Raw genomic sequence first — 56,913 nt, forward strand, 5'->3', positions numbered from 1 at the left:
GGCCGGGTCAGGCGGCCAGGGACATGACGGTGGCCTGGTGGCCCCGGGGAGCAAGGGGAGCGCTGACACGGGCCAGGTGCGCCTGGCGCCGGCCGACCACCTCGAAGCGGGCGAGATGGGTGCGCTGGTAGAGCTGACCGAAGACGTCGGCGATGCTCAGCCCCAGAGAGCGGTAGATCGCGGCGAGGACCTCCGAGGAGGCCTCCTTGCGGCCGCGCTCGATCTCCGAAAGGTAGGGAAGGGACACCTGGGCGTCCTCGGCCACCTCGCGCAGGGTCCGGCCCTGCTCGTTACGGGTGCGGCGCAGCAGGTCACCGATGAGGTCGCGCATGAGGGGCTCGTCCGCGCGCTCTCGGGAGCGGTCACCCCTGCGAGCCTCGTCCAGAGCGTGCAGAACGCTTTCGGACATCGCTGCCTCCCCGTGTGGTCGTGTCCCGGAATGCCGAGCCTACGTCGCGCGAGTGCCGCAGCGGGAGGGGGAGCGGTGACCTTATGCGGATGGCAGAACCCGGGGGGAGCGGTTTCGGGAGGTGCCGTGCCGAGCGGGGTCCGGCCCGGCACCTCCTCGTCTCCGGCTCCGTGTCCGGGGGTGCTCAGCCGACGCGCGCGGCCAGGAAGTCCGACCAGGTCCGCTTGCCCACGTCCGCGCCGTCCAGAGTGAGGTTCAGCCCGGAACGGTAGGCCCTTCCGGCCGCTCCGGGGAGGGGGAACGGCAGGAACGGGCGGCGCTTCCCCTGGAGGCGCAGGTAGTCGCGCACCAGGTCCGGCATGGTGAGGACCTCAGGACCGACGAGGTCGTCGGCGCGGCCGGACGGGCCGGCGAGCGCCAGCTCCACCAACCGGGCGGCGACCTCCTCGGAGGCGACCGGCTGGAACCGCAGCCCCGTGGGCGCGGGCACCACCGGAAGCTTCGCCATCGCCCGCGCCACACCGAACACCAGGTCGTGGAACTGGGCCGCCCTCAGAACCGTCCACGGCACCCCGGACCCGATCACCGCCCGCTCCGCGGCCAGTTGGGTCCTCAGGTACCCCAGCGGCATCCGGTCCGCGCCGACCACCGAGATGTGCACCAGGTGCCGCACCTCCGCCTCGGACGCGGCCCGGGAGATGTTGCGGGCCACCTCGTCGTCGCCCTTGGGCCCGCCGGCGAGGTTCAGCACCGTCCCGATTCCGTCCAGGGCGGCGTCGATCCCGGTGTTCTCGCGCAGGTCACCGGTCACGTACTCGACCCCGTCAGCGGAGGGGCGCTCGCTCCGGCTCAGCACCCGTACCGGGAGTCCCTGCTCCGTGAGCATCCGAACGACGTGGCCGCCCAGCGTCCCGGTACCCCCGGTCACCAAGATGGTCGGTCCCATGGTGTTCTCCGTCCCGCTCATAATGCACTTGTCCCGATCGGGCGTTCAGCGCTCTACTCACTGGACCCGGCGGACCGGAGGAACGTGACCGGATGTGTGAAAAAAACTTTCCGACCGAGGGCTTCGAGGCGCACCGTCCCAGGCTGTGCGCGATGGCCTACCGGATGCTGGGCTCCCTGAGCGAGGCCGACGACGCCGTCCAGGAGGCCTGGATACGCTACGGCCGCACCGACACGGAGGAGATCCGGAACCTCTCCGGGTGGCTGACCACGGTGCTGTCCCGGATCTGCCTGAACGTGCTGCGCTCCCGGGAGAACAGACGCGAGGAACCCTTCGGCGTGCACGTCCCCGATCCGGTCGTCAGCCCCGAGAGCGGCACCGATCCGGAACGGGAGGCGCTGATCTCCGACGAGGTGGGGTTGGCCCTGATGGTGGTGCTCGACTCCCTCTCCCCGGCCGAACGCCTGGCCTTCGTCCTGCACGACCTGTTCGCCGTACCCTTCGACGGCATCGCCCCGTTGGTCGAACGCTCCACCGAGGCCACCCGAAAACTCGCCAGCCGCGCCCGCGGCCGCGTCCGTGGCTCCGCGCCGGTGCCCGACCGCGCACTACCGGTCCAGCGCGCCGTCGTCGACGCGTTCTTCGCCGCGGCCCGGGAGGGGGAGTTCGACGCACTGCTCGCCCTCCTCGACCCGGACGTCGTCCTGCGCGGTGACGGCGGTGCCGCCCGCGCGGCCCTGACCGTCAGCCTGCGCGGAGCCAGAGCCGTCTCCGGCCAGGCGGCGTCCTTCCGCGGAACCGGCCTGGTCGTCCTCCCCGTCCTGGTCAACGGCGCCGCCGGGGTCGTGGTCCTCGCCGGAGGCCGCCCCCGGTCCGTCATGGCCTTCACCGTCACGGGCGGCAGGATCGCCGCCATCGACGTCCTCGCCGACCCCGACCGCCTCGCCGCCCTGGGCCTCGACCGGATCCCGGGCCCGGAGGGCACCGGGCCGCCCGCCTGAGGGGACGGGGCCGGCCCGGACAGCGGCGGGGCCCGGCCCCGGGGTGCTCCCCCGGCGGGGCCGGTGCACGTGCGGAGGAATGTGCAGGGGAATGGGCGGTGGTACGTGCGCAATTGCCGTGCACTTATTGGCGAATGCTAGCGCCGTCGCGTCGGAATGTATACAGCGGGTCCGATGTGGGCTTTTGCTGGTGCTGTTTCCCTGGGGATTTCGCGGAATAGTGCCTGTTCAGGGCAGGTTTGTTTTGGCCATGTTGCAGATGTCCGAATCATTGATCTTGGCAATCCGTAATCCGGGATGTCATTATGGTTCGGTGTTGGGTGGTGACAGGTTGGATATACAGATCCTGGCTCCGATTCCGCGGATACTGGTCGCGAACCGATCGGTCGATGCGGGTTCCCCCAAGGGCCGCCTCATCCTCGCGGTCCTCGCCGAGTCCGTTGGCCGAGTCGTCCCTACGCCGATCCTCATAGAACACGTGTGGGGCCAGCATCCACCGGACGCTGTCCAGTCCAGCGTCCAGTCCTACTTCAGTCGTATACGTACCGCTCTCAGGGAAGCGGGCGCGCAGGCGGACATCGTTCGCCGAGGCCAGGGCTACCTCTTGGAGACCGATCCGGAGTGTGTTGACTGGCATCGGGCCCGGCGGTGGTCCGACCAGGCCAGGAAGCTGATCCGCAGGGGCGAGAACGAACGCGCCGCGGCACTCCTGGAAGACGCCCTGGACCTGTGGCAAGGGGACCCCTTCACGGAATTCGGCGGACTGTGGGCTGATTCCCTGCGGCGGAGCATGGCCCGGACCCGCACCCGGATCCTCGGTGACTGGGCCGGCGTCAAGATCGAGCTCGGCCAACACGAGGAGGTCCTCGATCACCTGGAGGACCACCTTCCGGACGAGACGCTCACTCTCCACCACATGAAGGCGCTCGCGGCGAGTGGACGGCACACCGAGGCCCTCGGGTGCTACTCGGAACTGCGCGAGCACACCCTCGGGGAATTGGGATCCGAACCGAACCCCCGGGTGCGGAGTCTCTTCCAGCGCCTCCTCAACGAGGAGGTCCGAGAGGACGAGGTACTGCGGACCGGTCCCGATCCGGTTCAGGAGAGAGGTCGCGGCCCCGAGGTGATCGACACCCTCCAGGCGGACGTCGCCGACTTCTTGGGCAGGGAGGAGGAGCTCGGGCAATTGCTCACCTCTGCACGAGAGGCCCGGGGGCGGACGCTGGTGCAAGTCGTCACGGGGATCGGTGGTGCGGGCAAGACGACCCTCGCCGTGCACGCGGCGCACATCCTGCGGAACGAGTTCGACGTTCGACTCCAGACGGATCTGAGCGAGGCCGGAACCGAGCAGATCCTCTTCCGTCTCCTGCAGATGCTGGGCGTCCCCGGTGGCAGCATCCCGGCCGAACGGGAGGCGCGCGTAGCGATGTGGCGAAAACAGATCGCTGGGCGGCGGGTGCTCCTTCTTCTCGACAACGCCAGCCACCAGAGTCAGGTGGTCTCGGCAGTCCCCGGAACCCCCGGGAGCCTGGTTCTGGTGACGAGCCGACGGAGTTTGTCCGAGCTGGCCGGGGCACGCCAGGTGGGATTGCGCGAGCTGGACGAGGAAGACGCCGCGCAGATGTTCGCCGCCTTCTCCGGGAGGGGTGCGGAGGACCCGGGGATGCACAGGGTGGTGGGACTGACGGGCGGGCTGCCGATCGTTCTCCGTGTGGCCTCGTCCCAGTTGCGGGTTCGGCCGAAACAGAGCTTGGACTATCTGGCACGACGCCTGGAACGTCAGGGGCAGGCCGCGGTGAAGGGCGCGGACTGGGAAGCGATCGCGGTGTTCGCCAGCTCTTACGAGGCACTCAGCCCACAAACCCAGAGGACCTTCCTCCATGTGGGCCTGCAACCGACACCGGTGGTTCCGGACCATGCCGTGGCGGCTTCGGTCGGGTACTGGGACGAAACGGATGCCTCCCTTGACGACCTGCTGGACGTGCACCTTCTCCAGGAGGTCAGCCCGGGGCGGTACCGGATGCATGACCTCGTCCGGAAGTTCGCCCACCAGCAGGCCGCCCGGGTGATGTCGGACCGTGAACGGAGCGAGGTGGAGCGGCGGACCTTCGAGTACTACCTGGCCACCGCTGACAACGCTGACCGAGCCGCGAGGCCCGGCCGGCGTCGTACCGATCGTCCGATCACCCGGGGCGCGGCCGTTCAGACCTTCGACAGCCCGCGTGAGGCCCGTGAGTGGTTCGCCGATTACTTCCCGGCTGTGGAGTCGGTCATCGAGCACGCCAGGTCCCTGGGGTACACGGAGTACGTGGCCGAGCTCCCCCTCGCCATGGCTGGGCTGCTGGAGAGCAACGGTCCTTGGGACCGAGCGGAACAGCTGTTCACACGTGCGGCTGACGCGTGGCGTGAACTGGGAGATTCGGTGGGTCTGGCGGACAGTCTCTACGAACTGGCCCTCATGCGCCTGAACCTCAAGGCTCTGGACGAAGCGGAGGGCCTTCTCAACTCGGCTTCGGAGTTGTGGGAGGCAGCGGGGAGACGGGAGAACATCCCTTACGCACAGGACCAGATCGCCATGCTCCATGCCGAGCGGGGAGACCATGTCCGGGCGGTCTCCGGGTACAAGGTAGCTCTCGAGGCCTTCCAGCTCCTGGGAGACCAAAGGGGTGTGGCCAAGGTCTTGAACCACCTGGCGCTCAGCCACAGCGACACGGCCAAGCACGAGCTCGCCTCCAGCTTCTTCCTCGTGTCGAAGCAGATCTACCAGGCCCTCGGCGACAGGCAGATGGAGACGGCGGTGGCGATGAACCTCTTCCGGCTCCGCTTCGGTGAGGGGCGCCACCGTGAGGCACGCGCGATGAACGAGCGCTGCAGGCAGGTCTACGAGGAGAACGGTGACGTGCTGGGAGTGGCGGGCACGTATCGGAACAGGGGGCTTCTGGAGCTCTACCTGAACAGGTACGGGGAAGCCCTGGAGTGCTTCGGAGCCGCACGGAGGGGTTTCTGGGGGGCTGCGGACGTTTCCGGCGTCACGAGGAGCATGGCGGGCATGGGCGAGGCCCTGCTGGGGCTGGGACGGCTGGCCGAGGCGGAGGAGGTGCTCAGGGACGGCCTCGTGCAGGCCAGGGCGCGGAAGCTCTCCATGCCGGAGTCTCCCCTTCTGAGAGCGCTCGGCGATGTGTTTCTGGCCCGGCACCTCGGTTCCGAGGCTCGCAAGATGTACGAGGGGTCCCTGAACGCCGCTGCGCGGTCGGCCTCGATCGTGAACGAAGGGCTCGCCTACTCCCGGCTCGGCGACTTCAGCAGCCTGGAGGGGGACCCGGACCAGGCGCTCGCGTACTGGGGGCAGGCAGCTCAGGTGTTGGAACGGGCACCGACGCCCTACCTCGCCCACGTGCACTCGAAGATCGAGTGGTGCCTGTACGTTCAGGGGCAAATCGCCAGCTAGCTGGGCAGTCACCGGCCAACGTGCAGCAAAGTCGTAAAACGCCTGCGCAGGTGTGGCTCGAGTGGTTAGCGTGGCTTCGTGTGCTGGAGCGAAGGTGCTCCTGTGTTCGATGCCCCTCCTACTAGAAGGCTGCCGTTGACTACCCCGCTGATCCCCTCCGACCCGCTCAGGCCCGAGCCCTCCCCGCTCCCCGACGACACCGAAGTCAAGGGGACCAGAGCTAGGTGACACCGCCGACCCGGGGGTACGGAGACCCGGGGGAGGCGTCGAACCGGAGCGTCGGCGCCTCCGCATCCTGCCCTCAAGGCGGCAACCGGCCTGAAGCAAGGCTTTGCAAGCGTTGTGCAATCCGGCATCCAGGGGATCTTCGGGCCCTTCTCACAGGCTTGGTTCCGACCGGACAACTAGGTCGGAAGGAACAGGCTGATGATCAGAAGATCCTGGACACGGGGGGACGCCGGACCCGTCTTCCCGAGGACGGTGAACACGGCAAGGACGGTCCTGGCGATCGCCCACCACCAGCAGTCCGGTGACCGGCTCAGCGAGTTCGTGGGTCCCCTGCTGGAGGCCGACCGGAGGGTGCAGGTGATCTGGACGCTCGCGCCCGGATCCTCGTTCGAGCGGAGCGGACACGCGTTCATGCGGAGCCTGGACGCGATCGTCCTGCCCTGGGAGGAAGCGGTCAGCTTCGAGTACGACCTGGCGGTGGCGGCCAACCACGGGTTGCTGGAGCAGGTCAGAGCTCCCGTGCTGGTCCTGCCGCACGGCACCGGGTTCTCCCGGCGCACGGTGCGGGGGAACGGCTACGGGCCGCCGGTCGCACGGCCGGTGGGAGGCGCCGTCCCCGGTGCCCTCACCAGCTACGGCAGGGTCGTCCCGGCTGCGATCGGCATCGCACACGAGGACGCGAGAGAACTTCTGACATCCGTCGTCGCAGAGACGGCGGGGATCATCCACGTGGTCGGCGACCCCTGTTACGACCGGGCCCTCTCCGCCCTGCCCGAGCGGGAGCGGTTCCGGCGGGCGGCGGGTGTGGGGGAGGGCCAGCGTCTGGTGGTCGTCTCCAGCTCCTGGGGTCCGTCCGGGGTGTGGGGCAGCCGCCAGGACCTGATCGACCGGCTGATGGAGGAACTGCCGCCGGGGCACGCCGCCGTGTTGGTCCTGCACCCCGGGACGTGGTGGACGCACGGCCCGCGACAGATCCTCGCCTGGCTCGACGGGGCACGGAGCCGGGGACTGCGGATCCTCGCACCCGGGTCGCCCTGGCTCGGTCTGCTGGTGGCTGCCGATGCGGTGGTCGGAGACTCCGGGTCGGTGACCGCGTACGCGGCGGCTCTGGGTGCCGCGCCGCTGCTGGCTGGAGGCGTCACCGACATCGCCCCGGGCTCGACGCCGGAGCTCCTGCACCGTGTGGGCCCGCACTACCGGGAGGGGACTCCGCTCGGACGGCAGATCGGGGAGGCGGTCGAGCACTGGTGCCCGGAGCTCGCTGCTGCGGTCCATGCCCGGCTGACCTCGGCCCCCGGCCGCTCGGCCCGGCTCCTGCGCGAGGTCGTGTACCGGCTCATGGATATGCCCGAACCCGGGGAGCCCGCCGGTTTCGAACCGCTGCGGTCCCCGGAATTCGTGGCCGGGCACTCTCTGCGGGGCGAGAGGCGCGCCGCATGAGCGCCGGGGTGAAGCGCCTGCTCCGGTACGAGGTGGGGCTGATGCGGGAGGACGGTCGCCCGGGGCAGGTGGACGAGCACGTGGGGGTGCTCATGGCACCGGGTACCCCTCGGCGCTGGCTGCACGCGGCCGACCTCGTCTGGATCCCTGAGGGGAGCGGCGGCAGTGCGTCCGAGGTCCTCGCTCTGCTGCCCGGGTGCCGGGTGGCCGTCGACCTCGGGGCGGACCCGACGGTGCGGGTACGCGGTCTCCCCGAGGCGATACGACCGTTCGGCAGGGGAACCGCCGGGCTGGTCGCGGCGCTCGCCTGCTCCTGGCCGGTGGAGTGGGGCGGGTCCGGAGCGGTCGCCGAAGCCGTACGGGACGCTGGGCTCAGCCGGATTTCGTGTACGGGGGCCGGTTCAGCCGCGACCGTGTTCGTGCGGCTTCGGGGGAGGACAGCTGTGTGTAGATGGGAAGTGCTGCGCTGAGCCGCTCGCGGGCCTCGTCGATCCGTCCCTCGGACTCGGCGAGGTCGGCGAGCATGACCAGGGCACCGGCTCTTTCCGACCTGGCCCCGATCCGGTCGCTGAGGTCCAGGATCCCGTCCAGGAGCGGTCGGGCGTGATCGGGTTCGGCCGCCGCCAGACGGGTGGCGGCCAGCCCCGCCATGGTTCGGACCCGCATGTACGGTTCGTCGTCCTCGGTGAAGAACTCCAGGGCCCGGCCGAAGTAGTCGACGGCCGCGGCGTGGTCGTCCAGGTCCCGGCTGGCCTCACCGAGTCTTCGCAGCATCAGCGCGATACCGCGGTTCCGCCCGAGCCGGGTGTGCACGGCGAGCGCTTGCTCGAAGAGGAGGCGAGCCCGTTCGGGCTGATCGCGGGCCAGTTCGCACACCCCCGCGCCCTCCAGCGACGAGGCCTGTCCCAGTACATGACCGGCTCGTCTCCACGCGGCCAGGGCCCGGTGGTGGAGTTCGGCGGCCACGGTGGGTTCCCCGAGGCTCAGCCGTAGCCCCGCCAGAGCGTTGAGCATGTTCGCCTCGGCGGCGGGATCGCCGAGGGCCTCGGCCGAGGCCAGACCGGTCGTGTAGGTCTCCTCCCAGGCGTCGAAGTGCTTGCGGATCATGAACACGTTCCGCAGCGCCTCGCACAGCTGCCAGCACAGGGAGTGCCTCCCCGTCGACTCGCAGAACCGGACGGTGACACGCAGGACCTCCAGTTCTGACTCCAGCCACTCCAACGCCTCCGACCTCGAACCGAACTCTCTCCGGGGCGGGCGGTCGAAGACCGGGGCGAGGTGCCAGCGGCCGGGGTTCAGGGTGCGGTCGGCCGCCGCGGCGGTGGTGAGGTAGTACTCCAGGGCCCGGTCCAGGGCGGCGGTGGACTCGGAGCGCCCCTCCTCGGTTCCGGCCAGGGAGCGGGCGTGCAGACGCACCAGGTCGTGTTGGCGGAACCGGCCTTCGGAGGTCTCCTCCAGGAGGTTGGCCGCGACCAGGTCCGACAGGAGGTCGTCGGTCTCGGCGGGCGCGCTGTCGAGCAGCGCCGCCGCGGCCCCCGGTGTCAGGTCCCGGCCGGGGAGCAGCCCGAGCAGCCGGTACAGGCGGCGCGCGGGTCCGGGTAACAGGCGGTAGGAGGCGGTGAACACCGTGTCCACGGACAGCTCCCGGGAGTGGCTGAGCTCGGCGAGGCGGTCGCCCTCATCGGTCAGCCTGGACACCAGGCGGCTCAGGGGTTGGTGGGGCCGCAGTGCCAGACCGCTGACGGCGGCGCGCAGCGCGAGCGGGAGCCGGCCGCACAGGGTGACCAGCCGACGGGCGGAGGAGGGATCGGCGCGTGTGCGGTCGTCGCCGAGCATGCGTGCCACGAGCTCCATGGCCTCGGTCTCGTCCAGCGGCCGGACGTCCAGGAACTCGGCCCCGTCCAGGCGCAGACCGGTCAGGTGCAGCCGACTGGTCACCAGGACCAGGTGTTCCCCCTGGCCGGGAGTGAGGGCACGGACCTGCGCGGCCGTGAGGGCGTTGTCGAGCAGGACCGCGATCCTTCTCCCGTGGGTGCGGCTCCGGAAGGCCGCCGCCCGGGCGGAGAACTCGGGTGGAATCGAGGCGGGGTCCGCGCCCAGGCTCCGCAGGAACGCGTCCAGGACGTCGGAGATGTCGGCCGGGCCCTCCTCGGTGAAACCCTGCAGGTCCGCGTACAGGGCGCCGTCGGGGAAGGCGGCACTGGCCGACTCCAGGAAACGGGTGGCCAGGGCGGTCTTGCCGACACCTCCGGTACCGGTGAGCACGACGGATCGGCCGCTGCCCTCGCGGGCCACCTCCTGGCGGAGGGCGGACAGGCGGCGGAACTCGGGCTCGCGGTTGGTGAAGAGGCGCGGCGCTGCCGGCAGCTGTCGGGGCACGGGCGTGCGCGGTTCCGTGCGCGGTTCACCGTGGAGGCGCACGGAGCCGTGGACGGTCCCGACCTGGATCACCGTGCCGCTGACGTCGCGGGTGGACGCATGGTGTTCCGGGCCTGGTGGTTCGCCTGCCGGAGGGGGCATGAGGGGCTTCTCTCGATGTCGACAGAAGGAGTTCTGCCCCTCACTGTCCGAAGTAATCCAGACACCCGGTACTGCACGTGCAGGAACGGGTGCATGTGCATGCGAAGTGTGCGAAGTGGCCAACCAGGAGCAAAGGCTCTGCCTCGGGCCGTGTTTGGGACTCGTTGAGAGGGAACGGGGGGAGGGCATCTACTTGAAGGAGGGTCCGTGGAGATCACTGGAATCATCACCGCGATCATCGTTGGCCTGATCATCGGTGCGCTCGGACGTCTTGTTGTGCCCGGCAAGCAGCATCTGCCGATCTGGCTGACGCTGCTCCTGGGCATCGTGGCCGCCTTCGTGGGCGGCTGGATCGCGAGCTTCTTCACGGGGTTCTGGCTGTTCGTGCTGATCGTTCAGGTCCTGGTGGCGGCGGGGATCGTCTACCTCGCGGACGGCATGTACTCCAAGAACGCCCGTACGGCCTGATCCACCGAGTCACCGGCTCGCCGCGCGAGCCACGGCGTCAACCCGAGGCCACCGGATCCGATCCGGTGGCCTCGGCCACGCGTACCGTCCGGCCGGAGCGCACCGAGGCCTCCGCCGCCGCCAGGACGGCCACGACCTCACGGCCGAACCGCACGTCGCAGGGGTCTCCGGGGCCCTTGCGGACCTGCTCAAGCAAGCGGTCGACGGCCGACCCGAAGGCCTCCACCGCACTCCGGTCCCCGCCCGGTACCGACCGCCACCCGTGTTCGCCGTAGAGGTCGACGGAGAAGGCCCCCGCCTCCGGTGCCGCGTCCAGGGAGACCGAGAACGAACCCACCGCCCCGTCCCGGTGCCGGGTGAGCGCGTGCACGCTGTCCCGTGGCCCGGCGACCGCCGTGACCTCCTCGACCGGGCCCAGCACCGGGAGTACCACGGAGAGCACGTGCGGGCCCACGTCCCACAGCCCGCCCTTCTCCCGCCGCCAGGGCGAGGCCCCGTACGGGTTGCCCGGCTGGAAGATCGACGCGAACAGGGTCGCCCGCACCCCGTGCCAGCCGCCGTCGGCGGCCGCCTCGCGCAGGAAGTCGTTCACCCCGTCGGAGAACCGGCTGGTGAAGAAGACCACCGAGGCCAGGCCGCGCGCCTCGGTCTCGGCGACGATCGCGTCGGCGGCCTCGGTGGACAGGGCGATCGGCTTGTCCAGCAGCAGGTGCTTCCCGGCTCGGGCCGCGCGCAGCGCCAGGTCGGCCTGGACGTGCGGCGGGAGGGCGATCGCGACGGCGTCGACGTCGGCGAGGAGCGCGTCCACGTCCTCGTAGGGCCGGGTGCCGAGTTTCCCGGCCAGCTCGGCCGCCTTCGCGGGGTCACGCCCCCACACCCCGACCAGCGTCGCGTCCGGGTGCGCGGCCAGTGCGGCCCCCTGTGTCTCCGTCGCCCAGAAACCCGTGCCCAACAGTCCGAACCGCAGCCCCATGGGACCCTCCCGTGTCAGTGATGCCTCCTGGCAACCCTGGCCTATGGAAGCGCTCCCATCAAGAGGGCGCCCGCTTGCACCGCTGACACGGGCCTGCCCCCGGTCGCCCGTCCTGCGGCACCCGAGCGTGTTCGTCGCGCACGCCGGGGCGGGCGCGACCGCGGAGACCGCGTTTCCGGTGTGGCCAGGTCCGGACGGGCGCCCCGAACCGGCTCCGGTGAATCCGCAGGTGGTCCGGCCTTTCCCGGAGGGACCGGAAACGGGGGCGTTCGCGTGATCCGTCAATCGCCTGGTGATTCGTGACGGAGTCCACCACCATGGTCACCTGTGAGCACTGGGCAGGATTCGGTCAGTGGGGGCGCCGGCAGCGGCACCCCCGCCGCGGAGAGGGCGGAGCCGTGGGACGGGCGTCTGCCCGCAGAGGAGCGGCCGGGGACCGGCCGCCGGTTCGCCGAGCACCTCGCCGAGGTGACCGGGAAGAGCCTGAGCGGGAGCGACGGCCCCGATGAACGCGTGGAACTCCTGCGGGCCGGGCTGCACGCGGCCCGGGACCTCGGGGACACCCGGCTCGAGGCGCGTGTGCGCAACCTCTTGGGGCTGGTCCTCCTCGACTCCGGCGACCTCGAAGGCGCCGACACGGAGTTCGGCGCGTCCCTCGCCCTGGCCGAGTCCGGGGGCGACGACCGCGCCCGAGCGGCCGCACTGCAGTTCCGGGGCGTCGTGGCCCAGCGCGGCAGGCGCGACGAGGAGGCACTGGTCCTCTTCGGCCGGGCGGAGGCGGTCGGAGCGGCGACGGGCCGCGCCCGGGGGACGGCCGGGCTCGACCTGCTGCGCGGCCGCTCCCTGGTGACCCTGGGCCGGTTCGATCACGCCCTGGAGCTGCTGGACGCGGCCCTGGAGGCCTTCTCGGCTCCGCGGGAGGACCGGCCCGTGGACGAGGTCAACGTGGCCAGGGTCCGGCTGGAGCGGGGGCGCGCCCTCAACGCCAAACGCCGGACCGGTGAGGCCAGGCGGGAACTGGAGCTGTCCCTGGCCGGGTTCGAGGACCGGGGGCTCACCGCCCAGGCAGCCCGGGTCCGCGAGGTGCTGGCGGGGGTGGCCCAGCTGTCCGGTGAGAAGGACTGGAAGGACCACCTGGTGGAGGCGGAGCGGCTCTACCGCGAGATCGGCAACGAGACCGATGCCGCTCGGGTGCGGACCTACCTCGGATAGGTCCGGTGCGGGCGGTCACGGCACCGAACCGCACCGGTGTCGGCGGTGTCCCTGAGAGAACGGACGTCCTGTGGCGGAGCGGGAACGGCTGAGCGGTGGCGCGCCCGCCCGGGCGCGCCACCGCACGGCACGGTTCAGCTCAGGCGGCGGGCCCCGGCGGACGGCAGGGCGGTGAACACCACCGGTTCGTCGAAGCCCCGCTCGGCGAAGGCCGCGCGCACCGCCTTTTCGCAGTCCGACACGGCCTCGGCGTCCACCAGGGCGATCACACAGCCGCCGAACCCGCCCCCGGTGATCCGGGCGCCCAGCGCTCCGGCGGACAGCGCGGCCGCCACCGCCGTGTCCACCTCGGGCACGCTCACCTCGTAGTCGTCACGCAGGGAGGTGTGGGAGGCGGTGAACAGCGGACCCGCCTCACGGGGCCTCCCGGACCGGAGCAGGGCCACGGCCTCCAGCACCCGCGCGTTCTCGGTGACCACGTGCCGCACGCGGCGGCGGACGAGGTCGTCGGGGAGCGCGGCCAGCGCCTCGGGCAGTCCCGCCACGGAGACGTCGCGCAGCGCCGGCACCCCCAGGATCCGGGCGGCCTCCTCGCAGGAGCGCCGCCGCTCGGCGTAGGCGCCCTCCACCAGGCGCCGCGGTGCCCGGGTGTCCACCACCAGCAGGGACATCCCGTGTGCGGCCGGGTCGAACGGCACCTGCTCGGTCTCCAGCGAACGGCAGTCCAGGAACAGCGCCCGGCCCTCGTCGGCCAGCATGACCGCTGACTGGTCCATGATCCCGCAGGGCATCCCCGCGAAGTCGTTCTCCGCGCGCTGGGCCAGGCGTGCCACCTCGGCCGGGGCGGGCTCGGAGCCGTACAGGCCGGTGGCGGCGAGGACGGTCCCGCAGCACACCGCGGCCGACGTGGACAGTCCGGTCCCGGTGGGGATGGAGCTCTCCACCAGCAGGTCCAGCCCGCCGATCCCGTACCCCTCGTCGGTGAGCGCCCACAGCGCTCCCGCCTGGTAGGCGGCCCAGCCGGGCACCGAACCGGGGGAGAGGTCGGCCAGGCGCGCCTCGAAGACGTCGGGGAACTGCCCTGAGCGCAGCCGCACGAGCCCGTCCTGACGGCGGGCGGCGGCCACGGTCAGGGAGTGGGGCAGGGCGATCGGGAGCGCGAAACCGTCGTTGTAGTCGGTGTGCTCGCCGATGAGGTTGATCCGCCCGGGGGCGGTCCACGCCCCCTCGGGGTCCGAGCCGAACACCTTCCGGAACCCGGCCGAGACGTCGTCCACACGGGTGTCGTTCATGCGCTGACCTCCCGGCCACGGGCGAAGGCCCAGGCGTCCGCCACGATCTCGTCCAGCTTGCGCACGGGCTCCCAGCCCAGCCCTCGGCGGGCCCGTTCGGTGTCGGCCACCAGCACCGCGGGGTCGCCCGCGCGCCGCGGCCCCTCGACCACCGGGACGGGGTGCCCGGTGACGCGGCGGACGGCGGCCAGGACCTCGCGCACCGTGTACCCGCCGCCGCTGCCCAGGTTGTACACCCGGTGGGTGCCGGGCTCCACGTGCTCCAGCGCCCGCAGGTGGGCGTCGGCGAGATCGGCCACGTGGAGGTAGTCGCGGACCGCGGTGCCGTCACCGGTGGGGTAGTCGGTGCCGAAGACCGAGGCGTGCGGGGCCTCGCCGGCGGCCACCCGGAGGAGGTTCGGGACGAGGTGGGTCTCGGGGTCGTGCCGCTCGCCGCACCCCCCGTACGCGCCGGCGACGTTGAAGTAGCGCAGGCTCACCGCGCCCAGCCCGTGCGCCCGCGCCCAGCCGGACAGCATGTGGTCCACGGCGAGCTTGCTCGCGCCGTAGGGGTTGGTGGGCACGGCGGGGTCGGTCTCGCGCAGCGGTGCGTCCGAGGGCGGGTCCCCGTAGGTGGCGGCGGTGGAGGAGAACACGAAGCGGTTCACCCCGTGGGTCCGCGCCGCCTCCAGCAGGGCGAGTGTGCCGCCCACGTTGTTGTCCCAGTAGGGTCCCGGGTCCTGGACGGACTCGCCGACCAGGGTTTTCGCGGCGAAGTGCAGGACCGCGTCGAAGGACGGGTCGAGCACGTCGGCGGCGGCGCGGATGTCCCCCTCCACCAGGGTCGCGCCCGGGGGGACGGCGTCGCGGTGCCCGGTGGAGAGCACGTCGAGCACGGTGACCTCGTGCCCGGCCTCCAACAGGTGCGCGGTGACGACGCTGCCGACGTAACCGGCGCCGCCGGTGACGAGGAGTTTCACGGTTCAGACCTCTCGGAGTCGCTGGGCCGTGGTCTCGGGGGCCACGTCGTTGCTGAACACACCCGCGCCGGACTCGGTACCGGCCAGGTACTTGAGTTTGCCCGGGGCGCGGCGGACGGAGAACAGTTCGAAGCGCAGCCGGGACAGCTCGCGGAGTCCGGGATCGTTCACGGGAGCCTGGTGGCAGGCGGACATGTAGGGCAGCGGGGTGTCGTACAGGCGGTCCATCCGGCGGAGGAGGTCGCCGTAGAGCTCCGCGAGGGCGGTGCGTTCGCCGTCGTCCAGGGCGGGCAGGTCGGGCACGGCCCGGTGGGGGTACACGTGGACCTCCACCGGCCAGCGGGCCGCCTCGGGGACGAACGCGGTCCAGTGCTCGTTGCGCAGCACCACGCGGGGGCCCGCGCTCTCCGCCGCCAGGATGTCGGCGAACAGGTCGCCTCCGGTCTCCGCCCGGTGCAGACGGGCCGAGTCCAGGTCGCGTTCGGTCCGGGGGGTGACGAACGGGAGCGCGTAGATCTGCCCGTGCGGGTGGTGCAGGGTCACCCCGATCTCCGGGCCCCGGTTCTCGAAGACGTACACCTGCGCCACCTCGGGCCGGGCGGACAGCTCCTCGGTGCGGTCGGCCCAGGCGTCCACGACGGTGCGCAGGCGCCCGGCGCCGAGTTCGGCGAGTGAGGTGTCGTGGTCGGAGGAGAAGCAGACCACCTCGCAGCGGCCCTCGGCGCCGCTGAGCGCGGGGAAGCGGTTCTCGAACACCGCCACGTCGTACGTGGAGGAGGGCACCTCGGTCAGCCGGTCGCCGCGGGAGGGGCACAGCGGGCACTCGTCGCTGGGCGGCAGGTGGGTGCGGCCCTGGCGGTGGGCGGCGAGGATCACGTGTTCGCGCCGGAGCGGGTCCCAGCGCAGCTCCGAACCGGGAGCCGCGGGGGGCAGGTCCCGCAGGTCGGGGACCTCCTCGCGGACGCTGTCGCCCTCGTCGTAGTAGATGATCTCGCGGCCGTCGGCCAGGCGTGTGGCGGTCTTTCTCATCCGTCCTCCCGGGGGATGTCGGTGACCACGAGGCGGCCCACGCGGTCCTGGAGGGTCTCGCGCGCCGCGGGGGGCAGGCCGGCATCGGTGACGAGCACGTCGCAGCGCTCCAGCGGGGCGATGGTGCTGATGCCGACCGTGCCCCACTTGGTGTGGTCGGCGGCGACCACCAGGGTGCCGGCCGACTCCACCAGGGCGCGGTTCGTCTCGGACTCCATGAGGTTGGGGGTGGTGAACCCGGCCCGTTCGTGCATGCCGTGCACGCCCAGGACCAGGGTGTCCAGGTTGATCCCGCGCACGGAGGCCAGGGCGATCGGGCCCACGAGGGCGTCCGAGGGGGTGCGGAAGCCACCGGTGAGCGCCACGGTCTGGTCGGTGCGCTCGGACCGGTAGAACACCTCCGCCACGTGGACGGAGTTGGTGATGACGGTCAGCCCGGGGGTCTCGCGCAGGTACTCGGCGACCAGGGCGGTGGTGGTTCCGGCGGACAGTCCGACGGCGCTGTGCGGCTCGACCAGCTCGGTCACGGCGCGGGCGATCGCGTGCTTCTCCTCGGACTGCCGTGTCGACTTCGCCTCGAACCCGGGCTCCTCGGTGCGGGCCCCCACCGGGGCGACGGCACCGCCGTGCACCTTGTGCACCTCGCCGCGGTGTTCCAGGGCGTCGAGGTCGCGGCGGATGGTCATGTCCGACACGGCGAAGGCCTCGACGAGCTCGGTGACGCGCACGCCCCCGTCCCGCCGGACCTGTTCGAGGATCAGCTCCTGCCGTTGCGCGGCCAGCATCCGCGTCCCCCAAGGGTGGTTAATGTTTGATTCTGTTTGATTAAGGTGCCTCGTTGGCGTTCCTGCTGTCAATAGGCCGGGGAGGAGGCGATGGAATTTGTTGATATCTGTCCTGGGGTGTTGACAGAGGAGGGGTCGCCTTCCGAAGCTGGGGACGCCTGAGGGGACCACTCCGTCGCCGGGCCGACCCTGGGAGCGAGCAAGGGATGACCCACCACCGCACCGTCGAACTCCGGGCCGCCGGGACCGCGCTGGTCCTGGGGGTGCCCGACTCCGGTCTGCCGCACGTCCTGCACTGGGGCGCCGACCTGTCCGACCTCGAAGGGTTGGCCGAGGCCGCCGCGCCCCCGGCGGCCAACAACGGGGTGGACGTGCCCGTACGGCTGTCACTGCTGCCCACCCAGGGGGAGGGCTGGCGCGGCCACCCGGGGCTGGCCGGACACCACGACGGGCGGGTGACCTACCCGAAGTGGGGGCGGACCGAAGTGGTCGCCGACCCCTTGGAGGGGGCCGGGCCCGGGACCGGCGGGCAGGTCACCGCGACCGCCGAGGCAGGCGGGCTGCGGGTGCGCTGCGAGGTGCGGATGGAGGCCTCCGGACTGGTCCGGGCGCGCAACACCGTCACCAACCTCGACCCCGCCCCCTGGACACTGGACGCGCTGCACGTGACCCTTCCGCTGCCCCGGGAAGCGGCGGAGGTCCTGGACCTGACCGGGCGGTGGGTCCGGGAACGCTCACCGCAACGGCAGCCGCTCACCATGGGCACCCGGATGCGGGCCTCCCGGCGCGGCCGCTCCGGGCACGACGCACCGCTGCTGCTCACCGCGGGCAGCCCGGGGTTCGGGTTCCGGCACGGCGAGGTCTGGGGTGTGCACACCGCCTGGAGCGGAGACCACGTCCACCTGGCCGAGCGGCTCCCCGAGGGGGCCGGACAGGCCGACGCGGTCATCGCGGGCGGCGAACTCCTCCACCCCGGCGAGGTCCGGTTGGCCCGGGGCGAGTCCTACAGCACCCCCTGGGTGTTCCTCTCCTGGTCGGACCGGGGCCTGGACGGCATGTCCGAGCGGGTCCACCGGTGGCTGCGGGCCCGGCCCGAACACCCCTCCTCGCCGCGTCCCGTGGTCCTCAACACCTGGGAGGCGGTCTACTTCGACCACGACCTGGAACGGCTGACCGGGCTCGCCGACACCGCCGCCCGGATCGGGGTGGAGCGCTTCGTCCTCGACGACGGCTGGTTCCGGGGCCGCCGCGACGAGACCGCCGGGCTCGGGGACTGGACCGTGGACCCCGAGGTGTGGCCGGACGGCCTGCACCCGCTCTTCGACCACGTCCGCGCCCTCGGTATGGAGGTGGGGCTGTGGGTGGAACCGGAGATGGTCAACCCCGACTCCGACCTCGCCCGCGCCCACCCGGAGTGGCTGCTGGCTCCCGAGGACCACCTGCCCCCGCCCAGCCGGAACCAGCAGGTGCTGGACCTGGGACGGCCCGAGGCGCTGGAGTACGTGTTCGGACAGCTGGACGCGCTGGTCACCGAGTACCGGCCGGACTACCTCAAGTGGGACCACAACCGGGACCTCCTGGAAGCGGTGCACGGGCCCACCGGCGGCGCGGGCGTGCACGGCCAGACCCTCGCCGTCTACGAACTGCTCGACCGGCTGCGCGCACGCCACCCCGGGCTGGAGATCGAGTCGTGCTCCTCCGGCGGCGGCCGCGTCGACCTCGGCGTCCTCGCCCGCACCGACCGGGTGTGGGCCTCGGACAACAACGACCCCCTGGAACGGTTGGCCGTGCAGCGCTGGACCGGTCTGCTGCTGCCGCCCGAACTGGTCGGCAGCCACGTGGGCGGGCCCGAGTCGCACACCACGGGACGGGTCACCTCGCTGTCCACCCGGCTGCTCACCAGCCTGATGTCGCACGCCGGGATCGAATGGGATGTCACCCGCTGCTCCGAGGCGGAGGTCGCCGCCCTCACCTCGTGGATCGGGCTGTACAAGGAGCTGCGGCCGCTGCTGCACTCCGGTGACCCGGTGCACGCGGACCCCACGGACCCGGCCGACCAGCTCGACGGGGTGGTCGCGGGGGACGGCGGCGAGGCGGTGTTCCGGTACGCCCGGCTGGAGTCCTCCGTACGGGCCCTGCCCGGGCGGATCCGCCTGCCGGGGCTGCGGACGGACCGCCGCTACCGGGTGGTCCGGCGGGAGGAGGCCGGACGGCCGTCCACCATGCAGCAGGTGACCCCGGAATGGTTCCGCAGGGGGGAGACGGTGGTGTCAGGCGCCGTGCTCGCCGGATCCGGGCTCCAGATGCCCAACCTCAACCCGGCCCAGGTCCTGCTGCTCCACCTCACGGAGGTCTGACCGTTGTCCTACCTTGACGGATTCGCCCCCTCGGAAGGGGCCCGCGCTCCGCGTGCCCGGCTGGTCTCGGACGCCCCCGGACTCGACCTGAACGGCCCGTGGCGCTTCCGACTGCTGCCCGGGGCCCCTGAGGACACCGGTGGCATCGAGGCCCCGGACTTCGACGACTCCGGCTGGGACACCCTCCAGGTCCCCTCCCACTGGCAGCTGCACGGGTACGGCTCCCCGGCGTACACCAACCTCCACTACCCCTTCCCGATCGACCCCCCGTACGTCCCGGACGAGAACCCCACCGGCGATCACCGAAGGGAGTTCCACCTGCCCGAGGACTGGCCGCACGGCGGGGCACGGACCGGTTCGGGGGACGGGGAGCGGCGAGCAGGCGGGCAGCGCGGGGGTGAGCGGCGGGAAGGCGCGTGGTACGGCTCCCCGGGGTCGGCGGTACTGCGTTTCGACGGCGTGGACTCCTGTTTCCGGGTGTGGCTGAACGGCACCGAGGTGGGGTTCGCGACCGGCAGCCGCCTGGTGAGCGAGTTCGACGTGGGACACCTGCTGCGGCCGGGGCGCAACGTCCTGGCGGTGCGGGTGCACCAGTGGTCGGCCGCGAGCTACCTGGAGGACCAGGACATGTGGTGGCTGTCGGGGATCTTCCGCGACGTCACCCTCCTGTCCCGGCCCGAGGACGGGATCGAGGACGTCACCGTGCGCGCCGACTACGACCACCGGACCGGCACGGGCACCCTGCGGGTGGACGTCGAGGGCTCCCCCGACAGCGTGATCGACCTGCCCGAACTCGGGCTCGCCGGGGCCCGCCCCGGGGCCGTGCACGAGCTCGGCCCGGTGGAACCCTGGTCCGCGGAGGTCCCCCGCCGGTACGAACTCCGGGTGAGCTCGCCGGGGGAGCGGGTCCGGCTGCGGGTGGGCTTCCGGACGGTGGACACCGAGGGCGGGCAGCTGCGGGTGAACGGGATCCCCCTGCTGCTGCGCGGGGTGAACCGGCACGAGTGGCACCCCGACCACGGCCGCGCGGTCCCCTGGGAGACCATGCGCGAGGACGTGCTGCTGATGAAGCGGCACCACGTCAACGCCGTACGGACCAGCCACTACCCGCCGCACCCGGACTTCCTCGACCTCTGCGACGAGCTGGGACTGTGGGTGGTGGACGAGTGCGATCTGGAGACGCACGGGTTCGAGGCGGTGGGCTGGCGGAACAACCCCTCCGCCGACCCGCGCTGGCGGGAGGCCTTCATCGACCGGATGCGCCGCACCGTGGCCCGGGACCGCAACCACCCGAGCGTCATCCTGTGGTCGCTCGGCAACGAGTCGGGCACGGGGGACAACCTGCGGGCGATGGCGGACCGGACGCACGCCGACGACCCCACCCGGCCGGTGCACTACGAGGGTGACCAGGACAGCTCCTTCGTTGACGTGTACTCGCGGATGTACGCCTCGCACGACGAGGTCGCGGCGATCGGCCGGGGCGAGGAGCCCCCGACCGAGCGGGCCGAGGACGACGCCCACCGGCGCGGACTGCCGTTCGTGCTGTGCGAGTACGCCCACGCGATGGGCGCGGGACCGGGCGGCCTGGAGGAGTACCAGCGGCTGTTCGAGCAGTACCCGCGCTGCCAGGGCGGGTTCGTGTGGGATTGGATCGACCACGGGATCCGGCGGCGCGAGGCGGACGGAACCGAGTGGTTCGCCTACGGCGGTGACTTCGGCGAGGTGCTGCACGACGGCAGCTTCGTGGCGGACGGACTGCTGTTCCCCGACCGGACCCCGAGCCCGGGGCTCACCGCCCTGGCCCGGACCTTCGCCCCCGTCCGCATCACCGTGGATACGTCCGCCGGTCCGGAACCGGGTGGCGCCCTGGTCCGGGTGGTCAACGGTTGGGAGGTCCTGGACACCTCCGGTCTGGAGTTCCGCTGGCGGGTGGAGGAGGACGGTGTTCCGGTCGGGGAGGGGACCCTGGCGGTCCCCGTCCTGGAACCGGGCGGGAGCGCCGAGACCGAGCTGCCCGCGCTCCCCGGGGGATCCGCCCCGACCGGGACGGGCACCGGTTTCGGCCGGGAGCGGTGGTTGACGGTCTCCGCGCACCTGACCGAGGCGTGCCCCTGGGCCGAGGCGGGCCACGAGGTCGCCTGGGCCCAGGCCAGAACCGACACCCCCGGCCTGGCCGAGCACCCACCCAGCCCTGAGCCCTCGTCCGGCCCCGAGTCCTCATCCGGATCCGGGCCCTCGTTCGGCCCTGAGCCCTCACCCGGATCCGGGTATCCGGTCCGCCCCGAGCCTTCACCCGGCCCTGAGTCCTCGTCCGGCCCCGAGCCGGTCGTGCCGGGTGACGCCTTCCGGGTCGGGCCGGGGCTCTTCGACCGGCACACCGGGGAACTGCGGTCGGTGGGCGGCCTGGCGGTGGGTGCGCCCAGGCTGGACCTGTGGCGTGCCCCCTCCGACAACGACGAGGGCCTGCACGGCATGGGGGTGGCTCCCTTCTGGCGGGCGGCCGGACTGGACCGGCTCACCGAGCGCCGGCTGACGGTGGACGTGGGCCCCGAAACCCTGGCCGTGCGCACCCGGGTCGCCCCGGCCGCCCGTGACCTGGGGCTGAACGTGGACTACCGGTGGACCGGCGCCGGAGACCGGTTGTGGCTGGAGCTGGTCGCGGAGGCGACGGGGGAGTGGATCTGCCCGCTTCCGCGTTTCGGGATCAACCTGACGGTCCCCGCTGCCTGGAACGGGGTGGAGTGGTTCGGGTACGGGCCGGGTGAGGCCTACCGGGACATGGCACAGGGGGTTCGGATCGGCCGTTTCACCAGCACGGTGGACGGTCTGCAGACCCCGTACCTGCGCCCGCAGGAGAACGGGAACCGGATGGGGGTGCGCTGGGCGGAGCTGCGTGGCCCGGACGGGTCGGGGCTGCGGATCGAGGGCGGCCCGGAGTTCGACCTGACCGCCCGCCGCTGGGACGACCACGCCCTGGACGCGGCACGGCACCCGCACGAGCTCACCGGGGACGACCGGATCCATCTGCGGTTGGACCTGGCCCACAACGGCCTGGGTTCGGCCTCGTGCGGGCCGGGTGTTCTCGCCCGGTACCAGCTGCCCGCCGGGAGCCACCGCCTGCGCCTGGCCTTTGTCCCCCTGGGGCGGCTCGACCGGCCCGGGATTCCCGGCTAGACCGTCTCCGAGGTCCGCGCCGCGTCCGGTGGCGCGGCCTGCGGAGGCGCTCCGGTGCCGGCCCCGGCGGGTCTTCGGCTGCCGGGGCCTCTGCCGACGGGTCGGTGCGAGGTGAGTTGGACCAGCAGGACCGCGCCGACCGCGGCGAGGGCGCCGAGCCCCTGCACCGGGGTGAGGGTCTCGTCGAGCAGCAGGAAACCGAGCAGGGTGGCGGTGAGCGGGCTGGCGAAGGACAGGAAGGACACCGCCAGGGCGGGCAGTCGCTCCAGGCCGCGGAACCACAGCACGTAGGAGAGCAGGGCCCCGACCAGCCCCAGGTAGGCGAACCCGGCCAGGTTGACGGGGGTCAGGCTCGTGGGCAGCCCCTCGAAGAGCAGGGTCGGGGGCAGCAGGACCAGCCCGCCCGCGGTGAGCTGCCAGCCGGTGACGCCGAGCAGGCTCACCCCCTCGGGGCGGCCCCAGCGCTTGGCGAGCACGATGCCGCTGCCCATGGAGACCGCGGCGACCAGCCCGGCCAGGACACCGACCGGGTCCAGGGCGGCCTCCGGCCCCACGACGAGCAGCCCCACGCCGAACGCGCCGAGCAGGCAGGCCAGGAGGTGCGCCGGTCGGAGCCGGTCGCCCAGCAGCAGAGCGGCCAGCAGCATGACGATGACCGGTTGGACCGACATCACCAGGGCGGCGACCCCGCCGGGCAGCAGGTAGGCGGCGACGTAGAGCAGGTAGAGGAAGGCGCCGATGTTGAGGGTGCCCAGGACCAGTGAGCGCCACCACCACACCCCGGTGGGCAGCGCGCGGGCGAACAGCACCAGGAGGAGCCCGGCGGGCAGTGCCCGCAGGAGCGCGGCGAGGAGGGGGCGGTCGGGTGGCAGGAACTCGGTGGTGACCAGGTAGGTGCTGCCCCAGACCATCGGGGCCAGGGCGGTGGTCAGGGAGTCCGCGGCGATCCGCCCGCGGCCGCTCACAGCGCCACCGCGGGCCGGGGGTCCCGGCCGGAGGGCGCCTGGACGGTGGACTCGGGGAGCTGGTGCTGAAGGGGTCCGGGGATCGGGTCCGGCCGGAAGCGCCGGACGCCGCGGCGGGTGCGGGTGGTCTCGGCGGCGGTGGAGGGGGCCACGGGAGAACCTTTCGATGCCGAAATGTTCGATGACGAAAGGTTATGCGAGCCACTCCGGACCCGTCAAGGGCACGGCGCTATGCTCTCCGGATGAACGACGCCGTCGACCTCTTCCTCGACCAGTGGGCCCGTGAACGGCCCGACCTCGACACCTCCCCGATGGGGATCATCGGTCGGACCAACCGTTTGCAGCAGATGCTGGGGCGCAGGGTGGGTGACCTCCTGGCCGAGTACGACCTCGAGCGCTGGGAGTTCGACGTACTGGCCACCCTGAGGCGCTCCGGCCCGCCCTACCGGCTGACCGCGAAGGATCTGGTGCGGATGATGATGGTGGGGTCGGCCGCCATGACCAACCGGGTCGACCGCCTCGTACGCAAGGAACTGGTCTACCGCGAGGCCGACCCCGCCAGCCGGCGCCGTGTCCTGGTCAGCCTCACCGACAAGGGGCTGGACCTGGTGAACAGCGCGGTGGAGGGGCACGTGGCCAACGAGGCGCGCCTGCTCGAAGGCCTGAGCGCGGACGAGCAGGCCCAGCTGGCAGGCCTGCTGCGCACGCTGCTGCTCTCCCTGGGTGACACGGCCCCCGAGGAGCCCTGACCCCGGGGAACCCCGTCTCCGGGCATCCCGTTCCCGAGGGGACCCGCCCTCGGACGAACCCCGCTCTCGGAGGGACCCCGAGGGCTGGGGGCGGCGGATCCGGGCACGACGAAGGGGAGGCCCCGTGCTCGGGACCTCCCCTCGGAGTTCTGTTCGGGCTGTCGACCTACCGGGCGGCGCCCTCGCGGACTAGCGCCCCTTGGGCTTGTCGTCCGGGGTCAGGGCGTCCTTGACCTTCTCGCCCGCCTGCTTGACCTTGGACTTGGTCTGGTCGGCCTTGCCCTCGGCCTGCCACTGCTCGTTGCCCGTGGCCTTGCCGGCGCCCTCCTTGGCCTTGCCCTTGAACTCGTCGAACTTGTTCTCGGCCTTGTCGTTCTCCGACATGGGAGCCTCCTTCGATCGGTTCCACTTACAGCCCTGTCCGATCTCAGCGGAACTAATCGTGTTTCGGGCGACGGATGCGCCGACGGTGACCGAGAGCACCCGGTGAGGTCTCAGGCCTCGGCGGGTGCGATCGGCACGACGGAGGCGAAGGGGGCGTGCGTGGTCAGGCGCTCGGAGATGCCCTCGCGGACCATGGCCTTGGCGGTGCGCACGGCCTCACCGACCCCGGAACCCTTGGCCAGCTCGGCGGTGATCGCGGCGGCGAAGGTGCAGCCGGCGCCGCTCACCCGCTCCTCGCCGATCTTCGGAGCGCTCAGGACCGTGACCTCCTCGCCGTCGAAGTAGACGTCGACGGCGTCGGGCCCGGGCAGTTCGGTCCCGCCCTTGACGATCACGTGCTGGGGGCCGAGCTCGCGGATGCGGCGGGCGGCCTCGACGAGGTCGTCGACGGAGTCGAGGGACTCCATCCCGGCGAGGGTGCGGGCCTCGAAGTGGTTCGGGGTGATGACGGTGGCCAGCGGTAGGATCTGCGCGGTCAGGGCCTTGTCGGTGTCCAGAGCGGCACCGGGCTCCTGGCCCTTGCAGATCAGGACCGGGTCGAGGACCACGTGCCGCCACGCCTGGTGCCGGAGGGCTTCGGCGACCACGTCGATGGTGTCCGGGGTGCCGAGCATGCCGATCTTGACGACGTCGAGGTCGTGGCAGCTGGTGGCCGCCTCGATCTGGTCGGCGATCACGCCCGGGTCGACCGGGACGAAGCGGTGCCCCCAGTTGTTCTTGGGGTCGAAGGAGACGATGCAGGTGATGGTCCCGACCCCGTAGACGCCCAGTTCCTGGAAGGCCTTGAGATCGGCCTGGATCCCGGCGCCGCCGGTGGCCTCGGACCCTGCGATCACGTACGCGCGGTTGGCCATCGCCAACCTCCCTCTGCTTGTTGTGCTGTTGCGCGGTGTCGGAGCCCTCACGGGTCACGAACCCACTGGATATTGCATCACAACTGGCTATTTCCGGCATATCGGGCGCAACGGGGCCCCTGGGAGAGCGCCTCCCGGTTCCCAGCGTCGCGCAGCGCCGAGCGCTTACCGGTTTCCAGCATTTTCCGGTTCTGAGCGTGGTCCGGCTCCGAGTACCTCCCGGTCCCGGGTGTCACCCGGCTCCGAGGGTGTGCCGCGCCGTTGCCCCCGCAAGTCTAGGCGGGCGCGTCCGGGGGCCGTCTCGCCCGACGCGCGGCTCGGGCGAGGTCCACGGCGGGCTCCGTCGCAAGGGAGGCCTCACAGGTGCGAGAGCAGGGCGTCCGTGGCGTCGTAACCGTTGGCGTAGGCGCCGTCCACGGTGTTCTCACCGGTGGTCGGCTCGCCCGCGAAGTACAGGACCCCCTCCAGCGGCACCGCCAGCGTGTCCGGGGCGTCGTGCGCGCCGGGCGGGACGAACAGGTACGCACCCCGGCTGAACTCGTCGGCGGCCCAGTCGTGCGTGGTCCGGGCGACCGGCTCCGGGACGTCCTCGCCGAGCACCTCGGACAGCGCCGCCAGCCCGGCGGCGAACCGCTGGTCCGCGGGCATGCCCAGGAGCTCACGGGCGTTCTCGCCCGTCGCCCAGGCCACCACCACCTCCGGGTCCTCACGGGACAGGCACCAGAACACGAACGCCGAGTCCTCGTCCCAGCCCAGGACGTCCTCGCCGGAGGGGAAGACCGCGCGGTCGAACTCGTACACGAGCTTGAGGGCGTCGGTGCGGTCCAGGGAGGCGACGGCGTCGCGGTGGCTCGAGGGGAGTCCGGGTTCGAAGGTCACGTCACCGGCCTTGAGCACCCCGATCGGCAGGGTGACCACGCACCGGTCGGCGCGCACCTCGACCCCGCCGCCGGGCCCGGACGCGTCCAGCACCACGCCCCGGCCGGACCAGCGCACCCGGCGCACCGCGTGTCCGAGGCGGATGTCCAGGCCGTGGGAGAGCGGGGGGAGGAGGCTGTCGTAGCCGCCGACCACCCGGAAGTTCTCGCGCGGCACCGACCACCAGTCGAAGAGTCCGTACTCGCGCATCCACACGGCGCTCCACCGCTCCAGCGACTCGTTGTCGACGGACACCGGCGGCCACAGCTCCTCGGGAACGCCCATCCGGCGCAGGTAGGCGGCGGCGTCCTCGTCGTCACGGGGCGGTTCCGGTGTCGGGACGGGTTCGGGGACCCCGTTGCCGGCGCGGACCAGGACGGTCTCCGCCCCGGCCTCCTCCACCAGTTCCCAGGTGTAGGCGTCCCGGCCGTGGATCAGGCCGGCACCGAGCTCGACCGGGACCGAGCTGAAGGTGTGGTCGGTGTACAGCTGGCCGCCGATCCGGTCGCGCGCCTCCAGGACGATCACGGACAGCCCGTGGTCGGCGAGGTTGCGCGCGGCCGACAACCCGGACACCCCGGCGCCGATCACGGCCACGTCCCAGCGCTCGCGGAACGCGTGGACCGACGCGCCCAGGGCCACCGCGCCGCCCAGGAGGAGACCCCCGCCGAGCAGGAGGGACCTCCGGTTCACCAGCGAGGGCGCAGCGCCGCCCGAACCCCGTCCGCCCGAGCCCACGCCGCCTCCCGAAGACCTTCCGCGGCCCCCGCTCCGAGGGACGCCACCCCCGCATTATCCGGGAATCGCGTACCGCCCGTGGCCACCGGGGTCTCCGCGCTCGGCCGGACGGCGATGACGGGCTGCGGATCTTCCGGCGGGGCCGCTGGAGGCCCTGCGGAAGAAGGTGCTGTCCCGGACCGGTTAGCCTTCGGGGCGGCCCGCCCCCGTCGGGGAAGAGGACAGCGCCCCTTTCCGGACCCCGGTACGCCGGTGCTCCCCGTCGCCGGGCACAGCCGGTTTCACGGGGAGCGCCCCGGGAAGCAGGTCACCGCGGCCCGTCCCAGCACACGGGGCCGGGACCGCCGGCCGCCACGGACGCACCAACGAACCACATCCGCTCACCATCCGAAGCGCAACAGGCACTCGAATCATTCGGGCAGCCGGAGGATCACATCGGTATGTCGCACACGAACACCTTCCTCGCCCTCCTCGTCGATGCCTACACCAGGGCGCGGGTCGAGGTCGAGATCGTTCCCCCGGCCGGTCTCGGCATCGAACTCCCGGGCTACGGGACCACGGTCATCGACTACACCGAACCCATCGCCCGACTCGCCGACCACCCGGAGGAGCGGTATCCCGAGCTGGCCGAACAGGTGGTCCTCGCGATGATGCGCAACATGCGGGAACGCGGCATCCCGCTGGGCACGCACTACCCGCCCCGGTCCGACGACCACGCCAGGCGGGCCCTGCTCACCGCACTGTCCGAACGAGGGCACGACGCCCACTTCACCGATCCCGACACCGTGGTCCTCCTCGGGGACGCCGACAAGAGCACACTCCACGCCCACCGGTACCTCGCGGCCGCCGAGGACCTCGACGAGGACGCCGTCTCCCGGTACGCGGTCGAGTACGTGGAGGGTTTCGAGCGCGACTTCGCCCGGGGGATCCGGACCTCGGTCTCCGAGGACCGGTTGCGGGTCCGCGTCCGCCCCGAGTCGTCGTTTCCCGAGGAGGCGCTCCCGACGCTGGTCTCACGTCCGCTCACCTCGGACCTGCGGCTGGTGGTCGTCGTCGACTACCCGGAGAGCATGCTGGTGCTCCGGCGCGAACAGCTGGGCGGCATGACCGAGGAGCGGGCCCTGGAGGCGGCCGTCGCCAACTCCCTGGAGGAACCGTTCGAGGTCTCCGAGACGGACCTCCTCGACACCCCGATCGTGCACATCGGCGGTGGGAACCAGGAGTACACCCTCGCCCACCTGAACGTCCTCGACCGCTACCTGGGCGAGGCCCCGCACGGCGCCCTCGTGGTGCTCCCCTCCCCGTCGGTGGTCGTGGCACACGTCCTGGGCCGGAGCAACCCCGTCACGGCCATGGAGCACCTCCAGGAGTTGGCCGAGCGGTACACGGCCGACACGAACAAGCCGGTCAGCGACAAGCTGTACTGGTGGCACCCCGGCTCGCGGGACAGCGACCTCCCCGATCTGCGAGAGGTGGCGATCACCGTCGACGACGAGAAGAGGGAGATCTCGCTCTTCTCCTCCGACGAGGAGTTCCGTCCCCTCCTGGAATCCCTGATGCGGTCGATGCGGTCCGAATCCTGAGCCCACCGGGGCCGACGGCGCCGCCACGGTCGGGTCGTCCGCAGGAGTCGAGCAGGTACCGGTCCGGGCCGAGCTGCCAGGGCCCGGCGCTTCGACGGATGTCGGTGAGGACCGCTAGCCTCCGGGGTCCCACCGTCATCCGAAGCGCCGAAGGGCCGCACCCACATGTCGCACACCGACACCTTCCTGAACCTCCTGACCGCGACCTACGCCAGGCACGGCGCCGACGTGCGGGTGGTTCCTCCCACCCGGCTGCGGATCCCGCTTCCGCCCAACGACCAGAACCACGAGTCCTTCGAGATGGACTGCGCCGGCATCGTCGAGGACATGCGGTCCGTCGCGTCCGAGGAGCACGCCGGGTACGCCGAGCAGATCGTGTTCGGCATGATGCGTCAGCTGCGCTCACGCGGGTTCGCCTTCGGGACGCACTACCCGCTGCTGTCCACGGACACGGCCAGGCAGGTTCTGTTGTCCGAACTGGCCGCGCACGGGATCGACGCCCGTTTCGAGTTCCCTGACAGCCTGAGCATCGCTCTTCCCGATGACCGCAGGGGGCGGCGGGACGTGAGCGATTACCTGTCCTCCGTCGAGGAGCTGGACGAGGAGGGGATCCGGGAGAGGGCGGCCGAGCTCGCCGAAGCGATCGGGTCCACCCTCGGGATGGTGCGGCCCGCCGCGTCCCCGGAGGGGCGGCTGCGCACCCGCCTGTACCCGGAGACGGCCTTTCCCCGGGGGGCGCTCGACATCCTGGTGTCCCGGCCCTTCGCCTCCGGTGTGTTCGAGGTCGTGGTCGTGGACTTCCCCGACTCGATCCAGCCCTTGAACCGTGCCGACCTCGAGAAGGTCGGCCTCACCGAGGAACAGGCCTTCGACCGGGCGGTCGAGGGATCCCTGAGCGAGCCGTTCGAGGTCTCCCGCATGGACGCCCGGGGCGCCGAGATCGTGCACATCGGAATCGGCGGCGGGTTCTACGCGGGCTCGCAGCTGCACGTCCTGGACCGTCATCTGGGGGACGCGCCGCACGGCGCGCTCGTGGTGTTCCCGTCCCCGCCGGTGGTGATGGCGCACGTCCTGGGACAGAGCGAGCAGCCGGTCATCGCGATGGACACCCTCCAGGAGGTGGCGAGGCGCTACACCGCGGACACGGACAAGCCCATCACCGACAAGCTGTTCTGGTGGCGGCCGGAGTCCGTGCGGGACGGTCGGCCCCGCCTGGTCAAGGTCCGGGTGGAGATCGACGAGCAGACCGGGCAGGTGGGGGTGTACACCGAGGACGAGGACTTCATCCCCGTCATGAAGTCACTGGCCTGACCAGGGGCGACCCGCCCGGTGAAGGGCGGCCGGGCCGCCCGGCCCGGGAACCCGGCCCGCGGTGAGCTGCTCCGGGCCGGGCCGCCCCCTTCAGGGTCGGTGCCCTCAGGGGCCGCCACCTCTGCCGCCACACCTTCAGGGCCCCGGCCTCTCGACTGATGTCAGCGGCGCACGCTAGTGTCCGGCGCGTGCAGAACACACCTACCTTCCACGATCTCCTCAACGACGCCGCGATCCTCTCCATGGAGCACCAGCTCCACATGGAGAAGGTCGTCGGGAACTCCAACTGGAACGCGGACCTGGCCGAGCCCAGGTTCGAGTTCTCCGGCGAGTCGCAGCTGGTCTGCGACCGGTTCCACCTGCTGGGCAGCGCCGCACCGGGCCCCGGGTCCTGGATGTGGGCCTGGGCCAACCCGTCCGGTTTCTCCCCCGAGGTCACCGAGCTCTCCGTGACGGTGCGCGACCTCGGCCGCAAGTACGGCATCGCCGAGCTGGCCGAGCCGGAGGTGCCCTTCAGCGCCCTGCCCGGTTCCCCGGAGATGCCGCACCAGGTCCTGTCACTGCTCACTGACGCCGCCAAGGTCCTCACCGGGCGCTGGGCCGCCTACAACGGCCCGGTCGGCGGCGGTACGCGCGCCGGCTTCCTGCTCGAGCACCCCGGATTCCTGCTCCCCGCGCCCACCGCGCTCCACGTCATCAGCGTCATCCAACAGGCCGTCTCCCAGGTCCCCTCCATCACGGACCACCGCAGGGCCTCCTACAGCTACGCCCGACTGCGCGGACTCGACCCCCAGTTCTCCGCCGACGGCCGGACCCTCACCCTCAAGGCCTTCGGGATCGAGCTGGAGTTCGACGAGCTGAACCGGCTCATCCGGGCTCAGGGCACTCTCACCCCGGATTCGGTCTGACAGAACAGTCAACTCTGTTCCCTCGTGCCGGTCCGGTTGCCCGCCTCCCGGACGCCCGTCGCTCAGGCGCCCGCGTCCCGGCCGCCCGGGTTCTGGCCACCCGCCTCCGGGGTGGCAGCGGACCGGGCGGGGAACTGGCCCGGCCGACGGCCCTCGCCGGGGCCGCCGGCGTAGGTCTGGCCGACCCGGAGCCACTCCTGGGCGGCCGGGCCCTCAGCGGTCAGGGCCGTGTCGGCCACGTGGCGGCGGCGGGTGAGGACCAGGCAGAACTCCTCGGCGTCACCGCGGACCACGTCCGCGGCCTCGTCCGGGCCCATCCGCCAGAGCCCGCCGTCGGGCCTGGTCAGCTCCACGCGGACCGCCTCCTCGGGTGTCGGCAGCCCTCGGGCGAAGTAGCTGTAGGGGCGGGCGCGCAGGGCGATGTGGACGATGTGCCGCAGGCGTCCGGTGGGCTGTCGGGTCGTACCCAGGGTGTCCGCCACGTCCTGGCCGTGGGCCCAGGTCTCCATCAGCCGCGCGGTCGCCTTCGAGGGCACGCTCATCGGCGGCCCGAACCAGGGCACGCGGGTCCCGGCGGGGGCCGCGGCCAGGGCCGACCGCAGCGCGGCCGAGGACTCGCGCCACTCGTCGAGCAGGGCCTGCGGGGGCAGCCCGGCCAGGGGTGCGGCTGCCGTGTCCACGTACCCCTCCGGATCGGCCAGCGCGGCCTCGAGCATCTTCGCGAAACCGTCCGGGTCGGTCAGGGCGGTCAGCGCCGACCGGTCGAAGAAGGCCAGGTGGGCGACCTGGTCGGCAATGCTCCAGCCGGGCGCCGGGGTCGGTCGGGACCAGTCGGCGGTGGCGAGTCCGGCGAGCAGCGCGGCGAGGTCCTCCTGTTCCGCGCGCAGGTCCTCGACAAGGGTGGCTGTGTCGACCACGAGGGCTCCTCACAGGGCGCTCCGCCGACTCTGCGGCGGAACTCCGGGAACGAATGTTGACTGACTTGTCATGTTCGGCGCACCATAGCAAAGTGTGACCTGGCTCTCCCGGGATGTCCAGTTCTCCCTGGGGCGCCCGGCTCTCCCGGACCTCCTGGGCGGCCCCCGACACGGATGCGAGTGTGCGTACATGACCGCGACCGACACCCCCCGGACCGACCGTTGGAACACACCCGAGCGCGCCGCGCTCCGGGAGACGGTGCGGACCTTCGCGGCCAAGGAGGTCCTTCCCCACGTGGAACGGTGGGAGGACGAGGGCGAACTGCCCCGGGACCTGCACCGGGCCGCTGCACGCCTCGGCCTGCTCGGGCTCGGCCAGCCGGAGTCGGTGGGCGGCGAGGGCGAGATGCTCGACCAGCTCGTCGTCTCCGAGGAGGCCGTCCTGGCCGGCGTGCCGACCGGAGTCCTGGCCTCGCTGTTCACCCACACCATCGCGCTGCCCGCCCTGGTCGCGGACGGCCGCGAACACCTGGTGCGCGACTACGTCCGCCCCGCCCTGGCAGGGGAGCTGGTCTGCTCACTGGGCATCACCGAACCCGAAGCGGGATCGGACGTCGCCCACCTGCGCACCCGTGCCGTCCGCGACGGCGACGAGTGGGTGCTGAACGGGGCGAAGACCTTCATCACCTCCGGCTACCGGGCCGACTTCGTGACGGTGGCCGCCCGCACCTCCGACACCGGGCACGAGGGCATCTCGCTGTTCGTGGTCGAGCGCGGTACCCCCGGGTTCACCGCCGACCGCAAGCTGGACAAGATGGGCTGGCGTTCCTCGGACACCGCGGAGCTGTCCCTGGTGGACGTCCGGGTTCCCGCCGACCACCTCGTCGGCGAGGTGGACCAGGGCTTCTTCCAGATCATGCGCCAGTTCGCCGGTGAGCGGATCGGCCTGTCGGTGCAGGCCTGCGCGATGGCGCGCCGCTGCGTGGACCTGTCCGTGGAGTGGGTCCGCGAACGCGAGGCCTTCGGCGGGCCGCTGTCGCGCCGCCAGGTCCTGCGACACCGGCTGGTGGAGATGCACCGCCGCACCGAGGTCGCCACGGCCTACGTGCGGGGGATCGCGGAGCGGTTGCAGGACGGCGAACCCCTGATCGCGGAGGTGGCGATGGCGAAGAACACCGCGACCGAGGCGATGGACTACGTGGTCGACAACGCCGTCCAGCTGCACGGCGGCACGGGGTTCATGCGCGGCACCGAGGTGGAGCGCCACTACCGGGACGCCAGGGTCTTCAGCATCGGCGGAGGCACCTACGAGATCATGAACGAGGTCATCGCGAAGTTCCTCCCTCTGCGGTGACCGCGAGGAGATCCGTCGGGGGCGAGGGGTACCAGTGGGAAAACAGACGCTGACCGGGCGGCCGCCCACGGAGCGCGGACGGCGTAAGCGGAGCACCCTCGTCCAGGCTGCCCGCGAGGAGTTCGAGGAGCGCGGGTTCGAGGAGACGAGGGTCGCCCAGATCACCGGCCGGGCCGGGATCGCCTACGGGAGCTTCTACACCTACTTCGACTCCAAGGACGAGGTCTTCCACGAGGTCGCCAAGGGTGTGGCCGGGGAGATGTTCGACGCCGCCCGCTCCGCGGCGCCCCCGGGCACCGGAGCGGTGGACCGGATCCGCCACGCCACGGAGCGCTTCCTGGTCGCCTACCGGGACAACGCGCGGATCATGCAGGTCATCGAGCAGGTCTCCCCGCGCCACCCCCGCTTCCGGACCCTCTTCCTGGAGATCCGCGGGCTCTTCGTCGACCGGATCATCTCGGGGACCCGCCGCCTCCAGGAGGAGGGGCTGGCCTCGACCGACATCGACGTCGAGGCCACCGCGAGCATGCTCGGCGGGATGGTCGAGCACACCGCGAGGATGCTGTTCCTGTACGGCGAGGAGCACGACCCCGACGTGGTCGTGGAGACCGCCACCCGCCTGTGGGCGCGCGGCATCGGCCTGGAGTACGAGCCGCCCGGAGCGGGCCCCGGGCCCCGGGACCGCAGCGGGTTCCGGACCCGGAGCGGGTGAGGAACGTACAAGACCCCGGGACCGGCCCCGGGCGAGGATTCCGGGCATGGAGACCACAGACGCCGCCAAGGCTTCCGAACCGATTCGCTTCGACACCAAGATCGCCGTCCTGCTCCGTGACGACCTGGCCGTGTGGCAGCGGCTCAACGTCACGGCCTTCCTGGTCAGCGGGCTCGGCCGCCGGGTGCCGGAGCTGATCGGCGAACCCTACGAGGACGCCGACGGCACCGCCTACCTGCCGATGTTCCGCCAGCCCGTCATGGTGTTCGAGGGGAGCAAGGAGACGCTGACCATGGCGCACACCCGGGCCCTGTCCCGGGACGCCGACCTCGCCGTGTTCACCTCAGACCTCTTCGGCACCGGCAACGACCGGGACAACCGGGCCGCGGTCCGTGCGGTCGGCCGGGACTCGCTGGACCTCGTGGGCCTGGCGGTGCACGGACCGAAGAACGGCGTGGACAAGATCGTCAAGGGCGCCCGGATGCACGGCTGAGATCGGCCGCGCTCCGCAGGGCGCGCGCGTACCGTCCGGGCGGGAGCCCGAGGACCCGCTTGAAGTGCCGGTTCAGGTGGGCCTGGTCATGGAACCCGGCAGCCGCGGCCGCCCGCGCGGGCGCCCGGCCTTCGAGGATCTGCTTGCGCGCGAGGTCCACCCGCCGCCCCACCAGGTACTGGTGCGGGGGCATGCCGAACCGCCGGGTGAACGCCCGGGTCAGGTGATTCGGGTGGGAGAAGAGGAGGTCGGAGGCCTCGGTCAGGGTGATCCCCTCGACGGTGCGGGCGTCCAGCAGGTCCCTCAACCGGTCGGCGATCCCGGGATCGTCCACCGGGGCCGCCCCCAGAAGGCCCAGGTGCCGCCGGAGGCGTTCGGAGACGAGGCCGAGCCTGCTCTCCGCCTCCAGGTCCTCCCCCCGCCGGAGCAGGGTGTCGTGCAACTGGTGGATGCGGTGGCGGAGCAGGGGGTCGTCGAACATCGGGTGGTCCACCGCCCGGCCGGCCAGGTCCGGGTCGATCTGCTCCGGCTCCAGGTACAGCACCCGTTTGCGCAACCCCTGCGCCGTGGTGGGGGTGCCGTTGTGCGGGACGTGCGGCGGAAGCAGGGTGACCGTCCGGTCGAGCGCCCCGTGTTCGTGCCGCCCGAGGTCGTAGCGGACGGTTCCGGAGTCGATGATGAGCAGCGTCCAGGACCGGTGCGTGTGCATCGGGTAGGCGTGCTGCCGCATGTGGGTGTGGAACACCTCGGCGATGCCGTCGATCCCCGGTTCGAGGACCACGGTGTCCGCGTGGCCGTCCATGCCAGAACTCTACGCCGCTCCTCCGCCGGGTCTCTCCGCCGCCCGGTCGGTCCGCCCGGTTCTCCCTCGTCGGGTCGAATCGAGTCGACGGCCCTCTTCGTGTTCGGGGAAGATTCGCTAGGGCGATCGAGGCGCGGGGATCATGTCACTGAGGTGGAACGCACAGGAATCCATCTCGTAGGGGACTTTGGAGATGCGCTCCACCAAAGGCTTCGAATGACCGTAGTCAGGGTTGATCTGACGTGCCAGTACGAGCATGACCACCTTGCGGGCCCCAGCCTGTTTGAGGCAATAGGCCGCCGACTGCGCGCGGGCGCCGGTCACCCATGTGTCGTCCAGCAGAAGGACGTCGGTCTCTGAACCCTGTGCCGGGAGGACGCCGGCCTCGAACCAGTCCTTGTGAAAGGAACGCGATTCCGACGGGACCTGCTGATTGACCGAGAGTCGGATGCCGCGCAGACTCCGCACCTTGTCACCGAGGGTCTCCTCCAGGGGGTGCACGTCCTGCGATGGATTCTTCGTGCTCGGAACGAAACAGACATGCGTGAATCGGTCGACATCCGCCGCTGCCTTCACACAACTGATGTGGTGAAGACAGAAATAAGCAAAAAGCGCGGTCAGGTTTCTTCTCGCCGTCCTGTTGTGCGGCTCCTGCTTGTACATACGAAGATTCTGGCTGTGCTGCCCGCCGGAGCCCTTGCGGTAGGTGATGGGAACAACGAGGTCAGCCGCCATACGCCCGGCCTGGTAGTCGATTTCCGCACAGGGGACACAGCGGGCGGAGGAGGGGCGGCAGGCGCCGAAGCACACCTGGCAGATCCCTGTCCCCGGGGTCGGGGATCCATGCAGGTAGGCGAGCTGAACCTCGACGTGGGTGCGGACGGAATACCGGCGCGCCTCACCAGACAAGTTCGGCTTCCCCTACCAGTTCCTCCGGCTTCACCTCGGCATCAGCCATGATCGATCGCACAGCGCACATCAGCTCCTCGATATCGCTGACCAGATGAACTCCAGGGCGCCTCTCATAATCACGCACCCACTGGTTCCGTAGCAACTCACGAGGCAGGATGACAGGTCGACCGTGTTTGAGTGCCATCCGCGCCTGAATGCGGGCTCCGCTGTGTTCCCCTGCCTCCACGACAATGGTCGCGGCGGCATAGCCGCTCATGACCGCGTTGCGCATGGGGAAACTCTTCTTCGTGGGAGCGGCATCAGGAAGGAACTGGCTGATCAACAGGCCCTTGTCAGCGATCTCGTCCTGGAGACGGCGATTCTCCGAGGGGTAGAACCGGTTGATCCCCGTGCCCAGCACGGCGACGGTTCGGCCGCCGTGGTCCAGGGCCGTCCTGTGCGCCACGGTGTCGATTCCGGCCGCCAGGCCGCTCACCACGGTGATGTTCTCCTGTGTGAGTCGGCGGGCGATGCTGCCGGCGACCGCCAGACCGTGCTCGGAAGCCTTTCGTGATCCGACTACGGCGATCGACCGCTGCTCCTCGGCCAGGACTGTTCCGCGGGTGAAGATCAGCGGTGGCATCTCGTGTACGTCGCGCAGTTGGGTCGGGTATGAGCCGTCCCAGAAAGCGTGTACCCCGACCTTCTCGGAGGCGCAGCGCGAGAGTAGCTGCCGTGCCTCTGCCAGGGCCACCTCCATCGGTCCTTGGTCCACGTCGAAGAGCGTGTCCTGGTCCCCGAAGGCATCACGCAGAACATGGGCGGCACCGGCCGAGTCCAGGACCCTCTCGGCCACGTCGCGCCATCGGACCCGCTTGCCCAGGAGAAGGGCGAGAAGGGCCGCCTGTTCCTCGCTCTGCTTCATACCCCCCAGGTTAAGACTTCCGTCACTACCCCACGTCCACGACACAGAACTCACCCCTTCCTCCACCACTCCAACGGCTGACTAGTACACATGTTCCAATACGGGTCTGACATTGTCCACGGTGCCCTGCGTGGGTGTGTGGCTCCGACGGCCGCGTTCCCGCGGTGACTGGACTCGCGGTCACAGGGCATCGAGCTTCTCGGCGGTGGTGGACACCGAGCCCGCGGAGCCTGGTGAGGGCCGGGGCTCGGATCGGGAATCCGGCCGACTGGAAGAGTGACCCGCCGATCTCCTCCGCGGCGGTCAGGGCGAGCAGGAGTGTGGTGCTCGCAGCAGCCGCGGCTAATCCTTCCGGCGGCGCGGGGCTGAGTGCCGGCAGTGCGGGAGCCCCGGAGGTCTGGTTCAGCGCCGGATTCCGTAGCGGGCGGCGACCTCGCCCGCTCGATCGCGCAGGAAATCACGCAGCCACTGGGGCTCCAGGACTTCGGCATCCGCGGCGAGCTGCCACAGCGCCCATTCGGCGTGCCTCGAATCCTGGAAGGTGACCTCCAGCCGCAGCCGGCCCTCCGCGTCAGGCCCGTCGGTGTCCGTGAGGCCGTCGGCTTCCTCGGAGAGGACGGCCAGCGCGGTGCCCGCCAATTCCTCCCGCCGCTCAGGCCTCACCCGCGCCACCACGGTCACCAGGTCGCCTCCGGCCCGGAACCGGGTGCTGCGCTCCTTCCACGCCTGGCCCAGATCGACCCGTTCCGCGCGCTCCGCCGGTTCGGGGAGTTCCTCGGCAGCCAGAACCCGGGACAGCCGGTAGGTGCGGTCCTCGCCGTCCCTGGTGGCCAGCAGATAACTCTGCTCGCGCACGGTGACCAGGCCGATCGGGTCCACCGTGCGCCACTTCGGCCCATGGCCCACAGCCTCGTAGCGGATGCGCAGCTTGTGTCCGGCGAACACCGCGCTCCGGATCCCGTCGACGACGGCACCGGGCACCTCTTCGGGAACCGTCGAACGCGCCAGCAGGTCGGTCTCCGGATCGATGAGGAGCCGCTGGGCCGCACCGGTCGCGATGTCCCGATGCCCTTCGGGCAGCGCGTCGACCACCTTGAGCATGGCCGAGGCCAGCGCCGAACTCAGACCGAACGCCTGCGTGCCGCGCCGCGATCCGGCGATCAGCAGGGCGAGGGCCTCGTCGTGGTTCAGCCCGGTGAGCTCGGTCCGGAAACCGGGCAGCAGCGCGAAACCACCGTGTCGACCCCGCTCGGAGTAGACCGGGACACCAGCGGCTGACAGCGCCTCGATGTCGCGCAGCACCGTTCGGGTGGAGACCTCCAGCTCGTCGGCGAGCGCGGCCGCCGACAGCTGCCCGTGCCGGCGCAGCAGCAACACCAGGGACACCAGCCGGTCAGCGCGCATGGAAAAACCCTACCGAAATACATGACAGAGGGTGTCGTGATTGGTTGCGAGGCTGATCAGGCAAGGCAGGGCAAGGACAGTGACCGCTGAGCCGACGGGCGCCCGTTCCGTCGGCGGACCGAATGGAGCTGACGTGGCGATGGAGCGAACGGTGGTCAACCCGTGGACCTGGTCGACGGAGCTGGGATACAACCAGGGCGAGGTGGTCTCCGGCCGGACCCGCACCCTGTACTGCTCCGGCCAGACCGCGATGAGCGGGGACGGCAAACCGCAGCACGCCGACGACATGGCGGCGCAGCTGGCGCTGAGCCTCGACAACCTGGAGGCGGTGCTCGCCGGAGCCGGGATGTCCCTGGCGAACCTCGTCCGGCTCAACGTCTACACCACTGACGTGGACCGGCTCTTCGAGCACTACGGGGAGCTGGCGTCGAGGCTGGGCGCCGCCCGGGTCGCGCCGACCACCACGATGCTCGGCGTGACACGGCTGGCCGTCCCCGACCTGATGGTCGAGCTGGAGGGAACCGCCGTCGCGTGACGCCGACCGTGCGTCCGGGTGTCCGGGACCGCCCGGACCCACGGGTGGTCCCGGCCGCCCGGGTGGGCACAATGACGCCATGACGACCAACCCCAGCGGTACCCAGGACCCCGGCGGTACACCGGACGTGACGACAGCCCAGGCGTGGCAGGTGATCGGAGGGGCGGCGGAGCTGGTGGAGCGGGTCTCCTACCGGGGCGCGAGGGAGGTGCTCCCCGCGAAGCTGCCGGTGCGGGAACTGGCCAGGGCCACCGTCGGGGCGTGCTCCCTGGCCGCGGCCGAACTGCTGGCGGCACGGGGCGGCGGAGCGGTTCCTGAGGTGGTGATCGACGAGGGCGCGGTGGCCACCGCCTTCATCAGCGAACGCCACCTGCTCGTGGACGGCCGGAAGCCGACCCCCTTCGCGCCGCTGTCGGGGTTCTGGGAGGCCGCTGACGGCTGGGTGCGCACCCACGCGAACTACCCCCACCACCGGGCCCGGCTGCTGGCCGCGCTCGGACTCGACGCCGAGGCGGGCCCGGAGGAGCTCGGCGAGGCACTGGCCGCTCGGCCCGCGCGCGAGGTCCAGGAGATGGTCTACGCCGGGGGTGGTCTGGCGGTCGCCGTGGCACCCGTGCCGCGTGAGGACGGGGAACCCGGTGCGCCGGACGGCTTCAAGGCGGCAGGGCTGCCGCTGGCAGAGTCCGATGCGCTGGGTGAGGACGGCGGCCGCCGGCTCCCCGAGGGCGGTCTGCCCGCCGACGGGGTTCGGGTCCTGGACCTGACCCGGGTCATTGCCGGGCCGGTCGCCACCCGGACCCTTGCCCTGCTCGGCGCCGACGTGCTGCGGGTGGACTCCCCGGGGCTGGAGGAGGATCCCGACAGCCACACCGACACCGGAATGGGCAAGCGCTCCACCCTGCTGGACCTGGACACGGCCGAGGGGCGGGGCGTTTTCGAGGCACTGCTGGAGACCGCTGACGTCGTGGTGACCGGCTACCGCCCGGGCGGGCTCGACCGGCACGGGCTGGCCGCCGAGGAGCTGATCGCCCGCTGCCCGGGTCTGGTGGTCGCCCAGCTGTGCGCCTGGGGATGGTCGGGGCCGTGGGCCGGGCGCCGGGGGTTCGACAGCCTGGTGCAGGCCGCGAGCGGGATCGCGTCGATCGAGGCGAGCGGCGGGGACCGCCCGGGAGTGCTGCCCGCCCAGGCCCTGGACCACGGCACCGGATATCTGCTGGCCGCCGGGGTTCTGCGCGCGCTCACCGAGCGCCAGACCGACGGCCGGGGACGGCGGCTGCGGTTCTCCTTGGCGGGCACGGCCGGATGGCTGATGAACGACATCCCCTCGGAAGCGGCGGAAGGCGGCGGATACGAGCCCGCCGACTGGCTCACCGAGGGCCCGTCGGCCTACGGCAGGCTCCGCTACGCCCTCCCCCCGGTCGCTTACGAGGGCGGCCCGAGAGATTGGGCCCGCGCCTCCACCCGCTGGGGCAGTGACCAGGCCGTCTGGCTCTGATAACCGGCCGCGCCCCGATGGTTCTGGCGGTAGCTGTCAGAAGTGCGCGCGCCCGAATCCGGAATATCCCGAACGAACCGGGATGGCAGGGGTGGAGAAGGGAAACCGGGTAGGCGGGTGAGGGGTCGCATCGGCTGTGAGTATCGGTGTTCGGGGAGGGCAGGTTATGTCCGAGGACGATCGGAAGCCGTATTGGGGAAAGCTCCCGCCTGGGGGTATTCCGTTCCCGCCCTACGAGGTGTTGAGGCTCCAGGAGAGAGCGAAGGGGTACGTGAAGGTCGCTGAGCATCTGTATTCGAACCTGATCAATGAGGAGAGTGATCCGTCCCTGGTGGCGGAGTGCGAGCGGGGCTGGGAGCGTCAGGCGGAGATTTTGAAGACGGGTCGGTGGATGGATGACGGAGTGAGTGAGCGGATCGTGGAGGAGTATCCGCCGCTGATGCGTGAGCTCCGGGCGCGGCTCGAAGACCTGCGTTCATGAGCGGCACAGAAGATCTGGATGCTGATATTCGGAAAGAACAAGGATCGGCGCATCCGAGAGCTCACATCCTGTCCGGTGGTCTTCACGGTCAGAGTTTGTGCAGGATCCCCCTGATCCCGGCGAGGTCGTAGTAGGCCTGGTAGGTGTCGATGCCGATCGTCTCGGTGTGAATTCCCGGGGTCAGGCGCGCGGCGACCTCGTCGAGTACCTCGATGAGCACCTCGGCGGCGGGGAAGGGGATACCGGTGTAGGCGATGCCCTCGTCCCCGGTGTCGATGAGGACCGGTGCGGCTGGGACCCAGGGAGCGGGCTGGTCTGCCATAACGCCGGTGCGAACGCGGTTCAGGTAGTCAGTGAAGGACAGGTCCTCGCTGCTGCCGACCAGGCTGTCGGCTGGATTCACCCGGGGGTTGAACCCCTGCCAGGGGTTCGGCTCCTCTCCCGCGAGGGTGCGGCGCAGGACGTCCACAGCCTTGCTGACCTGTACGTCGGGTGTTTCGGCTTCGCCGGCCTTGACCGCGGCGAGCCCGGGGGTGCGCTCCACGACGTCGAAGGCGGCCCAGCACAGACGGTCGAGCCGCTCGGAATCGATGTCGCGGGGGAAGGGGGCGGGTGCGGCGAGCGGTAACGGGCTGTCGGGGACGGGAGAAGGTGTGACGTGGCCGGCGAGTGCGTTACGGAGCTGGTCGGCGGCGTGGCGCAAGGTGTCTGGGAGACCTTGCGCGTTGGCACTGATGGTGCAGGCGGGGCGGCCGGGGGCCAGCCGGTGCTGGAGTTCGCCCACCATCTTCATGGCCATGGCGCACCAGTCGTTCGTGACGAGGACGAAGTCCGTGGTGAGGGTTTTCTGCCCGTGCATTTCGGGGTGTTCGGCGATGACGTCACGGGGATAGGGCGCGCCAGGTTGTTCCTGTACACGGGTGAGCCAGTCGTGTGCGGCGTCCGAGAGGGTGACGGGTCGGTTGTCGCTGCCCCGTCTGGTGATGAGGTGTCGGGTGGGGTCTGAGGGGGCGCCGGGATTGGTGGGAACGGGAAAGGCCTCAGCGAGTACCTGCTCGAGGTGCGCCCAGGCGTCGCGGCATTCCTGGGGTTGACCCTCCAGGGTGTCCGGCCAGGGGCGGGAGGAACGCCAGAAGAGCCTCGCCGACGCCTGGTACACGCGCAGGTAGTCGTCGAGGTCGGGGGTGCCGCTGGTCATGTGCTGCCTTTCGTGTCGGCCGGACTCACGGGGCTGGGCACGGCATCGAGTTCGTAAGCGGTGGTCAGGGTGCTGGAACCTGTCCCGGGCACCCCGTGGGGTACCCAGTCGGGACAGGGCGGGTAGATACCGGGAAAGGCCGCCCTGCGCCCCTCGCTGTCGGTCTCGACGTCCTTCTTCAGGCCGTCGAGCATCTCCGCGGCGACGGACATCATGAACGGTGCCGTGTACTGCCGGAATATCGGGTACGCCTCCTCCACCGCACGGAGTTCTTCGGGAAGGAGGTCGTGCGCTTCCTGGATTCTTCGAGCGTCCATGCGCCTCCGGGAGCGGACGGGGCTACTGCTCGCCGCCGGCGACGGGGGCGAACAGGGACTCCTCGAGCCAACGGTTGAAGGGAGGGTACTTCGCGGAGGAGCTCAGCCACACTTCGGCGCCACCGGGGGAGAGGGACATCCGGCCCTGGCCGTCCAACGCGACCTCCTCCAGGTCGAGGTTGACGAAGGGCAGGTGGAGCGCGGCCGTGAGCGCCAGGGCGTCGTGCTGGATGCTGCCGGGGTGGAAGGAGTCGAACCACAGGTCGAGGTGGCGCCGTACCAGGCCCTGCCAGGTGTGGTCACCCTGCCCGACCAGGTTCCGGTAGAGCTCGCCGGCGCGGTCCACTTCGATCTCGGGCCTGAAGGTGACATCGGAGGTGACGAGCTGGACGTCGCTGAGCTGCCCGCGTCCGATCGCTGCGAAGACCGCGTGGGCGGCGCCGACATCCATACGGATGTTGTGTTCGGCGCGGGAGGGATCCCGGTAGTTCAGGGCACCGCCCATCTGCGTCACGCGCAGGCGCTCCGCGGCTTCGGGGACCTCCGCGAGAACCGCGGCGAGGTTGCTCAGGGCACCCATGCCCACCCAGCGGACGACCCCCTCCGTGCGGCTCAGGAGTTCGCGGACCGCGCCCACCACGTTCCGGGGCTGCTCGGGTACCTCCACGGGGATCAGCGGTTCGGCGCAGAAGTACCGGGTGCCGCCGACACCGTGTCCCGACACGACGGGGACGTCGGACCTTCCCAACCGGTCCAGGAGCAACCGGGCCAGACGCGCACGCTGACCGTGTCCGGTGGCCCCACCGGTCTCGTCGTTCGTGAGGACCAGCGCGAGTTCGGGCAGAGAGCGGGCCGCGGCCGCCACCGCGATGGCGTCGTCCGGGTCCCCGCCGAGGTCGGTGTCGAGCACGACCGCGGTCCCCCGCTCGCTGCGGGGCCACAGGCCGCCCTGTTCGGTCTCGGCGGCGAGAATCCCCAGCGCGCTGTCCGGGGGCATCATCCTTCCCCTGGCGATGGTCTCCTGCTGGGCGGCGCGCAGCTCGTCCATCGTGCGGTCGTCGTCTTCGGAGTACGGCATCCTGTTCCGCTCCTGAGTCTCAGAGGCCGGGCCGTACCGGTGGCAGTTCTGGTCGGCCCGCCAGGTGGATACTGCCGCGGGTCAGCGGGCGGGGACCCGGAACTCCTCCGAGGGACCCAGGTCCCGGTCCAGGAACGTGAGGACCTCCGCCCCCGACTGGTCGAGCGGGTAGAAGGCGGTGAGGAGGCGGTCGTCGTCGGGGGACGCGGTGACGGAGACGTACTCCTGTTCGGGGTCACCCTCCGCCAGGACCTCTCCTTCCGTGTCCCAGACGACGAGGAAGCTCCCCTCCCGGTCGGTGTCGTGGCCGGAGGCGACGACCCTGCTCCCGCCGTCCCCGAGGGCGACCTCCGCGGGACGTGCACGCGTGTCGCGCACCTCCGACGGCAGGGGGAGTTCCAGGGGTTCCGCGTCGGAACGGATGTCCCAGTACAGGACGGAGTCGGCCGAGGCGGTGACGACGGCTCCGTCACTGATCACCGCCGGGCCGGTGATCTCGCCGGTCCACTGCCGCAGTTCCGGGTACGAGGGATGCGGCTGCCCCGAAGCCGCGTCCCACACCGCGAGTCCGGTGTCCAGCACCGCGACCAGCAGCTCCCCGTCCGGGGTGGTGCCCACACCGGTGACGGCTCCCTGCCAGGGGCGGTCGCTCACACTGCCGGGCCGTGGTTCCGCCGGGACGTCGACGCTGTAGAGCTCCTCGCCGGTGGCGGTGCGGTAGGCGCTCACCGCGGCCTCACCCGACGTGTTGTCTCCGAAGTACACGGTCTCACCGTCGGGGGAGAGGGCGAAGTGCCCGCCGTCACCGGCGTCGGGCAGTTCGACCACGTGTCGTTCCGAGGCGTCCAGGTCCCACACGTGGATCGCGGCGACCCCGTCGTTGGCGGACTTGACCGCTTTGGAGGCCAGCACGGAACCGTCGGGAGTCGTGGCCAACTGGGAGTAACTGAAGACGAAGGACTCGTGCGATTCGGTGATCCGTTCGACCGCTTCGCCCTCGTCGGCCTCGAAGAGGTGCACCCCGGAGGTGGACAGTGTCGCGAAGCGGCCACTCCCGCCCAGGAAGGTGATGTCCCGGATCTTCGATGTACGAACGCTGGGTGAGGAGTCCTCGGAGGTGGACGCGGGCGGGGACGCGGCCGGGGAGGGCGTGGACGCGTCGGGCGTGTCCGCCGGGGCTCCGGTCCCGAGGGTCGTCCCGTCTGTGGAGTCCACCACCAGGGACAGAACGACCACAGCCGCCGCCGCTGCGGCCAGCAGACCCCACAGCGTTCTCGTGCCTGCGGCACGGGACGAACCGGACCGGTGGGCCTGGCGGGGAGCCGGGGCGGTCCCGGGAGCAGCGGAGCCCGGTTCAGCAGGGGCCGGAGCGGTCTCGGCAGGGGGCGCCTCGGCCGGGACCGGTTCGGGAGCGGGCTCGGCGGCGGACGACTCCTCCGGTGCGGTCTCCTCCGGTGCGGGCCCTTCCCGATGCGGCTCCTCCGGGACCACCTCGCTGGTGACGGCCAGGGTCGGGACGACCTGGGTGGCCGCGGCGGTGGTCCGCAGAACACGGGTGGCCACGGCCTCGGGCAGCCACTCGGTGGGGTCCTCGTCGCCCCGGGGCAGCGCGGTCCCGGCCAGTTCGGCCAGCACCGAACCCAGCTCCGGGCGGTCGTCCGGCTCCTTGGCCAGGCAGGCCGCGACCAGGGGACGGAGGGCCTCGGGCACCCCGTTCAGATCGGGTTCCTCGTTGACCACCCGGTAGAGCAGTGCGTGCGCGTTGCCGGTACCGAAGGGCTGGTGGCCCGTGGCGGAGAACAGCAGCACCCCGCCGAAGGAGAACAGGTCGCTGCGCGGGTCGACGACCCTTCCCACGGCCTGCTCGGGCGACATGTACGCGGGCGTGCCCAGGGCCTGCCCGGTGCGGGTGAGCTGGGTGGTGTCGGCGGCACGGGCGATGCCGAAGTCGATCACCTGGGGGCCGCGCGGGGACAGCAGGACGTTGGAGGGCTTGAGGTCGCGGTGGACCAGCCCCACCGTGTGGATCGCCGCCAGAGCCTCGGCCAGCCCGGCCGCGAGGACCCGGAGCGAGGACTCCGGGAAGGGGCCGCTGTCGCGCACCGCCTGGTGCAGGGAGGGCCCGGGGACGTACTCGGTGGCCAACCACGGGCGCGTGCCGTCGGTGTCGGCGTCCAGCACCCGCGCGGTGTAGGGGCCCCGCACCCGGCGGGCGAGCTCCACCTCGCTCGCGAACCGCGCGCGGAACTCCCGGTCACCGGAGTACTCGGACCGGACGGCCTTCACCGCGGCCAGATCGTCTCCCGTACCGTTCCCGCTGCCGTCGCCCGAGACCGCCAGGAACACCACGCCCATGCCGCCCTCGCCGACACGCCGGAGCAGGCGGAAGGGCCCGAGCTCTCGGGGGTCGTCGGGGTGCAGTGGCTCCACGGGGCTTCTTTTCCAGGCTCGGGGGATTCACGCCGAAGCGTAACGGATGTCCCTCTGAGGGTGGTCGGCGGCCGGAACCCACCCGGGTCGGCGGCCCGGCCCGGACCCGGTCGGCGTCCGTGCCCGGGCCTGCTCAGCTCTCGGGGTCCTCCGGGGGCGGCCAGGCGTCGCCCCACTCGGCCTTGCGGGCCGCGCGGTAGGACGGGCCCTGGCGCTTGGACACCACCCGCTCCTCGATCCCCGGGCCGGTGGTGCACAGGCTCAGCGAGACCAGGCCCTTGCGCTTCTGGGGGTGGCGCAGGATCCGGTTGGCCGGGCGCTCGACGGGTTCGCTGGTGGCGGCCACGAAGGAGTACTTCTCGTCCTCGAACCCCAGGCGGGCGAACTTGAGCCGGCGCTGGATACCGGAGCGGTTGAGCCGCTCGGAGAAGTGGCACCAGTCCTCGCCCGGGGCGATGGGGCAGGCCTCCCCGTGCGGGCAGGGGGCCGCCACGGACAGCCCTTCCGCGAGCAGGTGCTTGCGGGCGGCGATGATGCGCTCGTAGCCCTCCGGGGTGCCGGGCTCGACCAGGACGACCGTCCTCGCCCGCCGCGCCAGGGAGCGCACGACCTCCTCCTGCACCTGCGGGGTGAGCTCGTTGAGCACGTAGGACATGGTGGCAAGGTCCACGCGGGGGCCGTCCGGGACGGCGCCGGTGAGCCGGAAGCGTTCCCACTCCGAACCCTTCACCGCGGTGCCGGTGGACCTGCGCGCGATCCGCTTGCCGAGCTTGATGGCGGGGGCCGACTGCTCCAGGACGGTGGTGGAACGCAGGGACGGCCAGGCGTCGGAGGCGGCCCACACGGCCGCTCCCATGCCCCCGCCGACGTCGAGGTGGGTGGCCGGGGCGAACCCGGGGACCGCGGCGGCCGCCGCCTCGAAGGCCGACCGGGCGGCGGCGAAGGTGGCGGGGAGCCGGTAGGCGGCGTAGGCGATGACGTCGGTGTCCGAGGCCAGGACGATGTCCCGGGGATCGACCCGGCTCCGGTACTTCTTCATGAGTTCCTGGACCGACACGGCCAGCTGGTGTTCGTTGGCCCCGTCGGCGACGCTGTCGATCGCCGCGAAAAGCTCGCTGTTCAGATTCCCCATGCGCGTTTCTTCCCGTCCGGCGGTACGGGCGAATTCTATCCGCCCGTCGCCCCTGGTCCCGGGGTGTGCGGACCCCGGGACCAGGGCGCGGGGACAGGAGGTGATCACGCTCCGCCGGCCGCACGGCGGTACCCGCGTTCAGCTGCCCGCACGGCGGTACCCGCCTTCCGCCGCCGGCACCGCGTCACCCGCGTTCGGCGACCATGGCGGCGGGGGAGCGCCGCATCGCGCGGACGGCGGGCACCAGCGCGGCCAGGACCCCGATCACCAGGCAGGCGGCGGACACTGCGCCGAGGTCCGCCCAGGGCAGCTGGACCGCCACCTCCGCGGGCCCCCGCCGGGGGTCGAACTCGTCCCGCAGGCTCCAGGTGAGCGCGAACAGCCCGGGCAGGGAGATCAGAGCGCCCAGAGCCAGGCCGATCGCGCCGACCAGCGCCGACTCGGCGGTCAACAGGACCAGCACCTGCCGCCGGTGCACGCCGGTGACCCGCAGCAGGGCGAGGTCGCGGCGGCGCGCCGAGGTGGACAGGGACAGCGAGTTGGCCAGGGAGATCGCCGTGTACCCCAGCGACAGCACCAGGATGATCACGGCGAACAGGCGCACCAGGCGCATCTCCGCGGCCACACCCTCGTCGATCAGCCGGGAGGTGGACACCACCTCGGACCCCTGATCGGCGAGGACGGCGGAGAGGGCGTCGGCGTCCAGCGGGTCGAAGGACGCGGCGGTCGTGAACGTGCCCGGGTCGTGCTCGCGGGCGAGGTCGTGCGGGAGCGCCAGTTCCGCCCACATCTCGAGCTCGGGCGGGAACGGGCCGACGGTGACCGTGACCCGACCGGTCGTACCGTCACGCCAGGTCAGGTCGACGGTGTCGTCCTCCTCCCAGCCGAACTCCGCCGCCGTGGCGGGCGAGGCCCAGGCGGTCCCCGCCGGCGGGGCGTTCCGGTGGAGCCCCACCGCCTCCACCCAGTTCCCGTCCACGTACACACCGGTGGAGAGGGTGCTGTGGACCTCCCCCTGAGCGTGTTCGCGGGTCCGCTCCAGCGCCAGATCGGTCAGGCCGTTCCCGCCGTCGGGACGCGTCACCATCGCCTCGCCGGGGATGTCGCCGCGGGAGTGCTCGTCGATCGCCCCGCCCAGGGTGTCGGCCTGGCCGAGCATGGTGACCGCGAGGGCGGAGATCAGCAGGGCGGGCAGCATGGTCGAGGCCAGCCGCCGAGCCCCGGCGCGCGCCTCGGAGCGCAGCAGGTCCGACAGGGGGGAGCGTCCCGGCAGCAGACCGACGAGCCGCGGCAGGTAGACGGGGGCGGCGACGGCCAGCGCCACCACGAGGGCCAGGGCGGTGCCCAACGCGTAGGAGACGGCCTGCTCCATGTCCCCCCGCACGGTCGCGACCGCGAACACGGCGCCCAGGACCGCCGCGGTCCCGGCGACCCACAGGCGCCATCGCGGCACCGCCTCCGCACGCGTGTTCTCCGGGCGCAGGGCCTCCAGGGGAGCGACCGCCGCACCCCTGCGTGAGGCGGACAGGACACCGGTGACCGCGGTGACGACCCCGATCGGCACCGACACGGCGACGGGCAGGGCGACGGAGCGCACCTCCCAGTGCCGGGACAGGAGGTCGAGGTCGACCATCCATCCGCCCAGAAGGAAGGCACCGCCGACCCCGAGCACCGCGCCCACCAGGGAAGCGGCCGCGCCCACGACCGCCGCCTCGCCCAGCAGCATCCTCCGCACCTGTCCCGGGGTCGCGCCCACCGCGCGCAGGAGCGCGAGTTCCCGGCGGCGTACCGCCACCTGGAAGGTGAAGGTGGTGCCGACCACGAACACGGAGACGAACACGGACAGCGCACCGACCAGGATCAGCAGCTGCGTGCCCACCCAGTTGCCGGAGTCGTCGAACTCCGCGTCCATGGCGCCCTGATCGGTGCCGGTGAACACCTCCGCGGTCGGCCCCGCCGAGTCCCGGACCGCGCTCCGCACCAGGTCGTCGACGGCGGCGGTACCCACTCCGGGCGCCGCCACCACGCCGATGACGGACACGCCCGTGGCGGTCTCCCCGGCGAGCGGGTCGGGAACCAGGACGTCCTGGCCGTCGGTGACCCCGGAGACGGTCATGGTCCACTCGGCACCGGCCGTCAGCACGGTGACGGTGTCCCCGACCGCGCGCCCGTAGGACCGCGGCAGTACGACCTCGGCCGCCCCGGACGGAGCCCCGCCCTCGAGCAGCGCCGTGCTTCCGAGGGCGAAGGAGGACCAGCCGGCGCCGCCGGGGGCGCCGTCCGCGGCGTCACCGAGGACGCGGTCGCCGTCCATGACCCGGACGTCGAAGCGCCGCTCGGCGACCGCGACGGCCACCTCCTCGGAGCGGGTGAGCTCCCCGGCGAGGGAGTCGGCCTCCGCGCCGGTCCAGACCGCGCGGACCACGGTGACGTCGTCGGAGCGGGTACCGGCCTCCTCGGGCACGACGAGGGCGTCGGCGCGCTCGTAACGCGGCGGCACCGCGGGCAGGGACGAGGCGATGACGATCGCCGAGGCCGTCAACAGGGCCACGGCCAGGGTCAGCGCGACGAAACCGCCCAGGATCGCGCGCATGCGGTGCCTGACCATGGAGAGCGTGATCATGCCTCCTCCAGCTCGGCCATGCGCACCGCGATGGACGCGGCGTCGAGCCGGTCACCGGCGGTGCGGTCGAGTTCGTCCACGATCCGGCCGTCGGCCATGAACACGGCCCGGTCGGCGCGCGCGGCCACGGTGGGGTCGTGGGTGACCACGAGAACCGTCCGGGCGTGGGTGTCCACGACCGCTCGCAGGTGGTCCAGCACCTGGCGGCCGCGCGCGAGGTCGAGCGCGCCGGTGGGTTCGTCGGCGCAGATCACGGCCGGCCGGGTCAGGACGGCGCGGGCGATCGCGACCCTCTGCTGCTCACCGCCGGAGAGCTGGTGGGGGCGGTGGTCGGCGCGGTCGCGCAGCCCCACCCCGTCCAGTGCGGCGAGGGCGTCCTCGCGTCCCAGGGCGCCGCGGGCCAACCGTGCGGGCAGCAGCACGTTCTGGGCGGCGGTGAGCGAGTCGACGAGGTTGTAGCTCTGGAAGACGAAGCCGACCCGTTCGCGGCGGAACTCGGTGATCTCCCGTTCACCGAGACCGCCCAGATCGATCCCGTCCACGACGATGCTCCCGCCGTCGGGGCGGTCCAGCCCCACGGCGCAGTGCAGCAGGGTCGACTTCCCCGAACCCGACGGCCCCATGATGGCCGTGAAGGTCCCCGCCCGGACGTCGAGCGACGCGCCGTCGAGTGCGGCGACCTCGTGGCCGCCGGTGGTGTAGCGCTTGGTCAGGGCGTCGATGCGGAGGGCCTCGTGTGTGGCGCCGCGCCTGGCTTCGAGTGTGCGGTTCATACCTCCGATCACAGCGGTACGGGAGGGTCCGGCGCGGGTGCCCCTGGTGGAGAGTCAGGGGTAGACCCTGCTCTACCGCGCGCGGGAGCCCGGGCCGTCTAAGGTCGCATCCGTGACGGTCCGAACCCTGCGCGCCGCGATCACGCTCGCGCCCCACCGCTTCCTGCTGTCGTCCTGGCCGTGGCGCGCCCTGGCCTACGTGCTGGCCGGTGCCGCCGGGGGAGTGCTGCTGTTCGGCTCCGTGCAGGCGCTGTCGGTGGTCTGGCCCGGTGCGCTCCGGCAGTGGTACTGGGAAACAGGCCTGGTGGTGCTGTGCCTGGTGCTGATCCCCGCCAGTACCCCGCTGGTCGCCCGCTGGGGCCGGTTCTGCGAAGGGCTGATCGGTGACCCGCTGGAACCGCCGCGGGGGACCGGTGCCCCGCCCGGGCCGCGCGGCGAGCGGCCCGGTCCGGCCTCGCCCCGCCTGTGGCGCGACGTCGGATACACGGTGCTCAGCCTGACGGTGCTCTGCCTCCTGGACGTGGCGGTCCTCACGGTGGCGCTCGGCGTCCCGCTGACGGGTGTCCTCAGCTACATCGACTCGGACCAGCTGAACACGGCCGAACGGTGGGCCACCCTCCTCGGGTGGGCCTCCCTGTGGCTGGTCGGCCTCTACCTGGTGGCGGGCTGGGCGGCGGCGCGGTCGGAGATCGCCCGCGCCGTGCTGTCACCGAGGGAGGAGCGGCTCGCCGCCGAGCTGCGCGCCGTCACCACGTCCCGTGCGGCGTTGGCCGAGGCCTTCGACGAGGAGCGGCGCAGGATCGAACGCGACCTGCACGACGGAGCCCAGCAGCGGTTGGTCGCGGTGAAGACCTCCCTCGGGCTGGCCGAGCTGGACCTGCCACCGGGCTCTCCGGCCGCCGGAGCGGTACGCGAGGCCCGCGAGCAGGTGTCCCTGGCCCTGGGGGACCTCCGCGACCTGGTGCGGGGCATCTACCCCCAGGTACTCACCGAGCGCGGGCTCCCCGCGGCCCTGTGGGACGTGGCCGCCCGCTCCGGCTCCTCGGTGGAGATCGACCTGGACCTGCCCGGGCGCCTTCCGGGGCCGGTGGAGTCCACCGCCTACTTCGTGGTGTGCGAGGCGATCGCGAACGCCGCCAAACACGCGCCGGGCGCGCCGGTCCGCGTGTACGGGACCGTGGTGGACGGGACCCTCCGAGTGGAGGTGACCGACGACGGCCCCGGCGGGGCCGGACCGGACGGCGGCGGGCTGAGCGGCCTGCGCAACCGGCTGGCGGTCCTGTCCGGCCGACTGACCGTGGACAGCCCCGAGGGCGGTCCGACCACTGTGCGACTGGAGATTCCCGAATGACGCGCGCCCTGACCGTCGTGGTGGCGGACGACTCCGTACTGCTCCGCGAGGGGGTGGCCGGGGTCCTGAGGAGGTTCGGACACGAGGTGGCGGCCTCGGTCGGCGACGCCGACGCCCTGGAGGAGGCGGTCCGCGAACACGGCCCGGACCTGGTCGTCACGGACGTGCGGATGCCGCCGGGCTACTCGGACGAGGGCCTGCTCGCCGCCGTGCGCATCCGCCGGTCCCGCCCCGACCTCGGGATCATCGTGCTCAGCCAGTACGTGCAGCCCGCCTACGCCTCGGAGCTGCTGGAGATCGACGCCCCCGCCGGGGTGGGCTACCTGCTCAAGGAGCGCATCGGCGACGTGGCCGAGTTCGCGGACGCGGTCGCCAAGGTCTCCTCCGGCGGGACGGTCCTGGACCGTGAGGTGGTCCGGGTGATGCTGGCGGCCCGGTCGAGCCCGCTCGCCCGCCTGGCCCCCCGCGAACGCGAGGTCCTGGACCTCATGGCCCGGGGTGAGTCCAACGCCGCCATCGCCCGCCTGCTGGTGGTGTCGGACGCGGCGGTGAGCAAGCACATCGGCTCGATCTTCACCAAACTCGACCTGGATCCTCGGACCGACGGCCACCGCCGGGTCCTGGCCGTCCTCGCCTACCTGAACCGCTAGGGCGTGGGAGGGCGGTACGGGTGGGGAACCCGTGCCGGCCCTCCCGCGGCGGACCAGCGGGGCGGGGGATCGGATCGGGTGGGGCGTCAGGCCGCGCAGGGCGTGTTCGTGCGCGCGAGGTACTGGCTGGAGGCCCAGCGGTTGGCGCCGCTCAGCTTGCGGAACCCGTTCTGCACGGTGGAGGTGCCGTAGACGAGGGTGCCGGACGACAGCCAGGCGACAGCGGTGTACTGGGTGCCGGGGCCGGAGCGGACGTAGAGGCCGTTGACCGTCACGCGGTACTGGCACACCTGCTGTGCCGCCGACACCTCCTGGGGAGCGGCGGCGTGGGCGGGCACGGCGACGAGGAAGCCGCCGAGCAGGGTGGTGGCGGACAGGGCGACGGCCGCGAGGGCGCGGGCGCCCCGACGGGCGGGGGGACGAGCGGGCACGGGGGTCCTCCAGTGAACGTGGGGGTGGCGAACATGGAAGCGAGCGGATCGGCCCCCGGAGCCCGGTCGGGTCCGGGAGACACCGTGACAGTAGCGTTCACTTCCGCGCCCCACGGGAAAGCTGTCCACTGTTGGACACGAGGTTTGCTCCCGGTGCGGATGAGGCCTTGTGACACGGGAACGACGCCGCACGCCAGCGACCCCGGGCACCGGGCGTGACCGGTTGGAACCGGGCCCCCGGCGCTCCGGGACCGATCCGAAAGCCACCCCGCTGCGAGAGGGGGCGACCCCGGTCCGTCACCGTCACCGGTGCTGACGCCGGGCGCGGGACCGGGCCCTCGGCACGGCCTCCCGCGAGAGCGTTCCGGAGGGCGTCAGGAAGCCTGGCGGGACTCGGCCTCGGCGATGGCGGAGCGGCAGGTGCGGGCCAGGGAGCGGTGGTTGCTGAAGCGTTCGAGCAGGCCGTAGGGCGGCAGGGGGCCGCCGGGGGAGTCGCCGACGGGGGCGCCCTCGGCGCCGGTCACGAGGAGGGACTCGCCGCTGAGGCTGCCCGACCGGGACCAGCGCTCCCAGCGTTCGAAGTCCGGGCTGTACTGGTGGGAGAACACGAACACCGGTTCCCGGGCCCCTTCGAGCAGGCCGCCGCCGCGGGACCACAGGGTGAGGCTCTCCGTGGAGCCGTTCGACCAGTCCTCGGCCGTGACCACGTCCACCTCGGGGCGGCCCGAGCGGTCGCGCACCAGCAGGGCGTCGCCGGCTCGGGTGCGCGGGTGGAGTTCGCGCTGGTCCTCGACGGATTTCAGCGACACGATCAGGCGCGGCACCCACCACCAGTTCTCCCGGCGGGCGATGAGGCTGTCCGCGCGCAGGCGCGTGGGCGGGTGCTTGACCGCCTCCTGTTCCACCAGGTGCTCCACGAACTCGGAGCCGTCGAGGTCCTCGACCACCTCGACGGGTCCCGTTCCGACCACGGCGGACCGTCCGCCCGCGTCCTCGGCGCTCACGCTGAAGGCGACGTGGCGCCCGCGGAGCGAGAGGGCGGTCCCGGCCATGGAGTAGGGCAGGGCGACGCACGGTCGGTCGCGCCAGATGAGCGGAACCACGGGAATCCCGGAAGGGCCCGAAGAGGTGGTCCAGGAGAGTTCGGCGACGGTGGATCGCTGCCAAACCGTGATCACGTCAGTCAAGGTCAGGCCTTATATGTGAGGAATGCCGCATGTTAATTTCTGATGACTTTAACCCATCCTCCGAATCGGTCGCGATGCCCCAAGCGACGAGTGCGGATCGAGGGGTCGCGACGACGACTCGGACCCGGAGCGTGAAAGGTGGGCCCCGGCCATGCCCGCAGCCCTGGTCCTCATCGCGTCGGTGGCGGTGTTCGCCGTTGGCTACCGCTACTACTCGCGATATCTGGCAGAGAAGGTGTACGCGCTCGACCCCGGGTACATCACCCCGGCGCACACCTACAAGGACGGCGTCGATTTCGTCCCGACCAACCGGCACATCGTCTTCAGCCACCACTTCATCTCGGTGGCGGGCGCAGCTCCGATCGTCGGTCCGGCCGTCGCGGTGTTCTGGGGCTGGGGGCCCGCCCTCGCGTGGATCCTGCTCGGTACCGTCTTCGCGGCCGGTGTGCACGACTTCGGCGCCCTGGTGGTGTCGGTCCGGCACCGGGCCCGCAGTATCGGCACCCTGGCCGGAGAGGTCATCAGCAAGCGTTCCCGGACGCTGTTCCTGGTGATCATCTTCTTCCTGCTGACCATGGTCAACGCGGTGTTCGCCGTGGTCATCTCGAACCTGTTCGTGGCCTATCCGGCGGCCGTGCTGCCGGTCCTGGTGACGATCCCGCTGGCCATCGCGGTCGGCCAGTTCGTCTACAGGCGCCGTACCGCCGCCCTGGTGCCCTCGCTCGTCGCGCTGGCCCTGGTCTACGTGTGCATCCCGCTCGGCGTGATGCTCCCGATCGACATCTCCGGCGTCTCCGAGGCCCTGGGAACGACCCCCAACACGGTGTGGATCGTCCTGCTGTTCGTGTACGCGTTCATCGCGTCCCGCATCCCGGTGTGGATGCTGCTCCAGCCGCGCGACTACGTCAACCTGCACCAGATGCTGCTGGCCTTCGCGGTCATCGGCCTCGGTGTGATCGCCGGCTGGGACACGATCGTCGCGCCGGTGGTCAACAACGACGTTCCCGCGGGCTCCCCGCCCTGGTTCCCGCTCCTGTTCGTCACCATCGCCTGCGGTGCGATCTCCGGCTTCCACAGCCTCGTCGCCTCGGGGACCACGGCCAAGCAGATCGACAAGGAGACCGACACCCGGATGGTCGGCTACCTGGGCGCCGCCGGTGAGGGCGCGCTCGCGGTCTGCTCGATCCTGGCCTGCACCGCCGGTGTGGTCGCGGCCTCCGCCTCGCCGCTCGCGGACTGGCGGGGCCTGTACAGCGACTTCGGATCCGCCTCGGCCGGGGCGACGGGCAACTTCGTCGAGGGTGTCGGCCAGTTCGCGACCAACATCGGCATCCCGCTGCAGGTCGGCGTCATCTTCGCGGTGGTCGTCGTGGTCAGCTTCGCCGCCACCACCATGGACACCGGTGTGCGCCTGCAGCGCTACATCGTCCAGGAGATCGCCGAGATCGTCCGCTTCCGCCCTCTGGCGCGCAACCTCACGCTGGCCACCCTGATCGCCACGATCGTTCCGCTGGCCCTGGCGCTCATCCCGGGCGACTTCGCCTTCGGTACCCTGTGGCAGCTGTTCGGCACCACCAACCAGCTCACCGCCGGGCTCGCGCTCGCGGTGATCGCGGTGTGGGTGACCAAGCGGGGGCGCAACCCGCTGGCGATCCTCGTCCCGCTGGTCTTCCTGCTGGTGATGACGTCCTGGGCGCTCGTCGTCAACCTCGTCGCGTTCCTGCGGTCGGATTCGCTGATCGACCTGTTCCTGCTGGCCCCGATCGACTTCCTCATCTTCGTGCTGGCGATCTGGCTGATCGTCGAGGCCGGGCTGGCTCTGCGCAAGGCGTTCGCCGCCCGCAGGGCCGGGGAGCTCCCCGGCCCTGCGGGCGACGGGAGCGGGGGCGCCGCCGAGGGTGTCGGCGCCGAGAGCGCCGGTCCCGAGGGGGCCTCCGACGACGCCTCCGACACCACGGACCCGAAGGAGAAGTAACTGTGAACCCACTGGGTGCGCTCTCCCGGGCGCGGGACGCCTGGAAGCGGGTGGAGGCCTTCCACGAGGAGGTCTTCGCCTCGCGCTGGCGGCAGGAGCTGCGCCGGGAGGCGCGCACCCAGGAGGACACACTGCGGGCGCTGCTGCTCCTGGAGACCCTGGGAGTGGAGGGGCCCGTGTCCTACGAGACCCTCGACCTCATCCCCTACATGGTCGCCGACCTGCACGAATGGCACCAGCGCATGGGGCGCGACGATTTCGGCGGACCGGGGGTGTGCTGTTGAGGTTCGGCGGACGGCGCGGTGAACGGGCCGGGGCCGGCGGTGCCCCGGGTGAGGTGCCGGCTCCTCCCATCGTCTTCTTCGGCGGCAAGGGCGGGGTCGGCAAGACCACCATGGCCGCCGCGCACGCGCTGCGCCTGGCCGACGGGGGCCTGCGCACCCTGCTGGTCTCCACGGACCCGGCGCACTCGCTCGGCGACGCGCTCGACCTCCCCCTGGGGGACCGCCCGGTCCAGGTCAGCGGGAACCTGTGGGCGCGCGAGCCCGACGCGGACGCCGCACTGAAGCGCAGGGTCCGGCAGATCAGCGACGACGCCGGCGCCGCCCTGCCCCGGGAGATCCTGCCCGCCGTCACCCGGCACCTGGACCACGCCGCCGCCGGACCCGGCATGGCCGAGTCCGCCCTGGCCGACCTGCTCATGGACGCCATGGAGGAGGTCCCCGGGAAGTGGGACCGCCTCGTGGTGGACAGCGCGCCCACCGGCCACCTCCTGCGCCTGCTCGACCTGCCCGAACTGCTCACCCCCTGGGTGCAGGGCCTGGTGCGCCAGCGCGAACGCGCCGTGGACGCCGACCGGTTCGCCGTCGGGGTCGTCGGCGGCGGACCCGACGGGGCCCCGGACGACCCCCTGCTGGAGAAGCTGCACGCCCGCCGCCGCAAACTGGAGCGGGCCGCCGCACGCCTGCGCGAGGACGCCGAGGTCCGGCTCGTCCTGCTGCCGCGCCGGATGGTGCTGGCCGAGACCGACCGCGCCGCCGCCCAGCTC

Annotated in this window: 49 protein-coding genes (1 of these 49 running past the window's edge); 22 read left to right on the forward strand and 27 right to left on the reverse strand. The window is 71.7% G+C overall.

All coding sequences use genetic code 11. The features are described 5' to 3' along the window. Positions 1-7: 7 nt before the first annotated feature. Positions 8-409 (reverse strand): helix-turn-helix domain-containing protein, encoded by a 402-nt coding sequence (locus D458_RS0118160; protein ID WP_017588177.1) that lies wholly within the window; start codon positions 407-409, stop codon positions 8-10. Positions 410-593: 184 nt separating this feature from the next. After that, positions 594-1,355 (reverse strand): SDR family oxidoreductase, encoded by a 762-nt coding sequence (locus tag D458_RS0118165; protein ID WP_026119435.1) that lies wholly within the window; start codon positions 1,353-1,355, stop codon positions 594-596. Between the two features lie 92 nt (positions 1,356-1,447). Here D458_RS0118165 and D458_RS0118170 point away from each other — a divergent pair, with 92 nt between their 5' ends. From D458_RS0118170 to D458_RS0118180, 3 genes are all read left to right on the forward strand, one after another. Next, positions 1,448-2,356, forward strand: a complete 909-nt coding sequence (locus D458_RS0118170) for a sigma-70 family RNA polymerase sigma factor (protein ID WP_026119436.1) — start codon at positions 1,448-1,450, stop codon at positions 2,354-2,356. Positions 2,357-2,483: 127 nt separating this feature from the next. Further along, positions 2,484-5,804 (forward strand): AfsR/SARP family transcriptional regulator, encoded by a 3,321-nt coding sequence (locus D458_RS0118175; protein ID WP_160168055.1) that lies wholly within the window; start codon positions 2,484-2,486, stop codon positions 5,802-5,804. 426 nt (positions 5,805-6,230) lie between these two features. Beyond that, positions 6,231-7,472 carry a hypothetical protein gene (locus D458_RS0118180; protein ID WP_017588181.1) on the forward strand — a complete coding sequence of 414 codons (1,242 nt, stop codon included), beginning with the start codon at positions 6,231-6,233 and terminating at the stop codon, positions 7,470-7,472. 372 nt (positions 7,473-7,844) lie between these two features. Here D458_RS0118180 and D458_RS0118185 read toward each other — a convergent pair whose 3' ends face one another. Next, positions 7,845-9,992 carry a tetratricopeptide repeat protein gene (locus tag D458_RS0118185; protein ID WP_063825736.1) on the reverse strand — a complete coding sequence of 716 codons (2,148 nt, stop codon included), beginning with the start codon at positions 9,990-9,992 and terminating at the stop codon, positions 7,845-7,847. Positions 9,993-10,199: 207 nt separating this feature from the next. Here D458_RS0118185 and D458_RS0118190 point away from each other — a divergent pair, with 207 nt between their 5' ends. After that, positions 10,200-10,460 carry a GlsB/YeaQ/YmgE family stress response membrane protein gene (locus D458_RS0118190; RefSeq protein WP_017588183.1) on the forward strand — a complete coding sequence of 87 codons (261 nt, stop codon included), beginning with the start codon at positions 10,200-10,202 and terminating at the stop codon, positions 10,458-10,460. A gap of 37 nt (positions 10,461-10,497) precedes the next feature. Here D458_RS0118190 and D458_RS0118195 read toward each other — a convergent pair whose 3' ends face one another. Further along, positions 10,498-11,433 carry a Gfo/Idh/MocA family protein gene (locus tag D458_RS0118195; protein WP_017588184.1) on the reverse strand — a complete coding sequence of 312 codons (936 nt, stop codon included), beginning with the start codon at positions 11,431-11,433 and terminating at the stop codon, positions 10,498-10,500. A gap of 327 nt (positions 11,434-11,760) precedes the next feature. On the opposite strand from D458_RS0118195, the gene D458_RS0118200 reads away from it, so the two are divergent. After that, positions 11,761-12,645: a tetratricopeptide repeat protein gene (locus D458_RS0118200; RefSeq protein WP_017588185.1), complete on the forward strand. Its 885-nt coding sequence runs from the start codon at positions 11,761-11,763 to the stop codon at positions 12,643-12,645. Between the two features lie 134 nt (positions 12,646-12,779). Here the strand turns inward: D458_RS0118200 and galK are convergent, their stop codons facing one another. From galK to D458_RS0118220, 4 genes are read right to left on the reverse strand one after another with little or no spacing between them, the layout of a single operon-like run. Then, positions 12,780-13,937 (reverse strand): galactokinase, encoded by a 1,158-nt coding sequence (galK, locus tag D458_RS0118205; RefSeq protein ID WP_017588186.1) that lies wholly within the window; start codon positions 13,935-13,937, stop codon positions 12,780-12,782. Continuing rightward, positions 13,934-14,896, reverse strand: coding sequence for a UDP-glucose 4-epimerase GalE (galE, locus tag D458_RS0118210; protein ID WP_017588187.1), 963 nt, complete (start codon positions 14,894-14,896; stop codon positions 13,934-13,936). Before galE ends, galK begins: the two co-directional genes overlap by 4 nt. Before the next feature lie 3 nt (positions 14,897-14,899). After that, positions 14,900-15,925: a galactose-1-phosphate uridylyltransferase gene (galT, locus tag D458_RS0118215; protein WP_017588188.1), complete on the reverse strand. Its 1,026-nt coding sequence runs from the start codon at positions 15,923-15,925 to the stop codon at positions 14,900-14,902. Beyond that, positions 15,922-16,710, reverse strand: coding sequence for a DeoR/GlpR family DNA-binding transcription regulator (locus D458_RS0118220; RefSeq protein WP_017588189.1), 789 nt, complete (start codon positions 16,708-16,710; stop codon positions 15,922-15,924). Before D458_RS0118220 ends, galT begins: the two co-directional genes overlap by 4 nt. A gap of 206 nt (positions 16,711-16,916) precedes the next feature. Here D458_RS0118220 and D458_RS0118225 point away from each other — a divergent pair, with 206 nt between their 5' ends. Further along, positions 16,917-19,067, forward strand: a complete 2,151-nt coding sequence (locus D458_RS0118225) for an alpha-galactosidase (protein ID WP_017588190.1) — start codon at positions 16,917-16,919, stop codon at positions 19,065-19,067. A 3-nt stretch (positions 19,068-19,070) separates the two neighbouring features. Further along, positions 19,071-22,241: a glycoside hydrolase family 2 TIM barrel-domain containing protein gene (locus D458_RS0118230; RefSeq protein ID WP_017588191.1), complete on the forward strand. Its 3,171-nt coding sequence runs from the start codon at positions 19,071-19,073 to the stop codon at positions 22,239-22,241. Here the strand turns inward: D458_RS0118230 and D458_RS0118235 are convergent. Both D458_RS0118235 and D458_RS36760 read right to left on the reverse strand, forming a co-directional pair. After that, the gene (locus D458_RS0118235; protein WP_017588192.1) at positions 22,238-23,206 is read right to left on the reverse strand and encodes an EamA family transporter; all 969 of its coding nucleotides are present in this window, start codon (positions 23,204-23,206) and stop codon (positions 22,238-22,240) included. The genes D458_RS0118230 and D458_RS0118235 overlap by 4 nt on opposite strands. Then, the gene (locus D458_RS36760; RefSeq protein ID WP_017588193.1) at positions 23,203-23,358 is read right to left on the reverse strand and encodes a hypothetical protein; all 156 of its coding nucleotides are present in this window, start codon (positions 23,356-23,358) and stop codon (positions 23,203-23,205) included. Before D458_RS36760 ends, D458_RS0118235 begins: the two co-directional genes overlap by 4 nt. 90 nt (positions 23,359-23,448) lie before the next feature. On the opposite strand from D458_RS36760, the gene D458_RS0118245 reads away from it, so the two are divergent. Next, positions 23,449-23,955 (forward strand): MarR family winged helix-turn-helix transcriptional regulator, encoded by a 507-nt coding sequence (locus tag D458_RS0118245; RefSeq protein WP_017588194.1) that lies wholly within the window; start codon positions 23,449-23,451, stop codon positions 23,953-23,955. Positions 23,956-24,144: 189 nt separating this feature from the next. Here D458_RS0118245 and D458_RS0118250 read toward each other — a convergent pair whose 3' ends face one another. From D458_RS0118250 to D458_RS0118260, 3 genes are all read right to left on the reverse strand, one after another. Further along, positions 24,145-24,339: a CsbD family protein gene (locus tag D458_RS0118250; protein ID WP_017588195.1), complete on the reverse strand. Its 195-nt coding sequence runs from the start codon at positions 24,337-24,339 to the stop codon at positions 24,145-24,147. Positions 24,340-24,449: 110 nt separating this feature from the next. Then, on the reverse strand, positions 24,450-25,253 hold the full coding sequence (gene thiD / locus D458_RS0118255; protein ID WP_017588196.1) for a bifunctional hydroxymethylpyrimidine kinase/phosphomethylpyrimidine kinase: 804 nt from the start codon (positions 25,251-25,253) through the stop codon (positions 24,450-24,452). Positions 25,254-25,610: 357 nt separating this feature from the next. Continuing rightward, positions 25,611-26,909 carry a flavin monoamine oxidase family protein gene (locus D458_RS0118260; protein WP_017588197.1) on the reverse strand — a complete coding sequence of 433 codons (1,299 nt, stop codon included), beginning with the start codon at positions 26,907-26,909 and terminating at the stop codon, positions 25,611-25,613. Positions 26,910-27,349: 440 nt separating this feature from the next. On the opposite strand from D458_RS0118260, the gene D458_RS0118265 reads away from it, so the two are divergent. The 3 genes from D458_RS0118265 to D458_RS0118275 all read left to right on the forward strand — a co-directional run bounded on the left by D458_RS0118265 (position 27,350) and on the right by D458_RS0118275 (position 30,711). Beyond that, complete coding sequence (locus D458_RS0118265) at positions 27,350-28,492, forward strand: hypothetical protein (RefSeq protein WP_017588198.1); 1,143 nt, start codon at positions 27,350-27,352, stop codon at positions 28,490-28,492. Between the two features lie 165 nt (positions 28,493-28,657). Continuing rightward, positions 28,658-29,803, forward strand: a complete 1,146-nt coding sequence (locus D458_RS0118270; RefSeq protein WP_017588199.1) for a hypothetical protein — start codon at positions 28,658-28,660, stop codon at positions 29,801-29,803. Positions 29,804-29,991: 188 nt separating this feature from the next. Further along, entirely contained in the window at positions 29,992-30,711 is a 720-nt protein-coding gene (locus D458_RS0118275) for a DUF6882 domain-containing protein (RefSeq protein WP_017588200.1), read from the forward strand. 62 nt (positions 30,712-30,773) lie between these two features. Here D458_RS0118275 and D458_RS0118280 read toward each other — a convergent pair whose 3' ends face one another. Then, on the reverse strand, positions 30,774-31,628 hold the full coding sequence (locus D458_RS0118280; protein ID WP_017588201.1) for a TIGR03084 family metal-binding protein: 855 nt from the start codon (positions 31,626-31,628) through the stop codon (positions 30,774-30,776). A gap of 190 nt (positions 31,629-31,818) precedes the next feature. On the opposite strand from D458_RS0118280, the gene D458_RS0118285 reads away from it, so the two are divergent. From D458_RS0118285 to D458_RS0118295, 3 genes are read left to right on the forward strand one after another with little or no spacing between them, the layout of a single operon-like run. Further along, entirely contained in the window at positions 31,819-32,982 is a 1,164-nt protein-coding gene (locus tag D458_RS0118285; RefSeq protein WP_017588202.1) for an acyl-CoA dehydrogenase family protein, read from the forward strand. A 34-nt stretch (positions 32,983-33,016) separates the two neighbouring features. Continuing rightward, positions 33,017-33,694: a TetR/AcrR family transcriptional regulator gene (locus tag D458_RS0118290; RefSeq protein WP_017588203.1), complete on the forward strand. Its 678-nt coding sequence runs from the start codon at positions 33,017-33,019 to the stop codon at positions 33,692-33,694. Positions 33,695-33,740: 46 nt separating this feature from the next. Then, positions 33,741-34,187: a DUF2000 domain-containing protein gene (locus tag D458_RS0118295; RefSeq protein WP_017588204.1), complete on the forward strand. Its 447-nt coding sequence runs from the start codon at positions 33,741-33,743 to the stop codon at positions 34,185-34,187. Here the strand turns inward: D458_RS0118295 and D458_RS0118300 are convergent. From D458_RS0118300 to D458_RS0118315, 4 genes are all read right to left on the reverse strand, one after another. Then, positions 34,162-34,989, reverse strand: coding sequence for a helix-turn-helix domain-containing protein (locus tag D458_RS0118300; RefSeq protein ID WP_017588205.1), 828 nt, complete (start codon positions 34,987-34,989; stop codon positions 34,162-34,164). The genes D458_RS0118295 and D458_RS0118300 overlap by 26 nt on opposite strands. A 117-nt stretch (positions 34,990-35,106) precedes the next feature. Then, positions 35,107-35,652, reverse strand: a complete 546-nt coding sequence (locus D458_RS33705; RefSeq protein ID WP_152521169.1) for a hypothetical protein — start codon at positions 35,650-35,652, stop codon at positions 35,107-35,109. Between the two features lie 235 nt (positions 35,653-35,887). Then, positions 35,888-36,805, reverse strand: coding sequence for a DNA-processing protein DprA (locus D458_RS33710; RefSeq protein ID WP_017588207.1), 918 nt, complete (start codon positions 36,803-36,805; stop codon positions 35,888-35,890). Between the two features lie 402 nt (positions 36,806-37,207). Continuing rightward, the gene (locus tag D458_RS0118315; RefSeq protein ID WP_017588208.1) at positions 37,208-38,209 is read right to left on the reverse strand and encodes a helix-turn-helix transcriptional regulator; all 1,002 of its coding nucleotides are present in this window, start codon (positions 38,207-38,209) and stop codon (positions 37,208-37,210) included. Positions 38,210-38,348: 139 nt separating this feature from the next. On the opposite strand from D458_RS0118315, the gene D458_RS0118320 reads away from it, so the two are divergent. The 3 genes from D458_RS0118320 (at position 38,349) to D458_RS0118330 (ending at position 40,720) form a co-directional block, all read left to right on the forward strand. Continuing rightward, complete coding sequence (locus D458_RS0118320; protein WP_017588209.1) at positions 38,349-38,744, forward strand: RidA family protein; 396 nt, start codon at positions 38,349-38,351, stop codon at positions 38,742-38,744. Positions 38,745-38,823: 79 nt separating this feature from the next. Then, positions 38,824-40,239 (forward strand): CoA transferase, encoded by a 1,416-nt coding sequence (locus tag D458_RS0118325; RefSeq protein ID WP_017588210.1) that lies wholly within the window; start codon positions 38,824-38,826, stop codon positions 40,237-40,239. Positions 40,240-40,405: 166 nt separating this feature from the next. Next, a complete protein-coding gene (locus D458_RS0118330) occupies positions 40,406-40,720 on the forward strand; it encodes a hypothetical protein (RefSeq protein WP_017588211.1) in 315 nt (104 codons plus the stop codon). 88 nt (positions 40,721-40,808) lie between these two features. Here D458_RS0118330 and D458_RS0118335 read toward each other — a convergent pair whose 3' ends face one another. The 7 genes from D458_RS0118335 to D458_RS0118365 form a co-directional block, all read right to left on the reverse strand. Continuing rightward, on the reverse strand, positions 40,809-41,918 hold the full coding sequence (locus D458_RS0118335) for a hypothetical protein (RefSeq protein WP_017588212.1): 1,110 nt from the start codon (positions 41,916-41,918) through the stop codon (positions 40,809-40,811). Next, positions 41,915-42,235, reverse strand: a complete 321-nt coding sequence (locus D458_RS0118340) for a hypothetical protein (protein ID WP_017588213.1) — start codon at positions 42,233-42,235, stop codon at positions 41,915-41,917. Before D458_RS0118340 ends, D458_RS0118335 begins: the two co-directional genes overlap by 4 nt. A 22-nt stretch (positions 42,236-42,257) precedes the next feature. Then, positions 42,258-43,313, reverse strand: coding sequence for a nucleoside hydrolase (locus tag D458_RS0118345; RefSeq protein WP_017588214.1), 1,056 nt, complete (start codon positions 43,311-43,313; stop codon positions 42,258-42,260). An 81-nt stretch (positions 43,314-43,394) separates the two neighbouring features. After that, on the reverse strand, positions 43,395-45,743 hold the full coding sequence (locus D458_RS0118350) for a WD40 repeat domain-containing serine/threonine protein kinase (protein ID WP_017588215.1): 2,349 nt from the start codon (positions 45,741-45,743) through the stop codon (positions 43,395-43,397). Between the two features lie 133 nt (positions 45,744-45,876). After that, the gene (locus D458_RS0118355) at positions 45,877-46,875 is read right to left on the reverse strand and encodes a small ribosomal subunit Rsm22 family protein (protein WP_017588216.1); all 999 of its coding nucleotides are present in this window, start codon (positions 46,873-46,875) and stop codon (positions 45,877-45,879) included. A 184-nt stretch (positions 46,876-47,059) separates the two neighbouring features. After that, positions 47,060-49,498 carry an ABC transporter permease gene (locus tag D458_RS0118360; RefSeq protein WP_017588217.1) on the reverse strand — a complete coding sequence of 813 codons (2,439 nt, stop codon included), beginning with the start codon at positions 49,496-49,498 and terminating at the stop codon, positions 47,060-47,062. Continuing rightward, positions 49,495-50,271: an ABC transporter ATP-binding protein gene (locus D458_RS0118365; protein ID WP_017588218.1), complete on the reverse strand. Its 777-nt coding sequence runs from the start codon at positions 50,269-50,271 to the stop codon at positions 49,495-49,497. The genes D458_RS0118360 and D458_RS0118365 overlap by 4 nt, the downstream gene beginning before the upstream one ends. 112 nt (positions 50,272-50,383) lie before the next feature. Between D458_RS0118365 and D458_RS0118370 the strand changes: the two genes are divergently transcribed. After that, positions 50,384-51,622, forward strand: coding sequence for a sensor histidine kinase (locus D458_RS0118370; protein ID WP_017588219.1), 1,239 nt, complete (start codon positions 50,384-50,386; stop codon positions 51,620-51,622). Then, on the forward strand, positions 51,619-52,272 hold the full coding sequence (locus D458_RS0118375) for a response regulator transcription factor (RefSeq protein WP_017588220.1): 654 nt from the start codon (positions 51,619-51,621) through the stop codon (positions 52,270-52,272). The genes D458_RS0118370 and D458_RS0118375 overlap by 4 nt, the downstream gene beginning before the upstream one ends. An 86-nt stretch (positions 52,273-52,358) precedes the next feature. On the opposite strand, the gene D458_RS33715 is transcribed toward D458_RS0118375, so the two are convergent. Continuing rightward, on the reverse strand, positions 52,359-52,703 hold the full coding sequence (locus D458_RS33715; RefSeq protein ID WP_017588221.1) for an SH3 domain-containing protein: 345 nt from the start codon (positions 52,701-52,703) through the stop codon (positions 52,359-52,361). 374 nt (positions 52,704-53,077) lie between these two features. Further along, complete coding sequence (locus tag D458_RS0118385; RefSeq protein WP_026119439.1) at positions 53,078-53,890, reverse strand: hypothetical protein; 813 nt, start codon at positions 53,888-53,890, stop codon at positions 53,078-53,080. 151 nt (positions 53,891-54,041) lie between these two features. Here D458_RS0118385 and D458_RS0118390 point away from each other — a divergent pair, with 151 nt between their 5' ends. The 3 genes in view from D458_RS0118390 to D458_RS0118400 are tightly spaced (at most 2 nt apart) and all read left to right on the forward strand, a layout consistent with a single transcriptional unit that may run on beyond the window. Then, positions 54,042-55,865, forward strand: coding sequence for a carbon starvation CstA family protein (locus tag D458_RS0118390; protein ID WP_017588223.1), 1,824 nt, complete (start codon positions 54,042-54,044; stop codon positions 55,863-55,865). A 2-nt stretch (positions 55,866-55,867) separates the two neighbouring features. Continuing rightward, the gene (locus tag D458_RS0118395; RefSeq protein ID WP_017588224.1) at positions 55,868-56,149 is read left to right on the forward strand and encodes a cory-CC-star protein; all 282 of its coding nucleotides are present in this window, start codon (positions 55,868-55,870) and stop codon (positions 56,147-56,149) included. Next, positions 56,140-56,913, forward strand: partial view of an ArsA family ATPase gene (locus D458_RS0118400; protein WP_017588225.1) — the 5' portion only. 183 nt of this gene lie beyond the right edge of the window; the window shows 774 of its 957 coding nt (coding positions 1-774); its start codon is at positions 56,140-56,142; the stop codon falls past the right edge of the window. Before D458_RS0118395 ends, D458_RS0118400 begins: the two co-directional genes overlap by 10 nt.

Source organism: Nocardiopsis ganjiahuensis DSM 45031, from assembly GCF_000341085.1.
GTDB lineage: Bacteria > Actinomycetota > Actinomycetes > Streptosporangiales > Streptosporangiaceae > Nocardiopsis > Nocardiopsis ganjiahuensis.

What these genes read in the sequence shown, in the direction of transcription:
- D458_RS0118160 (WP_017588177.1), bottom strand. Translation starts at nt 409, where the DNA reads ATGTCCGAAAGCGTTCTGCACGCTCTGGACGAGGCTCGCAGGGGTGAC.
- D458_RS0118165 (WP_026119435.1), bottom strand. Translation starts at nt 1,355, where the DNA reads ATGGGACCGACCATCTTGGTGACCGGGGGTACCGGGACGCTGGGCGGC.
- D458_RS0118170 (WP_026119436.1), top strand. Translation starts at nt 1,448, where the DNA reads ATGTGTGAAAAAAACTTTCCGACCGAGGGCTTCGAGGCGCACCGTCCC.
- D458_RS0118180 (WP_017588181.1), top strand. Translation starts at nt 6,231, where the DNA reads ATGATCAGAAGATCCTGGACACGGGGGGACGCCGGACCCGTCTTCCCG.
- D458_RS0118185 (WP_063825736.1), bottom strand. Translation starts at nt 9,992, where the DNA reads ATGCCCCCTCCGGCAGGCGAACCACCAGGCCCGGAACACCATGCGTCC.
- D458_RS0118195 (WP_017588184.1), bottom strand. Translation starts at nt 11,433, where the DNA reads ATGGGGCTGCGGTTCGGACTGTTGGGCACGGGTTTCTGGGCGACGGAG.
- galK (WP_017588186.1), bottom strand. Translation starts at nt 13,937, where the DNA reads ATGAACGACACCCGTGTGGACGACGTCTCGGCCGGGTTCCGGAAGGTG.
- galT (WP_017588188.1), bottom strand. Translation starts at nt 15,925, where the DNA reads ATGAGAAAGACCGCCACACGCCTGGCCGACGGCCGCGAGATCATCTAC.
- D458_RS0118220 (WP_017588189.1), bottom strand. Translation starts at nt 16,710, where the DNA reads ATGCTGGCCGCGCAACGGCAGGAGCTGATCCTCGAACAGGTCCGGCGG.
- D458_RS0118225 (WP_017588190.1), top strand. Translation starts at nt 16,917, where the DNA reads ATGACCCACCACCGCACCGTCGAACTCCGGGCCGCCGGGACCGCGCTG.
- D458_RS0118245 (WP_017588194.1), top strand. Translation starts at nt 23,449, where the DNA reads ATGAACGACGCCGTCGACCTCTTCCTCGACCAGTGGGCCCGTGAACGG.
- D458_RS0118250 (WP_017588195.1), bottom strand. Translation starts at nt 24,339, where the DNA reads ATGTCGGAGAACGACAAGGCCGAGAACAAGTTCGACGAGTTCAAGGGC.
- thiD (WP_017588196.1), bottom strand. Translation starts at nt 25,253, where the DNA reads ATGGCCAACCGCGCGTACGTGATCGCAGGGTCCGAGGCCACCGGCGGC.
- D458_RS0118265 (WP_017588198.1), top strand. Translation starts at nt 27,350, where the DNA reads ATGTCGCACACGAACACCTTCCTCGCCCTCCTCGTCGATGCCTACACC.
- D458_RS0118270 (WP_017588199.1), top strand. Translation starts at nt 28,658, where the DNA reads ATGTCGCACACCGACACCTTCCTGAACCTCCTGACCGCGACCTACGCC.
- D458_RS0118285 (WP_017588202.1), top strand. Translation starts at nt 31,819, where the DNA reads ATGACCGCGACCGACACCCCCCGGACCGACCGTTGGAACACACCCGAG.
- D458_RS0118295 (WP_017588204.1), top strand. Translation starts at nt 33,741, where the DNA reads ATGGAGACCACAGACGCCGCCAAGGCTTCCGAACCGATTCGCTTCGAC.
- D458_RS0118300 (WP_017588205.1), bottom strand. Translation starts at nt 34,989, where the DNA reads ATGGACGGCCACGCGGACACCGTGGTCCTCGAACCGGGGATCGACGGC.
- D458_RS33705 (WP_152521169.1), bottom strand. Translation starts at nt 35,652, where the DNA reads ATGTACAAGCAGGAGCCGCACAACAGGACGGCGAGAAGAAACCTGACC.
- D458_RS33710 (WP_017588207.1), bottom strand. Translation starts at nt 36,805, where the DNA reads ATGAAGCAGAGCGAGGAACAGGCGGCCCTTCTCGCCCTTCTCCTGGGC.
- D458_RS0118315 (WP_017588208.1), bottom strand. Translation starts at nt 38,209, where the DNA reads ATGCGCGCTGACCGGCTGGTGTCCCTGGTGTTGCTGCTGCGCCGGCAC.
- D458_RS0118320 (WP_017588209.1), top strand. Translation starts at nt 38,349, where the DNA reads ATGGAGCGAACGGTGGTCAACCCGTGGACCTGGTCGACGGAGCTGGGA.
- D458_RS0118325 (WP_017588210.1), top strand. Translation starts at nt 38,824, where the DNA reads ATGACGACCAACCCCAGCGGTACCCAGGACCCCGGCGGTACACCGGAC.
- D458_RS0118330 (WP_017588211.1), top strand. Translation starts at nt 40,406, where the DNA reads ATGTCCGAGGACGATCGGAAGCCGTATTGGGGAAAGCTCCCGCCTGGG.
- D458_RS0118335 (WP_017588212.1), bottom strand. Translation starts at nt 41,918, where the DNA reads ATGACCAGCGGCACCCCCGACCTCGACGACTACCTGCGCGTGTACCAG.
- D458_RS0118340 (WP_017588213.1), bottom strand. Translation starts at nt 42,235, where the DNA reads ATGGACGCTCGAAGAATCCAGGAAGCGCACGACCTCCTTCCCGAAGAA.
- D458_RS0118345 (WP_017588214.1), bottom strand. Translation starts at nt 43,313, where the DNA reads ATGCCGTACTCCGAAGACGACGACCGCACGATGGACGAGCTGCGCGCC.
- D458_RS0118355 (WP_017588216.1), bottom strand. Translation starts at nt 46,875, where the DNA reads ATGGGGAATCTGAACAGCGAGCTTTTCGCGGCGATCGACAGCGTCGCC.
- D458_RS0118360 (WP_017588217.1), bottom strand. Translation starts at nt 49,498, where the DNA reads ATGATCACGCTCTCCATGGTCAGGCACCGCATGCGCGCGATCCTGGGC.
- D458_RS0118365 (WP_017588218.1), bottom strand. Translation starts at nt 50,271, where the DNA reads ATGAACCGCACACTCGAAGCCAGGCGCGGCGCCACACACGAGGCCCTC.
- D458_RS0118375 (WP_017588220.1), top strand. Translation starts at nt 51,619, where the DNA reads ATGACGCGCGCCCTGACCGTCGTGGTGGCGGACGACTCCGTACTGCTC.
- D458_RS0118390 (WP_017588223.1), top strand. Translation starts at nt 54,042, where the DNA reads ATGCCCGCAGCCCTGGTCCTCATCGCGTCGGTGGCGGTGTTCGCCGTT.